Origin of the sequence: Streptomyces sp. NPDC057623, from assembly GCF_042800355.1 — a bacterium.
Classification (GTDB): Bacteria; Actinomycetota; Actinomycetes; order Streptomycetales; family Streptomycetaceae; genus Streptomyces.
On sequence record NZ_JBHVGZ010000068.1, the window covers coordinates 1 to 53,522 of the forward strand.

At 67.6% G+C, this 53,522-nt stretch carries 65 protein-coding genes and 1 pseudogene; 11 read left to right on the top strand and 55 right to left on the bottom strand.

Annotation, left to right across the window (positions count from 1 at the left end; genetic code table 11):
• The 38 genes and pseudogenes from ACFU95_RS40840 to ACFU95_RS41025 all read right to left on the bottom strand — a co-directional run.
• Window positions 1–954, bottom strand: a 954-nt coding sequence (locus ACFU95_RS40840; protein WP_383839462.1) for a DNA cytosine methyltransferase, incomplete at its 3' end; no start/stop codon positions are given.
• A gap of 181 nt (window positions 955–1,135) precedes the next feature.
• Complete coding sequence (locus ACFU95_RS40845) at window positions 1,136–1,528, bottom strand: hypothetical protein (RefSeq protein ID WP_383839465.1); 393 nt, start codon at window positions 1,526–1,528, stop codon at window positions 1,136–1,138.
• A complete protein-coding gene (locus tag ACFU95_RS40850) occupies window positions 1,528–2,154 on the bottom strand; it encodes a hypothetical protein (RefSeq protein ID WP_383839468.1) in 627 nt (208 codons plus the stop codon). Before ACFU95_RS40850 ends, ACFU95_RS40845 begins: the two co-directional genes overlap by 1 nt.
• A gap of 87 nt (window positions 2,155–2,241) precedes the next feature.
• Window positions 2,242–2,529 (bottom strand): hypothetical protein, encoded by a 288-nt coding sequence (locus ACFU95_RS40855; protein WP_383839471.1) that lies wholly within the window; start codon window positions 2,527–2,529, stop codon window positions 2,242–2,244.
• Between the two features lie 99 nt (window positions 2,530–2,628).
• Window positions 2,629–3,531 carry a helix-turn-helix domain-containing protein gene (locus ACFU95_RS40860; RefSeq protein WP_383839473.1) on the bottom strand — a complete coding sequence of 301 codons (903 nt, stop codon included), beginning with the start codon at window positions 3,529–3,531 and terminating at the stop codon, window positions 2,629–2,631.
• 89 nt (window positions 3,532–3,620) lie between these two features.
• Entirely contained in the window at window positions 3,621–4,754 is a 1,134-nt protein-coding gene (locus ACFU95_RS40865) for a PD-(D/E)XK nuclease family protein (RefSeq protein WP_383839477.1), read from the bottom strand.
• Window positions 4,755–4,828: 74 nt separating this feature from the next.
• Window positions 4,829–5,812: a recombinase RecT gene (locus ACFU95_RS40870; RefSeq protein ID WP_383839481.1), complete on the bottom strand. Its 984-nt coding sequence runs from the start codon at window positions 5,810–5,812 to the stop codon at window positions 4,829–4,831.
• Between the two features lie 15 nt (window positions 5,813–5,827).
• Window positions 5,828–6,172, bottom strand: coding sequence for a hypothetical protein (locus ACFU95_RS40875; RefSeq protein WP_383839484.1), 345 nt, complete (start codon window positions 6,170–6,172; stop codon window positions 5,828–5,830).
• A 97-nt stretch (window positions 6,173–6,269) separates the two neighbouring features.
• Entirely contained in the window at window positions 6,270–6,470 is a 201-nt protein-coding gene (locus ACFU95_RS40880; RefSeq protein WP_383839487.1) for a hypothetical protein, read from the bottom strand.
• 90 nt (window positions 6,471–6,560) lie between these two features.
• A complete protein-coding gene (locus tag ACFU95_RS40885) occupies window positions 6,561–7,130 on the bottom strand; it encodes a hypothetical protein (protein ID WP_383839490.1) in 570 nt (189 codons plus the stop codon).
• 274 nt (window positions 7,131–7,404) lie between these two features.
• A complete protein-coding gene (locus tag ACFU95_RS40890) occupies window positions 7,405–7,650 on the bottom strand; it encodes a hypothetical protein (RefSeq protein WP_383839493.1) in 246 nt (81 codons plus the stop codon).
• A gap of 324 nt (window positions 7,651–7,974) precedes the next feature.
• Window positions 7,975–8,889, bottom strand: a pseudogene (locus tag ACFU95_RS40895) (peptidoglycan-binding protein); the annotation flags it as partial.
• Between the two features lie 165 nt (window positions 8,890–9,054).
• Window positions 9,055–9,486 (bottom strand): hypothetical protein, encoded by a 432-nt coding sequence (locus ACFU95_RS40900; protein WP_383839495.1) that lies wholly within the window; start codon window positions 9,484–9,486, stop codon window positions 9,055–9,057.
• Window positions 9,487–10,593 carry a hypothetical protein gene (locus ACFU95_RS40905; protein WP_383839498.1) on the bottom strand — a complete coding sequence of 369 codons (1,107 nt, stop codon included), beginning with the start codon at window positions 10,591–10,593 and terminating at the stop codon, window positions 9,487–9,489.
• Window positions 10,593–11,519 carry a hypothetical protein gene (locus tag ACFU95_RS40910; protein WP_383839501.1) on the bottom strand — a complete coding sequence of 309 codons (927 nt, stop codon included), beginning with the start codon at window positions 11,517–11,519 and terminating at the stop codon, window positions 10,593–10,595. Before ACFU95_RS40910 ends, ACFU95_RS40905 begins: the two co-directional genes overlap by 1 nt.
• Before the next feature lie 13 nt (window positions 11,520–11,532).
• A complete protein-coding gene (locus tag ACFU95_RS40915) occupies window positions 11,533–12,465 on the bottom strand; it encodes a hypothetical protein (protein WP_383839504.1) in 933 nt (310 codons plus the stop codon).
• Complete coding sequence (locus tag ACFU95_RS40920) at window positions 12,465–16,730, bottom strand: phage tail tape measure protein (protein WP_383839507.1); 4,266 nt, start codon at window positions 16,728–16,730, stop codon at window positions 12,465–12,467. The genes ACFU95_RS40915 and ACFU95_RS40920 overlap by 1 nt, the downstream gene beginning before the upstream one ends.
• Window positions 16,731–16,766: 36 nt before the next feature.
• A complete protein-coding gene (locus tag ACFU95_RS40925; protein ID WP_383839510.1) occupies window positions 16,767–16,967 on the bottom strand; it encodes a hypothetical protein in 201 nt (66 codons plus the stop codon).
• 140 nt (window positions 16,968–17,107) lie between these two features.
• Window positions 17,108–17,668 (bottom strand): hypothetical protein, encoded by a 561-nt coding sequence (locus ACFU95_RS40930; protein WP_383839513.1) that lies wholly within the window; start codon window positions 17,666–17,668, stop codon window positions 17,108–17,110.
• A 2-nt stretch (window positions 17,669–17,670) separates the two neighbouring features.
• Window positions 17,671–18,321, bottom strand: coding sequence for a hypothetical protein (locus tag ACFU95_RS40935; RefSeq protein ID WP_383839516.1), 651 nt, complete (start codon window positions 18,319–18,321; stop codon window positions 17,671–17,673).
• A gap of 127 nt (window positions 18,322–18,448) precedes the next feature.
• Complete coding sequence (locus ACFU95_RS40940; protein WP_383839519.1) at window positions 18,449–18,769, bottom strand: hypothetical protein; 321 nt, start codon at window positions 18,767–18,769, stop codon at window positions 18,449–18,451.
• 125 nt (window positions 18,770–18,894) lie between these two features.
• Window positions 18,895–19,323 carry an HK97 gp10 family phage protein gene (locus tag ACFU95_RS40945; RefSeq protein ID WP_383839522.1) on the bottom strand — a complete coding sequence of 143 codons (429 nt, stop codon included), beginning with the start codon at window positions 19,321–19,323 and terminating at the stop codon, window positions 18,895–18,897.
• A complete protein-coding gene (locus tag ACFU95_RS40950) occupies window positions 19,323–19,754 on the bottom strand; it encodes a DUF6093 family protein (protein WP_383839525.1) in 432 nt (143 codons plus the stop codon). The genes ACFU95_RS40945 and ACFU95_RS40950 overlap by 1 nt, the downstream gene beginning before the upstream one ends.
• Window positions 19,744–20,115: a hypothetical protein gene (locus ACFU95_RS40955; RefSeq protein WP_383839529.1), complete on the bottom strand. Its 372-nt coding sequence runs from the start codon at window positions 20,113–20,115 to the stop codon at window positions 19,744–19,746. The genes ACFU95_RS40950 and ACFU95_RS40955 overlap by 11 nt, the downstream gene beginning before the upstream one ends.
• Window positions 20,116–20,205: 90 nt before the next feature.
• Complete coding sequence (locus ACFU95_RS40960; protein ID WP_383839646.1) at window positions 20,206–20,502, bottom strand: NUDIX domain-containing protein; 297 nt, start codon at window positions 20,500–20,502, stop codon at window positions 20,206–20,208.
• Window positions 20,472–20,984: a hypothetical protein gene (locus ACFU95_RS40965; RefSeq protein ID WP_383839649.1), complete on the bottom strand. Its 513-nt coding sequence runs from the start codon at window positions 20,982–20,984 to the stop codon at window positions 20,472–20,474. The genes ACFU95_RS40960 and ACFU95_RS40965 overlap by 31 nt, the downstream gene beginning before the upstream one ends.
• Window positions 20,984–21,757, bottom strand: coding sequence for an aldo/keto reductase (locus tag ACFU95_RS40970; RefSeq protein ID WP_383839532.1), 774 nt, complete (start codon window positions 21,755–21,757; stop codon window positions 20,984–20,986). Before ACFU95_RS40970 ends, ACFU95_RS40965 begins: the two co-directional genes overlap by 1 nt.
• Complete coding sequence (locus ACFU95_RS40975; protein WP_383839535.1) at window positions 21,754–22,350, bottom strand: AAA family ATPase; 597 nt, start codon at window positions 22,348–22,350, stop codon at window positions 21,754–21,756. The genes ACFU95_RS40970 and ACFU95_RS40975 overlap by 4 nt, the downstream gene beginning before the upstream one ends.
• Entirely contained in the window at window positions 22,347–22,952 is a 606-nt protein-coding gene (locus tag ACFU95_RS40980; protein ID WP_383839537.1) for an exonuclease domain-containing protein, read from the bottom strand. The genes ACFU95_RS40975 and ACFU95_RS40980 overlap by 4 nt, the downstream gene beginning before the upstream one ends.
• A complete protein-coding gene (locus ACFU95_RS40985; RefSeq protein WP_383839540.1) occupies window positions 22,949–24,139 on the bottom strand; it encodes a radical SAM protein in 1,191 nt (396 codons plus the stop codon). Before ACFU95_RS40985 ends, ACFU95_RS40980 begins: the two co-directional genes overlap by 4 nt.
• A gap of 25 nt (window positions 24,140–24,164) precedes the next feature.
• Entirely contained in the window at window positions 24,165–25,193 is a 1,029-nt protein-coding gene (locus ACFU95_RS40990; RefSeq protein ID WP_383839543.1) for a nucleoside-diphosphate kinase, read from the bottom strand.
• A 14-nt stretch (window positions 25,194–25,207) separates the two neighbouring features.
• Window positions 25,208–26,227: a thymidylate synthase gene (locus ACFU95_RS40995; protein WP_383839546.1), complete on the bottom strand. Its 1,020-nt coding sequence runs from the start codon at window positions 26,225–26,227 to the stop codon at window positions 25,208–25,210.
• Window positions 26,228–26,557: 330 nt separating this feature from the next.
• Window positions 26,558–27,406, bottom strand: a complete 849-nt coding sequence (locus tag ACFU95_RS41000) for an SAM-dependent methyltransferase (protein ID WP_383839549.1) — start codon at window positions 27,404–27,406, stop codon at window positions 26,558–26,560.
• A 35-nt stretch (window positions 27,407–27,441) separates the two neighbouring features.
• Entirely contained in the window at window positions 27,442–28,734 is a 1,293-nt protein-coding gene (locus tag ACFU95_RS41005) for a DUF6302 family protein (RefSeq protein WP_383839552.1), read from the bottom strand.
• Window positions 28,722–29,186, bottom strand: coding sequence for a LuxR C-terminal-related transcriptional regulator (locus ACFU95_RS41010; protein WP_383839555.1), 465 nt, complete (start codon window positions 29,184–29,186; stop codon window positions 28,722–28,724). Before ACFU95_RS41010 ends, ACFU95_RS41005 begins: the two co-directional genes overlap by 13 nt.
• A gap of 316 nt (window positions 29,187–29,502) precedes the next feature.
• On the bottom strand, window positions 29,503–29,925 hold the full coding sequence (locus ACFU95_RS41015; RefSeq protein WP_383839557.1) for a hypothetical protein: 423 nt from the start codon (window positions 29,923–29,925) through the stop codon (window positions 29,503–29,505).
• A 68-nt stretch (window positions 29,926–29,993) separates the two neighbouring features.
• On the bottom strand, window positions 29,994–30,452 hold the full coding sequence (locus ACFU95_RS41020) for an ATP-binding protein (RefSeq protein WP_383839560.1): 459 nt from the start codon (window positions 30,450–30,452) through the stop codon (window positions 29,994–29,996).
• A 14-nt stretch (window positions 30,453–30,466) separates the two neighbouring features.
• Window positions 30,467–31,270, bottom strand: a complete 804-nt coding sequence (locus tag ACFU95_RS41025) for a TauD/TfdA family dioxygenase (RefSeq protein ID WP_383839563.1) — start codon at window positions 31,268–31,270, stop codon at window positions 30,467–30,469.
• A 168-nt stretch (window positions 31,271–31,438) separates the two neighbouring features.
• Here ACFU95_RS41025 and ACFU95_RS41030 point away from each other — a divergent pair, with 168 nt between their 5' ends.
• The 4 genes from ACFU95_RS41030 to ACFU95_RS41045 all read left to right on the top strand — a co-directional run bounded on the left by ACFU95_RS41030 (window position 31,439) and on the right by ACFU95_RS41045 (window position 34,560).
• A complete protein-coding gene (locus ACFU95_RS41030) occupies window positions 31,439–31,858 on the top strand; it encodes an NUDIX domain-containing protein (RefSeq protein ID WP_383839566.1) in 420 nt (139 codons plus the stop codon).
• Between the two features lie 6 nt (window positions 31,859–31,864).
• Window positions 31,865–33,028 (top strand): helix-turn-helix domain-containing protein, encoded by a 1,164-nt coding sequence (locus ACFU95_RS41035; protein ID WP_383839569.1) that lies wholly within the window; start codon window positions 31,865–31,867, stop codon window positions 33,026–33,028.
• Between the two features lie 420 nt (window positions 33,029–33,448).
• Window positions 33,449–34,318 (top strand): helix-turn-helix domain-containing protein, encoded by an 870-nt coding sequence (locus ACFU95_RS41040; RefSeq protein ID WP_383839572.1) that lies wholly within the window; start codon window positions 33,449–33,451, stop codon window positions 34,316–34,318.
• Window positions 34,319–34,347: 29 nt separating this feature from the next.
• On the top strand, window positions 34,348–34,560 hold the full coding sequence (locus ACFU95_RS41045) for a DUF397 domain-containing protein (protein ID WP_383839574.1): 213 nt from the start codon (window positions 34,348–34,350) through the stop codon (window positions 34,558–34,560).
• 296 nt (window positions 34,561–34,856) lie between these two features.
• On the opposite strand, the gene cutA is transcribed toward ACFU95_RS41045, so the two are convergent.
• Window positions 34,857–35,183 (bottom strand): divalent-cation tolerance protein CutA, encoded by a 327-nt coding sequence (gene cutA / locus ACFU95_RS41050; protein WP_383839577.1) that lies wholly within the window; start codon window positions 35,181–35,183, stop codon window positions 34,857–34,859.
• A gap of 191 nt (window positions 35,184–35,374) precedes the next feature.
• On the opposite strand from cutA, the gene ACFU95_RS41055 reads away from it, so the two are divergent.
• Window positions 35,375–35,842 (top strand): SAM-dependent methyltransferase, encoded by a 468-nt coding sequence (locus ACFU95_RS41055; RefSeq protein ID WP_383839580.1) that lies wholly within the window; start codon window positions 35,375–35,377, stop codon window positions 35,840–35,842.
• Window positions 35,843–35,858: 16 nt separating this feature from the next.
• Here the strand turns inward: ACFU95_RS41055 and ACFU95_RS41060 are convergent, their stop codons facing one another.
• The 8 genes from ACFU95_RS41060 to ACFU95_RS41095 form a co-directional block, all read right to left on the bottom strand.
• Complete coding sequence (locus ACFU95_RS41060) at window positions 35,859–36,191, bottom strand: hypothetical protein (RefSeq protein ID WP_383839583.1); 333 nt, start codon at window positions 36,189–36,191, stop codon at window positions 35,859–35,861.
• An 82-nt stretch (window positions 36,192–36,273) separates the two neighbouring features.
• Window positions 36,274–36,570 carry a hypothetical protein gene (locus ACFU95_RS41065; RefSeq protein WP_383839585.1) on the bottom strand — a complete coding sequence of 99 codons (297 nt, stop codon included), beginning with the start codon at window positions 36,568–36,570 and terminating at the stop codon, window positions 36,274–36,276.
• Window positions 36,570–37,619 (bottom strand): major capsid protein, encoded by a 1,050-nt coding sequence (locus ACFU95_RS41070; RefSeq protein WP_383839588.1) that lies wholly within the window; start codon window positions 37,617–37,619, stop codon window positions 36,570–36,572. The genes ACFU95_RS41065 and ACFU95_RS41070 overlap by 1 nt, the downstream gene beginning before the upstream one ends.
• 14 nt (window positions 37,620–37,633) lie before the next feature.
• The gene (locus tag ACFU95_RS41075) at window positions 37,634–38,050 is read right to left on the bottom strand and encodes a head decoration protein (RefSeq protein WP_383839591.1); all 417 of its coding nucleotides are present in this window, start codon (window positions 38,048–38,050) and stop codon (window positions 37,634–37,636) included.
• A gap of 112 nt (window positions 38,051–38,162) precedes the next feature.
• Window positions 38,163–38,867 (bottom strand): hypothetical protein, encoded by a 705-nt coding sequence (locus tag ACFU95_RS41080; RefSeq protein WP_383839594.1) that lies wholly within the window; start codon window positions 38,865–38,867, stop codon window positions 38,163–38,165.
• Window positions 38,868–38,921: 54 nt separating this feature from the next.
• On the bottom strand, window positions 38,922–39,185 hold the full coding sequence (locus tag ACFU95_RS41085) for a hypothetical protein (protein WP_383839597.1): 264 nt from the start codon (window positions 39,183–39,185) through the stop codon (window positions 38,922–38,924).
• A 105-nt stretch (window positions 39,186–39,290) separates the two neighbouring features.
• Entirely contained in the window at window positions 39,291–39,503 is a 213-nt protein-coding gene (locus tag ACFU95_RS41090) for a hypothetical protein (RefSeq protein WP_383839600.1), read from the bottom strand.
• A 44-nt stretch (window positions 39,504–39,547) separates the two neighbouring features.
• A complete protein-coding gene (locus ACFU95_RS41095) occupies window positions 39,548–39,904 on the bottom strand; it encodes a DUF6233 domain-containing protein (protein ID WP_383839603.1) in 357 nt (118 codons plus the stop codon).
• A 351-nt stretch (window positions 39,905–40,255) separates the two neighbouring features.
• Here ACFU95_RS41095 and ACFU95_RS41100 point away from each other — a divergent pair, with 351 nt between their 5' ends.
• On the top strand, window positions 40,256–40,627 hold the full coding sequence (locus ACFU95_RS41100) for a peptidoglycan-binding protein (RefSeq protein WP_383839605.1): 372 nt from the start codon (window positions 40,256–40,258) through the stop codon (window positions 40,625–40,627).
• Window positions 40,628–40,890: 263 nt separating this feature from the next.
• Complete coding sequence (locus ACFU95_RS41105; RefSeq protein WP_383839608.1) at window positions 40,891–41,223, top strand: Lsr2 family protein; 333 nt, start codon at window positions 40,891–40,893, stop codon at window positions 41,221–41,223.
• Between the two features lie 49 nt (window positions 41,224–41,272).
• On the opposite strand, the gene ACFU95_RS41110 is transcribed toward ACFU95_RS41105, so the two are convergent.
• From ACFU95_RS41110 to ACFU95_RS41120, 3 genes are all read right to left on the bottom strand, one after another.
• Window positions 41,273–43,042: a hypothetical protein gene (locus tag ACFU95_RS41110; protein ID WP_383839610.1), complete on the bottom strand. Its 1,770-nt coding sequence runs from the start codon at window positions 43,040–43,042 to the stop codon at window positions 41,273–41,275.
• Window positions 43,043–43,194: 152 nt separating this feature from the next.
• Window positions 43,195–43,518, bottom strand: coding sequence for a hypothetical protein (locus ACFU95_RS41115; RefSeq protein WP_383839613.1), 324 nt, complete (start codon window positions 43,516–43,518; stop codon window positions 43,195–43,197).
• Between the two features lie 283 nt (window positions 43,519–43,801).
• Window positions 43,802–44,467: a Crp/Fnr family transcriptional regulator gene (locus ACFU95_RS41120; RefSeq protein WP_383839616.1), complete on the bottom strand. Its 666-nt coding sequence runs from the start codon at window positions 44,465–44,467 to the stop codon at window positions 43,802–43,804.
• Between the two features lie 149 nt (window positions 44,468–44,616).
• Between ACFU95_RS41120 and ACFU95_RS41125 the strand changes: the two genes are divergently transcribed.
• Complete coding sequence (locus ACFU95_RS41125; RefSeq protein WP_383839619.1) at window positions 44,617–45,570, top strand: helix-turn-helix domain-containing protein; 954 nt, start codon at window positions 44,617–44,619, stop codon at window positions 45,568–45,570.
• 1 nt (window position 45,571) lies between these two features.
• On the opposite strand, the gene ACFU95_RS41130 is transcribed toward ACFU95_RS41125, so the two are convergent.
• The 3 genes from ACFU95_RS41130 to ACFU95_RS41140 are packed head-to-tail and all read right to left on the bottom strand — an operon-like array spanning window position 45,572 to window position 48,104.
• Window positions 45,572–46,033, bottom strand: a complete 462-nt coding sequence (locus ACFU95_RS41130; RefSeq protein ID WP_383839622.1) for a GNAT family N-acetyltransferase — start codon at window positions 46,031–46,033, stop codon at window positions 45,572–45,574.
• A gap of 47 nt (window positions 46,034–46,080) precedes the next feature.
• Complete coding sequence (locus ACFU95_RS41135) at window positions 46,081–47,574, bottom strand: terminase large subunit domain-containing protein (protein ID WP_383839625.1); 1,494 nt, start codon at window positions 47,572–47,574, stop codon at window positions 46,081–46,083.
• Entirely contained in the window at window positions 47,571–48,104 is a 534-nt protein-coding gene (locus tag ACFU95_RS41140) for a hypothetical protein (protein ID WP_383839628.1), read from the bottom strand. The genes ACFU95_RS41135 and ACFU95_RS41140 overlap by 4 nt, the downstream gene beginning before the upstream one ends.
• Before the next feature lie 874 nt (window positions 48,105–48,978).
• On the opposite strand from ACFU95_RS41140, the gene ACFU95_RS41145 reads away from it, so the two are divergent.
• The 3 genes from ACFU95_RS41145 (at window position 48,979) to ACFU95_RS41155 (ending at window position 51,830) form a co-directional block, all read left to right on the top strand.
• Window positions 48,979–49,275 carry a hypothetical protein gene (locus tag ACFU95_RS41145; RefSeq protein WP_383839631.1) on the top strand — a complete coding sequence of 99 codons (297 nt, stop codon included), beginning with the start codon at window positions 48,979–48,981 and terminating at the stop codon, window positions 49,273–49,275.
• Between the two features lie 1,091 nt (window positions 49,276–50,366).
• A complete protein-coding gene (locus ACFU95_RS41150) occupies window positions 50,367–50,807 on the top strand; it encodes a hypothetical protein (RefSeq protein ID WP_383839634.1) in 441 nt (146 codons plus the stop codon).
• Window positions 50,808–51,002: 195 nt separating this feature from the next.
• On the top strand, window positions 51,003–51,830 hold the full coding sequence (locus ACFU95_RS41155) for an SAM-dependent methyltransferase (RefSeq protein WP_383839637.1): 828 nt from the start codon (window positions 51,003–51,005) through the stop codon (window positions 51,828–51,830).
• Between the two features lie 57 nt (window positions 51,831–51,887).
• On the opposite strand, the gene ACFU95_RS41160 is transcribed toward ACFU95_RS41155, so the two are convergent.
• Both ACFU95_RS41160 and ACFU95_RS41165 read right to left on the bottom strand, forming a co-directional pair.
• Window positions 51,888–52,802, bottom strand: a complete 915-nt coding sequence (locus tag ACFU95_RS41160) for a helix-turn-helix domain-containing protein (RefSeq protein WP_383839640.1) — start codon at window positions 52,800–52,802, stop codon at window positions 51,888–51,890.
• A gap of 102 nt (window positions 52,803–52,904) precedes the next feature.
• Entirely contained in the window at window positions 52,905–53,144 is a 240-nt protein-coding gene (locus tag ACFU95_RS41165; protein ID WP_383839643.1) for a DUF397 domain-containing protein, read from the bottom strand.
• Window positions 53,145–53,522: the final 378 nt, after the last annotated feature.

A 53,522-nucleotide genomic window follows, 5' to 3' on the forward strand; every position in this document is an offset into this window, starting at 1 on the left:
CGGGGAGATATCTGGCCGCCACTGGGGACGCCGAGTCGGCCATGAGTGCATGGAACATCTGGCCGCCACCGGGGCAAACAAATGGCCGTTGACAGCCCTGCCTGCCTCGATCCGCTGCATCGTGTTCTCCACGAGCGGCTTGTCACGGTCACCGATACGGGTGCCGATGTCGTCCCACATGATGATGTCCGAAGCGGGCCGCACATACGGCTCGACCAGGGCGTGCCCGCAACTGGTGCTGGGACACCGGTAGTCGTACTGCTCCCGGTACTTGCCGACCTTGACCTTCGGGTCGCGCCAGCTCTGACGCGCCTTCACGTCGCTGCCGCACGCCATGCAGTACGCGAGCGGCCGCGGCGCCAGGTTGGGACGGCGCACGCCCTTCTGCGTGAACACGATGTAGACCCGGTCACGCCACTGAGGCGCGTACGGGTTGGTCTCCGATCCGATGTGCGCGGAGGACAACGAGACGATCTGGACGCGGTAGCCCAGCTTCTTCATGGCTCTGATCCACTCGGGGAACAGGCCCCATTGGGTCACGAACTCGACGACGTTCTCGACCACGACGCAGGGGAAGCCTTTGGCGTCTGCGGCACGCAGCACGCACCAGGCCGTGGCCCGGGTCATTTCGAAGGCTTCCGGCGGCAGTTGCCGCCACTGCTCCTCTTCTTCGAAGAGGGCTTCCTGCCCGGGGTCGGGCTGCCGCTTCTTCCCGCCGGCGGGGCTGATCTCAGTGCAGATGACCGAGGCCCACACGATGTCGGCCTTGGGCAGCCAGCGCATGGGGTAGTTGCGGATGTCGGCGCAACGCCCGGTGGCGCCGGGGTGGTTGTGCTCGAAGGTGTCGATGGCTGTCTGCCAGTGGTTGATGCCGAGGAGGATGTCGAATCCGGCCTCACTCAGGCCGGTGGGGTCTCCGCCTGCTCCGCAGAGCAGGGATATGGCACGGGGCACCGGGGCTGTTCTCCAAGGGACAGGGGCCGCCCGGCCCGTGGTCAGGGCCGGGCGGCCGTGGTCAGGACTGGTCAGGAGCGCGGAGCTCGCGGTGGTGGCGGCTGTCCTGGATGCCGAGGGCGATAGACGCCGCAAGGCCGACGACCAGGAGGATCAGCAGCCAGATCACCGGTCGCGCTCCTCAGCGGGCATGGCGCCAGCTGTTGACGTAGGCGCCGACCTCCTCGGCGAGAGGTTCGAGGGACATGTCGCCGGGCGGTTCGCCCGCGCCGGTCGTGGTGTCGTAGATGATCTTGGATGTGCCGTGCGTGTTGTCGATGTGCTCGGCCTTCCAGCCGCCGATCTCACGGCGGTCGTCGTGCCAGGGCAGTGACCTGCGGCCCGCGATCGTTACCAGCTGCTCGCCGTCGTCCGTGAGCGCGATGGTGATGTTCAGCTCGTTGCCGCACCAGTCCACGCCGACGTCCGTGCAGTGCTCTTCGAGAGCCTTGATGACGTCGGCGTACAGGGTGCGGGCCTTGGTCTCGTCGGCCAGGCGCAGGAGCTGGACGCCGCTGAGATAGTGCAGAGCCATCACACGCCCTCCGTCTCAGTGCTGCGGGTGACGCGGACGGTGGCGATGTAGCCGTCCTTCTCCAGCACGGCGATCGGGTAGCCGTCCTGCTCCGGGCGCTCCCAGACACGCTGGTAGCCCTCGGCGTCCGACAGGTGTCGGCACCACTCGAAGTAGCGGGCGACGGCCATCCCGGGCGTCTCGCTTGCTCCGCCCTGCGTGGTGTTGAGGCCGTACGGAGCGCAGTACGTGGCCGACGTGGTCAGCCGGTACGCGGGCCGGGGGGCGTTCATCGCGTCGATGCGCGCGAACATCGGCAGCAGGCCGGTGCGGCAGTGGCGCTGAGGGCCGCCGGGTACGGAGTCGTACAGGACGGTGTGTCGTCCGGGGTCGTTGATGTCCCGGCGTATGACGCGCCAGCCGGTCACCTCGGTGGGGTCGGTGGGCAGTCCGGCTTCGGTGGCGACGACCAGTTCCGTTCCGTCACCGATGTCGGCGCGGATGAGGAACGCCTCGGTGATGTCGACATCAGTGATCCAGCCGAGGTAGCGCAGAGGTGTGATGACGTGCCAGTAGCTGCGGAAGAGCTGCTGCCACAGCGGGTCGGCGTGAAGGGTGTGCTCGGGCAGTGCCGCGAGAGTGGTCATGTCGGTCTCCAAGAGGGGGCATTGCGGGACGGACACCCATAAGGTCATCCGCGGTTGCAGAAATGTCACCTATCTCTGGGCATGCGTTCAGCCGTAGGTGGGCAGCTCATGGAAGGCGAGGGTCCGCACCAGCCACATCCGTCCCGCACTGGTGGCGACGCAGCCGACGGGGCGGTCGTGGTGCCGTAGGACGAAGGCGGCGCCCTCCTCGCTGGCGCTGATCGAGTGGGTCAGCTGGTACACGCCCACTCCGGCGCAGCCGACCGAGCAGAACGGCGTCTTGGCGAGAACGGGATCGGCGGGCGGGCCGTGGACGACCTCGGCCGCGACGAAGTACGCCGTCTCTGCGGGGTCGCGGTCTTCGGTGGCATTCATGGGCTTCTCCAAGAGGTTTGAGTTCGAAGGGGTTTCGAACCGATATTTATATCTTATTCGCATACCGCAGGGCGTCAATGATGACGCTCTTGAACCGGCTTATCTGGCGCCGGAGTTGGCACGTCGTGCGCGGCCCAGACGAGCGAGCTCGCGCACCCGTTTGCGGGCCATCTCCAGCGCCTGCGGGTCGGTCTCGGCCACGCGCCGCTCCTGCTCGGCGAAGAACTCCCGCAGCCACTCCTGCTGCGTGGCGCGCTCCTTTTCGGCGGCCTCGCGCCGCGCCTGCTCGCGACGGGCCCGCGGGTTGGTCCGGCACGCACGGCAATTGGCAGCTGGCTGCGGATGTACCGGGCAGCCGGACAGTGACTGCTCCTCGGTGTGCTCGTCCGGCTCCCCCGCGGCGCCCACCCCTGGGGGTTGGGGGTAAGGAAGGACGTAGGAAGGAGAAGGAAGAGAAGGGGTTTCCCTGGCGAAACCCTCTTGGTCTCCCTGGGGAAACCCACTGGGTTTCCCTGGCGAAACCCTCTCTTGCCCGTCTTCAGGGTTTCCCGGGGGAAACCCTGCCCCGTCCGAGGTTCCTGTCTCCTCCCGGGCGGCAAGGTCCTGCTGGGTGCGGGCTGCCGCCGACGGCTTACGCCGCGGCACGTTCCGGGCCAGCCGGGAGTTCGTCGGTGCGCGCCGCGCCACACGCCGGCGCTCGATCAGTTCCTCGGTCGACGGAATGGGCGGCACGCCGTGCGGAAACACCCTGTACTCGGCACGCCGCCCAACGCGGCCGACCTCGACGCGCTCGACCAGGCCAAGGCCGACCAGCTCCGTGACAACCACGATGACCCGCTTCTCGCCCACCCCCGCCCACGCCATCATCCGCTCAAGGCCCGGACGGGCCAGGCGCGTCTGGTCGTCGGCGGAGTCCGCGATCTTCATCAGGACCAGCTTCTGCGTCTGGTTGATCACCTCCTTCGGCAGGTAGGCCGCCACCACCATCAGCTGGATGCTCACCAGTACCTCTTCCGTGTTCCGTTCGGTCTCGGGCCGCACCCGGGCAGGGGCAGGACCCGAGGCGGTCCTGCCCCTTGGCCGGGAGCGGGTCAGGGTTTCTTGCGTACCGTGACGTTGATGCTCACGGCGGTGCGTCGCTCGTGGTCGAGGCGCACGGGCACGGGGAGACCGGCCGCTGTCAGCTGGGCCTTCATCGCAGCTGTGTCGAGCGTCATCGGTACCCGCAGCCCGGCCTGCTTGAAGAGCGCGACCATGGCATCCACGTCATCGACCTTGGCCGGGTTGCCCCCGCTCCACGACAGCTCGTTGGCGCCGTAGACACCCTCCTCGGAGCCGTCGAGCCTGGCCCTCAGCACCTTCAGGCGGTCCTTGAGCGGCTTGATCTGCTCGGAAACGTCGACGTACTCGGCCAGTGCCTGCTCTCGCTCGGCGTCGTCGTGGATGAGCATGCTCTGCGGGCGGCGACCGGCGACGGCCGGGCCCCAGCAGGCTGTTTTGAAGGGGCAGTTGTCGCAGATCGCGGACAGTCCCGGTCCGGGAAAGGTCCGTGGCAGGTCCTCCGGCGTCTCGGCGGCGCGCACCTGCTCGACCCACCAGCGCGCTCCTCGCGCCTGCTCAGCGTGGAAGGGCATCTCCTGGACGTGGTCCTCGCCCGAGTCGCGGTTGAGGAACCGGAAGCGGACGCGGCCGACGGGCAGCGGGCCGAGACGGGCGAGCTGCCGCTGACCGCCGATGTCGGCGAACCCTTCGGTGCGCAACAAGTCTGCGTAGAGCAGGACTTGGCGCACCTCGGCCTCGCTGGCCCCGTGCCGCAGGATGCTGTCCCACTGGAAGGGGCTCTTGGTCTTGACGTCCTCCACGGTCACCTCCTCCGCCGGGAGGCTCGGGCGCAGACGCTTCGGCAGTCGGGCCGCGGTGTGACCGTCGAGCTGGACGGCATCGATGTGGCCTCGGATGGTGTCGTCCTCGACGCGGCGCTCGATGATCCAGCCGTATTCGTTGCGGACTGCGTCGAGCGCCCCTTCGTGCAGCCAGGTGCCGAGGATCGCTTTGCGCTTCTCGCCGCTGTCGGTGGGGGTGCGGCCGTGCAGAAGGTATCCGGCGCGGCGAGCACACACGGTGTCGCTCGCGCCGATCTTGGTTTGCAGGGAACGGGGACGGCGCGCGTCCGCCGCGTGAGCGGCAGGCCACAGGCTGACGGGCCGCCCAGGCGCGATGGCCATGGTCGTCACGATGGTCTCCAAGAGGCTGAGGGGGTGCCGCCCACCGACTCGCGAGCGGCATGGTGCGGCAGGAGTCAGGAGGCGGCGCGGCGGGGTGCGGTGGCCCGCTTGCGCGGCGTGCGCTTTGCTGCGGCCGGCGCATCCTCTGAGCCGGTCCCGGGGGCCTGTTCCCGTGCCGGGGCCTCCTTCTTCGCGGCACGTGCCCGTTTCCTCGGTGCGGCCTTCGCCGCACTCGTGCCCTGGTCGCTGGCTGTGGGCTCGCCGCCGAACTCCGCGCTGTCGCCTGAGTCATTGCCCGCTTCGAGCCCGGCTGCCGCACGCAGGCGCCGGGTCGCTTCCTCCGCCTCACGCACGACGCCTTCAGCGTCCACCCGCTCCATCTCCTCGTCCGCGTAGACGCCGGACAGGTCCTGCGGCGCGGCCATGCGCAGCGAGCCGGCCTCGGCGCACTTGCGGAGCATGTGGGCGGGCATCTGCTGCCACATCTTCGCAACGACGTACGCGCTCTGCTTGCGGTCGTAGTACGTCGGGGCGAACTCGTCCCAGCGGGCGATCATGGGGAACCGGCTGTCGCCGCGCAGGACCGTGACCTTGATCGCGGTCGGGAATGCCTTCGACAGCCAGACGTCGTGTGCGTTGCCCTCGGAGTCGTAGTAGACGGTGTCCTCGTAGGAGATGGACTCCCCGGCCTTCGCCGCCGCCCGGTGGGCAACGGTGCGGAAGCCGTCGATGCCGGTCTGGATGGTCCACGTCTTCTCGGGCTCGTCGGGGTTGTCGGCGGCCTTCCAGTTGGTGCGGCCGATCATGTAGATCTGCCGCGCGAACGGATCGAGGCCGGTGCGGACGCAGTAGTGGAAGAACATGGCCAGATGGCCGCGCGGGGCGCCGGCCAGACCGGGGCTGATCAGGGCAAGCGTCGAGAGCTGCTTGTGGTCGAACTCGTCCTGGTCGGCGCGCAGGACGATGGCGCTCGCCGGGACGGCCTGCCTGGCCGCCTGGGCTGTTTCGACGACCATGCCCTCCAAAGCGGCGGGCTCGGCTGATGGTTCATCGGTCACGATCTCTCCAAGAGGTCAGTCGGTCCGCAGACTGCGGACCTCAAAGGCACCAGCCCACTCGGGGTGGCGCTCGATCAGGAGCCGGACGTACCGGCTGCGGAAGTTGTTGTTGAGGCGGAACTCGTCGCCTTCGGTGGCCGTGGTGTAACGCCAGCGCAGAACCTCGAAGAGCATCCCGATGCCCACGCGGGTGGCGCCGCGCTTGAGGTAGTTGGCCGTCAGGCTCTCCAGCGCGCGCAGCACCCAGGGGTTGAGTCGGTGAAAAGCCTCGAACTGCGCCTGGATCGTGGCTGCCTGGCCGTCGGGCTGCCGAACTGTGTGGATCACCAGGCCAGGTATCTCGTCCTGGACGCTCTCCATGCCCACCACCTCAAGAACGACTCGAAACGTGTCACCTATCTTTAGGGGTAAGTGGGCGCGCGATCAAGCCCAGTTGTGGCGGCGGGTCGCCTCGGGGTTACCGTCGCGCCTCGGCGGCGTCCTCTATGCGAGCCTCCCGCTCCTCGTTCACACGGGAGACTTCCGCGAGCATGCGCAGGGAGATGCGGGAGTCCGGATTCGCCAGTGCGTGTCGCGACAGAGCGACTTCGAGGATGAGGATTTCCGGCACTTCCATGACGGTGATGACGTCGCCGGCGGGTGTATGTACAAGCTGCATGCGCGCCTCCTTTGCGAAAGGGCCCCTTCAATTAGGGGATATGTATATATCTTATTCGCAATTGCATGCTAAGTACAGTATTTGCGCAGGTCAGGTGGCCTTTCGTGCGTACCGTCCCCGCGTGAGGACCGTCGAGCCCGGCCCGTCATAGGTGCCCTCGCGCAGAGCAGTGGCTACCTGGTCGTCGACCTCCCAGGCCAGGCTGCGCGCTCTGGCCCGCAGTTCGGGCACCGCACCGAGTACGGAATCCAGCAGCCACAGCATCGACCCGGACAACAGCCAGTCCTCTTCTGGGAAGTTGCCCGCGGAGACACGTGTCGCCAGGGTGCCTTGGGACGGCAGGTGGAACAGTTCGATGATCTCCTGCTGGCCAACGATTGGGGGCAGTTGGTCCCGGGAGTCGGCTTCCCAGCCCTCGCCCTGTTCCTGAATGAGCCGTTCCCTGTAGCGGACGTCCAGCAACTTCGGCCGGGGCGTCGTGCGCCCGAAGCGGCACGCGAAGCCCAGCGGCCAGTAGCGCACGCCCGAGACGACGATGGCGGTCGCCGGGTCCAGGACACCGCGGCTGGGATGCAGCCACTGCGACACCATCTGCGACTCGACCCCATACAGGGCAGCGAACTCCTGGTGACCCACCAGATATGGCTTCCGCCGATACATCGCCCTGTCCTCCGCTGATTTCTTGCACTCGTCTTCGCCGGAGCGTAGCCACACTGCACCGCTGGCCACCCCGGCGGCGCTGTTATCGTAGGCAGCGGTCTTTCCAAGAGGACCCTGGCCCCCGCTCCGGCGGGGGTCATCTCTTTGCCCGGTTCCCCATCTACGCGGGCTTCGCCGCGCCGGTAGGTACGGCACGTTCAACGGAGAGGCGAACGATGTGTCCGAGGCTGGGGACGGTGTCTGACACCGCCGCCCCGACGAGGGTGCCGCTAACTCAGCCCCGGACCACGCTGAGTACCGTCAGCGCCACCGCCGTCACCGACGTCAGGACGGCGATGGTCGGCAGCGGCCACCTCCCCTTCTCTAGGGAGGCAACCCGCTGCTCCAAGTCCTCGACGGCCTTATCCGTCTGGTCGCTGCGCTGCACGAGCAGTGCCAGCTGCCCGTCGATGCGGGCAAGGCCGACTTCCAGGGCGCTGCGCAGCTCGGCGAGGGCCAGCGCGATCTCTCCCTCAGGCACGGATGCCTCCTTGTCTCCGGCTTCGGCTCAGTACGAGGGGGTGGCCGGGTCGTGCTTGCGCGGCAGCCAGGACGCGGTGCCGGCGCGTCCGAGGACGGTGCCGAGCGAGGACTTCAGCGCCGATAGACCTGCGGGAAGCGCCGCCACGGCGGCGGCCTGCCACGCGGAGAGCGACACCAGGTCGGTGGTGCTGGAGGCGGCCATCAGGCCCAGGACCGACTGGGCATAGGTGGCGATGGTCCGCTCCGCGATGTCGGCGAGGGCCTGCGGCATGGAGGCGTTCTCCTGTCCCGGGGTGGGGGGCGTCGGGTCGACCGGGCCGGCTGAGCGCGGCACGCGCAGCGCCGCCCACGTATCTGGCCCGGGGATGCCGTCTGCGGCGGCACCGTGGTGACCATGCTTGATCTGCCAGGCGGCGTACGAACGGCGGTGCGCGTCGTTCCAGACAGGGCCGGTCGGGGTGTCGTAGGAGTCGCAGCCCTCCGCGATCAGCCGCTGCGCCATGGCCTCGATCACCGGTGACGACCGGCCCTCGCGGAAGAAGCCCTTGCCGGGGTATGCCGCGTACCTTGGGACTGGCTTCGGCTTGGGCTTGGGGGACGGCTTCGGGTTGGGGGTGGGTTTCGGCTTGTCCGGTGTCCCGTCGGGGACCCCGAGATGGCGTGCGACGCGAGCACGGAAGTCGTCCATGTCGATACCGCCGGGGTCCGGCTTACCCGGCTTCCACTCCTTGTGGCCGATGACGCTGTGCTCGTTCCAGCCGTGGGCGCGGCACACAGCCGCGGCGGCGCGCGCCATCGCGTCCAGCTGCGCGGAGGGCCAGGACTGGCCACCGGTGTTGATGCATTCGAAGCCGTAGAAGTGCCGGTTGCCGTCAGTGTCGGCCTCGTTGTCGCGCGGCAGGTTCGGCTTCTGCGCGATGACCGCGAGCAGGACGTCGGTGTCGCCCATGCCGGCGTGGTTGGTGCGGCCGTAGCCGACCAGGTGGATCGTCCCGGACCGGTCGATCACGCCATGGCACAGCGGGCCGGGCAGATCCTGATAGCCGACACGGCACAGTTCCACCATGTCGGCCTCGGACGAGTAGGGGCCGGTGTGGTGGATCATGACCCCGTTCACGGGGCCCCAGTTGCCGTGGGTATTGCGGTTGTGGGTGCGCCACTTGCCGTGCTCGACGACGCCCAGGCCTGCGTGCTTGAGCACGGACAGAAACCTGTTGGCACTCAACGGAGTTGCCACGCTCGCTTCGCCTTCTCCCCTGCGCCGTATGGCAGTCGGCCGGGCTCTGCTGATGCGAGCCGGTCCCTCGGGAGTTGGCTGCGAAGCGTGGGTGGAGGGTCACCCGGTTGTCATGCTATCCAGCGGCATCGACCTGCTCGCCGCGGCAGGCAGGTGAGCAGGCCTCTACTCGTCGTCGCTGCGGCAGGAGGCGCTGTCGAGGCTGAGCCAGGTGGCTTTCACACTGCTGCCGTCCTGGACGCGCAGGGTCACGCGGCCCTGGGGATCGATGTCGAGGTGAAGTTCACGGCGTACGGCATCGGAGGCGACGGGGACCGTGCGAGGTACGGCAGGCCAGAATCCCTCCGGCAGCAGAGCGACGACGGCTTCGTCCACAGCCCGGCCACTGGGCAAGCCGATCCGGCCGCTGAACTCCAGTGTGTTCCATGGGGTGGCACGTATCTGAGGCGGCTGTGCGGTGTCCGGCAGCGCCGTGTCTCCAGTGAGCGGCAGGTTGCGCCAGGGCGGGTACGGTGCGCGCCGGGCTCGCTCCAAAACGGTGACGCGCCGTTCCAGAGCGGCCATGCGACGAGCGAGTTCGGCGATCGTGTCCGGCATCTACTGCGCCTCCGCCGCGTCGCCGTTCTCCTCCGGCTTGACCGTGCGCTCCAGCTTCAGCGTCGCCCGTTCAGGGTTCTCCCCTTCACCAGGGCGTACGGTCCAGCCGACGATGCGGTTCCATCCGTCGTACCTGGTGTGCGGCTCGTACAGCTGGATGCGTACGTCGTCTCCGACGCGCAGGGCCTCGATGGGGGCCGCGGGGTGGTCGGTGATCTCCAGCTCGGTGAGCGTCGGCAGGATCTGCCGGGCCAGCCGCTCGCGGCGGGCGCGCTGCCTGAGCTTGGTCTCGTCCTTCTCGCTGGTCTCCAGCTTGTGCTCCAGGCGCAGCCGCCCGTTGCGTACGCCGTCGACCACGACCTTGCGCTTCGTGCCCTCGCCCGCGCCGAGGCCGATGACCCACTGGGCGTAGGAGTCGGCGTCCTTGATGACCTGGGGCGTGCCGACCACGTTGGCGCCGGTGGTGAACGTCAACTCCTCGCGGCGTCGGCCGAGCCGGGGCGCACCCAGCACGATGCGCCGCAGGGCGCGGCGTCCGGCCCAGGTGACGGTCTCGGTCCATTCGAGGCCGTCATCGATGTCGGCCATCTCGTCCACGATCTCTCCCAGGTTGCGGGGGTCGGACTTGGAGGTGGTGTAGGGATCCTTCGCTGTGCCCGTCGTCGCCGTCGACTTCGTGTCGTCCACCACGACTTCGAGGTCGCCGTCCGGCTGCTCTTGGGCGTATGCCCACACATCGCGGATGACCTGGCATGGGTCGGCCCCGATGTAGGGGCCGCGCCCGTCGAGGTTGCCGTGCAGGTCGAAGCGACGATGCAGGTAGCTCGTGAATCCGGCTGCCTCGACGGGGAGTTTGGGACCCTCGGGTTGCGCCCGCCACAGCAGCCCGCCCCACAACAGTCGTGAGTTCCGTTCGACGAGGATCACCGTGTCGCCGGCGTCGTCCAGCATGTTGCTCAGCCTGCGGCCGAAGGTGGGGTGCAGGGCGGCGCTGAGCGAGCCCGGCCCGGACTTCTCCGGCCCGAACTCGACTTCTGTCAGCGGCAGGTTCCAGTGCAGGACCTCGCCTGTGGCGGCGCGGGCGAGGATGTAGCGGTAGTCAGGCATCACACCGGGCTTTCCGTGAACGCGATGTCGCAGGTCACTGTGGTGCCCTTGGCCACGGACAGGTCGCCATCGCCGTACTTGTCGACCTGGTTGATCTGCACGGCCAGACGCTGGCGGGTGCCCCGGTACCCCGGAGGCAGGGTGAAGGTGTCGGCAAGCACCAGGCCGGCCCGGCGGGTGGTCGTGCCGTCGTCGTCGACCACGGTCGCCGGGGCGTTGTGCTCGCCGAGGCGGGTGCGCAGCTCGGCGTAGATACTCCCGGCCTCGGCGCGCAGCCCGGAGAGGGTGACCGCGATGGTGGCCTTCGTTGCCCATGCTGGGATGTCCACGTTCCAGGTGGCTTCGTTGGGCCAGTTCGCCCACTGGCCGTGCGGGGCGGGCACCTTCTCTGTGGCGGTCGGGTGCACGGTGTTCAGGGTCCGCTCGGTGCGCGGGTTGGCGAGCCGCCGCAAGTCGGTGATCATGTCGGCGGTGACCGTGGCGGTGTTGCGGGGCAGGGTGATACGTGCCAGGGGTATGGCGGTCATCTCCCGTAGCCCGGTGGAGTCCTGATCCACTCCCTGCACGAGGTGGAAGTACCCGATGTCCTCCCGGCGGGGATCGCGTTCGCCCTCGTACTCGGGGTCCTCGACGCGCAGGACCAGCAGGTCAGTGCGGGCGAACGGGCCGGTCGGCGGGACATCGACGGCCGCGTCGCCGATGTTGGTCTGGGTATAGGCGCCCTGCCAGGGGCGCACACCATGGATCAGGGCGGAGCCATCGCCGACGCGGACCCCGGGGCCGGGGGTCTCCAGGGGGCGGACCTTGAGGTCACCAGCTTCGGCGATGCCCTGGCGGCCGCGTGTCAGGTCGCGGATCATCAGGCGCATCGCGCGGGCGGAGTGGTCCCCACCGTTCACCATCATCGGGGGCTGGACAAGCGTCACTGGTGTTCTCCGTTCACAGGGCCGTGTACGCCGACCGCCACGACACCTCGAGGCGCGCGGTGCCGGTGGGATCGTCACCGCTCCAGCCGATCTCGGAGCGGCCCCGCGGGATGGCGAACTGGTCGAGGCGTGAGGGCGGGGTGAGGTCGTTCGCAACGTTGACCTTGCCGTTGCGCAGGGCCCAGCGCGTGAGTGGCCGGGTCTCCATCTCCACCCACTCCCCAGCACGCAGCGCCAGCCGCAGTTCCAGGACACGGCCGGTGACCGTGTTCCAGATGCGCGGGTTCGTGACCGGGCCATAGATACGGATGCTGGGCCAGGTCGCCACGTTGCCGTGGTTGACGATCCACCCTGGACGCTCGTTCCGGTCCACGTGGACGCAGGCTTCGGGAGCGCCCAGTGTCTGGTCCACGGTGCGGTCCGGGGTTGTGTGCTTCGGCGCCTGGTCGAGGCTCAACAGCAGACGCGAGAGCTCGTCGTCGTACCAGCGCGGGTCCGTGCCGACGAATTCGAGGTCGAGCGGTATCCATCCGTTGATCGCCGTCACGGTGCTGGTCGCCTCCGCACGCCGCATGCGCCCATACATGCGGCGGGTGCGGTGGCCTGGCCAGCGTCCGCGCAGCACGTGGCGGCCCTCCGCCCTGGCACGGGCGGCTGGGTCGTCGAGGGCCAGTTCCAGGCGGGCGAGGAGGTCGGCGGCCTTGGCCGGGTCGCCGGGGGTCTTGATGCCGGCCTCGAACCGAAGGGTGCGGGGACCGTAGAAGTCCTGGCCGGGGAACGTGCCGTCCCCGGTCGGATTATCCACATCCTGTGGGCGGGTGGCGGGAGAGCCGAGTCCTTCGATGTTCCCGACCGGGATGTTGGTGCCGTGGCCGAAGACGAGGCCGCCCATCTCGTACTGCCAGGGAGCGAGTTCGATTGGGGGCTGCTTGATTGGTGTGTTCATCAGACCCTCCCGCCACGCTGCGCGTTGCGCAGGTTGCGCATCATTTCGTTGCCGATCTGCTCTGGTGTGGCGGAGCTGTCGGTGACCGTGACCGGCATGGTGCCGATCAGCGGCTGCTGCTCGCGTACGACGACGACCTGGACGCGCCCGCCGGCGCGGGCGTCGACCACACGGGTGCGGCCGCGGTCGCTGCCGGTGCGGATGTCGAAGGCGCGCACCACCCCGGCCATGACGTCCGCGCTGCGGGCCCGTTGGAAGGAGCTGGCCAGGACCGGGCTGTAGTCGCGGCCGCTGCGGCCTCGTACTCCGCCGTCGGCGAACCACTCAACCTGCCCGCCGAAGCGGCCGACGACTTCCTCCACGACGCTCTTGCTGCGCTCGCGCTTCGAGGACGCCAGCGGTACGTATGCCTCGCCGCCGGTCTCGGGCTCTGCCCAGATGCGCCAGCTTCCGGCCGGAGCGATCTGTGCGACGTGCTGCTCACGGCGGCTGGCGCCGCTGATCCCGCCGTCAGCGAAGTAGTCGACGACGCCGCCGTCGGCCTGCCTGTTGGCCAGTCGGCGCTGGGTCTCGGCTTGTTGACGCAAGGCGTCGGCGGCCTCGGCTCCGTCACCCAGGGACGAGAAGACGCTCACGTGGCGGGTGGTGACGGTCACCGACTTGCCGCGCAGCGCGTCGATGCGCCGCTGGATGGAGTCGGCCGCCTTGCGGGGGCCGCTGGTCGGAACGGTCACCCGAACGTTCTTCGAGCCGGGGACCTTCTCGATTCTGAAGCCCAGCGCCTGAAGTTCCTTCCGGGCCTGCGCCGTCGGCGCGCGCACGACGACGGACTTAGCCCCCGGGGTGGATCTGATCTTGGCCTGCACCGCTTCCAGGCTCCTGATGGCTGCGGCGGTCGGCGCGGACACGCGGACGTTCTTGCTGTTCGGTGTCTGGCCCAGCTTGTCGATCAGACCGTCGAGGCTCGTGCGGGCGGCAGCGGTCGGCGCGGTGATCTTGATCTGGCGGGTGCCGGGGACCGTCTTCACGGTGAAGCCGAGCTCGCGCAGCTTCGCTTGTGCGCCGTCACTCAGCGAGTCGACCTTGATCGTCTTGGTGTTCGGCAGCCGCTGGAACTCCGCTTGGACCGCGATCAGGTTCGCCAGTGTGCTGTCCATGCCCTTGGTCTGGAGCAGCAAGGAGACCTTCGACGGCAGCAGGCCCAGGCTGTCGGCAACGGCCCGGGCCTGGGTACGGGTCAGTCCGTAGCCCTGGGCCGCCTTGATCGCCTCGGCGCGCGCCCGGCTCATCTCCCCGCGGGCCTTGGCCAGGGCTGCGGGCAGCTCCTCGCCGTTGCGCAGGGCCAGGTCGTAGGTCGCCACGGAGGCGTCGGCCGCTGCATCAGACAGGGCGGTGAGCTGGGTGTAGAGCTGCTGCCCGTTCCTCGTGGTGGTGTTGAGGGTCTTGTCCTCGTTGACGAGCTGGCGGCCGCCGTATCCCTGGTCGCGGTTGACGTTGCGGCCACCGTCTTGGAGGTCGAGCACGGCGGAGTTGACCTTCGCCTGCGCGGCCTGGAGGGAGATCTGACCGCCGGATAGCAGGTCTAGGGCGCTCTTGAGGGCGCGCGTGCGGCTGTCGGCATCCGCGGTCTCGTCGGCCAGGCCGCCGACGGCGGCCTTGAGCCGGTCGTAGGCGGAGGTGCCGTCCCCGGCGCCCTTGGTCGCCGCGGCCAGGTCCCGCGCGTTCTTGATCGACTCGGCCATCTCGCCCTTGACGTTGCCGAGGGCGTCAGCGGCGTCCTTGTACTGCTGTCCGACGTCGGTGTAGTCGAGGACGGATGCTTTGCCGCCCGCTATGTCCCGGTAGGCGCGGTGGGAGTTGGCAGTGGCCATCAGCTGCTTCTGCAGCGCCTCCAGCGAGGTGCCCTGCCCGAGGTAGGCGTCCGTCAAGGTGGCGAGGGGCACGCCGGCCTGGTCCATGACCTTGGTGAGCTGGCCCTGGCTGGTCTTGGTGTCCAGCAGGATCTGGGCGGCCTGCTGGCGCACGTTGCTGTCGATCTGCCCGCCGGACTCGCGCAGGGCCGACGTCAGCGAGGAGATGCGCTGCTGGTGCTCGGCCGCGGCTTGTGCTGCCTTCTGCTGGCGGGCGGCGAGCAGGCCGAGGCCGACAGCCACGCCGGCCATGGCGATCCCGAACGGGCCGCCGAGCGCGCTGGTGATGCCGCCGAGGGAGGATCGAAGACCCGAACCGGCGGCGCGGCCGATGCCGTTCAGGGTGCCCATGAACGTCGTTCCGGCGCCGTTCGCGCTGCGGAACGCCGAGGTCATGGTGCCGAGGAACCCGACGCGCGCCTGCACCACGGCCCAGGCGGCTCCGTACCGCGACACCGCAACCCCGGCCGAGGCAGCGAGAGCCTGCTGGACTCGCATCTGCTGGGAGAAGCTCTGGAAGCCGGTGCGCACCGGCCCGTTGACCGTGCTGGCGATGTTGGTCAGCGTCGGCTGGACGCGGCGGAACAGCAGCATGGCCAGGGCAGCTGACTGGATCGGGGCGGGCAGCGCACCGAAGGCGCTGACGAGGCCGCCGACGATGTGCCCGATCGGAACGAGCACGAGGGACAGGCCCGAGACCGCGTCCATGGCCACGTTGGCGACGGTGGCGATGATGTCGAGCGTGCCGGCTGCCGCACCGCCTTCCGCGCCCAGGTCGGCGATAGCGGACACGATGGGCTCCGCGCCGTCGGCCGCGTTGCCCAGAACTTCGCCCAGAGTCCGGGCGGCGTTGATCAGCAAGTTCAGGCCGGTGGCAAGAGCGTCTTCGCCGAGTTCCTTGAGCGGGCCGACGAAGCGTTTCGCCTCATCGATCAGGCCGCCAAGCCCGTCCTGGGTCTTGGCCTTGAGATCGGGGCCGTACAGGACGGCGAGGTTGCGGCCGTACTCCAGTGCGGTCGTCAGGTACGGCGTCGCTCCCGCCAACCCGCGCGTCAGCAGACGGGTGACGTATTCGAGGCCGGGGGCCATGCCGTCGTAGAGCGCGAGCCCGCTTTGCCGGGCCTGGGTGCGCAGCTGCACCATCGCGCCGGCCAGGCCCTGGCCGCGCGATGCCGTGATGGACGCCGCGGCACCGGTCTGCCGTACGGCCAGCGACAGGTCGTCGAAGGACTCGGTACCCTGGTGCGCGAGCGCGACCGCCCCGCTCAGTGCGGGCTTCCCGAAGGCCTGGGTCACTCCTGCCGCGAAGTCCCGTTGGGAGAGGTCGTGTTCGGCCTTGGACAGGCCATCAATGACGACGCGAAGTCCACGGAAGCGTCCCTCGGCATCCCACGCTTCGATACCCAGGTCCTTGAGCGCGCCGCGCATCTTCGGCGTCGGCGCTGCGAGGTTGGCGAAGATCCCCCTGAGCGAGGTGCCCGCCGTCTGCCCGAGGATGCCCGCCTTGCCGAGCATGCCGACGGCGGCCGCGGTGTCCTGCAGCGAGACGCCGAGGGCGTTGGCGACCGGACCGGCGTACCGCATCGAGTAGTAGATGTCGGTGATCGAGCCGGAGGCGTTGTTCGCCGTGGCCGCCAGTGTGTCCGACGCCTTGGCCGCCTGATCGGCGCCGAGGCCGTACTGGTCCATGATGTCGCCCAGGTACTTGGCCGACGTGGCAGCGTTGACGTCAGCTGCTGCCGCGAGCTGGAGCGAGGCACGGACAGCGTCGATCGACTGATCGGCCCGGAAGCCCGCCTTGCTCAATTCGACCATGCCCTCGGCCGCGTCGGCCGCGGTCGAGCCCGGCAGGCTCAGGTCGTTGCCGAGTTCCTGCGCGACCACGCCGGCGCGCTGCATCTGCGCGGCCGTAGCGGAGGTGACCGCGCGGAAGAGGTTCATCTGCCGCTGGTAGCGGTTGCCCTCCTCGACCATCTCGCCCGCGCCGAGCAGCAGGCTGCCGCCCGCGAGGAGGTTGGTGGTGGAGATACCGCTCCTGCCCGCGCCTGCCATCGTGCGCTGGAGGCGGGACATGGAGCGGGCCCCGTCGTCCCCGGCCACCCGGAGGCTGGCGCGGGCGGCGGAGGCACGGGCGGCGATCCGGTTCAGTTCGGCGACGGCTGAGCGGGAGGAGCGGTTGAGCGCGGCGAACTGACCTGCCAGACGGGCGCCGTTCACGTCCAGGCGGGCGAGGGAGCGGTTGGCGGCGTCGGTGCGGTCGGCGAGGGTCCGCATCTGACCGGAGGCAGCACGAGTTCCCGCGATCAGGTCGCGGACCTCGGCGCGCATCGCCACGGTCAGGGTGAACCCGGCCACCGCAGCAGGCCTCCTTCATCGTCGTGCGGGATCTGTTCAGGGGCGTTCGTCGTACTGGGCGCGCGGCAGGAGCTGGATCTTCACGCCGTATCCGGAGCGGTCGGAGGGGACGTGGTCGCGTTCCTGCTCGATCAGCTCGCAGCCGGGGCAGCGCAGGGTGTCGGTGACGTAGGCGTGGTGGTCACCGCCGCGTGCGTGGTCCCACTCCTCCAGCCGGGTGTGGCACTCCGGGCACACTGTCCGCTGCCACTGCGCCCACGCCAGCGCCTTGGCCCGATCCAGCGCGGTCCATCGGCCGTTGCCGCCGAGGAACTGCGAGTGAGGGATCTGGAATCGCTCGCACAGCTCCAGTTCGGCGCGCAGCTGTGGGTCGCGGCTCAGTCTTTTCCCAGTTCCACCCGGATTTCCTGCTGGACCTGCCAGGCCGCGTCCCACAGGGCGTTGGCGTCCGGGGCCGACCAGGTGTTCAGCAGTTCCTCGGCGTCTTTCCGGTTCATGCCGTCCACGGAGGCGGCCGCCACCAGCGCCGCGGGGAAGGTGTCCGGGTTGAAGATCGCGCCCTCCTCCGCCTGCTGCTCGGTCGGTGGATGCTCGGAGATCAACTCCTCCAGGACCGGACGCGGCAGAGCACGGAAGAGAAGGAACTCGGAGGCAGCATCGAGCGCAGCACGGGCGTCGTCGTGTGCGGCAGCAGCGTCCGTGTCCTGCCTGGAGATCTGCTCGTCACCGGGAGTGGCCTCGGCGAGGAACCGGGCGCGCCGGGCGGCCTGTTCGGTTTCCTCGAACCGCTGGCGAAGCTGGTCGTCGTCGCAGATACGGAGCAGGTTCTGGGGGCGGGGGCGGCGGCGCAGGCGGTCCATCTTGGCCGCCCACGCCCCCTCCGCCGCTGCGCTGGCGGAGGGGGACGGCTGGGGCTTGGCCGGTGCAGGGCGCGACATGCTCAGTCCTCGTCGCCGTGCTCGCGGACCGTGGCGGCGGTCTTGGTGGTGCTCACGACGGTCACGTCGACGTGGTCACCGTCGTGGTGGCCGTGCTCGTCGTCGCAGTCCTCGACCGGCGTGGGCAGCGGGTGCGGGGGCACGGCCTCGGGGACCGGGGCGTCGAGCGAGGGCTCCTCGGTGATCGTGTAGGTGACTTGGAACTTGGCGGCCTCGTTGCCGGTCGAGTACGTGGCGGCGCGGGTGGCGACCTGCACGGGGAAGACGTCGACGGAGCGGGAGCCGGGGATGTCGCCCTTGCGGAGGAAGACGACGTAGCCCTTGGCGCCCTTGGGCAGCTCCTGCTCGATGTCGTCGGAGAACCGGTCCTCGTAGAACGTCAGGCTGGAGCTCTCGGCCTTGTCGTTGCCCGGGATCGAGGAGTTGAACGTGCTCCCCATGTCCGGGGTCTCGATGGGCTCGTTCTCCAGCGCCCATCCTTCGATGTCGCTGACGGCCTTGGTCAGGTCGAACCGATTGGGCTCGGAGATCTCTGTACGGGTCGGCCGCTCCGGGTTGTTGACCTTCCTGAGCCAGTAGATCTTGGAGATGCCGCGCCGGAGGAATCGGGTCTGGGTGGCCGGCTTGGTTGTGGACGGCTTCGTCGAGGACACAGGTCCGCTCCCACTTCTGGGGCAGCGTCCCGTGCCGAGGCCCTGCCCCATGAGGTTCAAAGGGGGTTCGCCTGGCCTGGGGCCTAGCGTCCGCGCGGGCCTCCGCGGTGAGGAACCTGAAGTGTGTTCAGGTGGGTGTCACGGTGATCGTGAACCGTTGTACGTAGGACACGATAGCGCCTGCCGCCGACACGGAGGGCTCACCTCCGGCATCGTGCTCAAACTCGCGGTCGATCACTCGCACTTGAGGAATGTGCAAGTCATGAGCCCAACGGCCCTCCGCCCGGCCGACGACCCCGACGCGTACGCGGTCGGCCAGCCACTGCACTTGGTCGTCGCGCTCACCGACGGAGGTGACCTGGTACGTCCAGGCCGCATCGGCGTGCCAGTCCCACAGGGGCGGCCCGCTGAACTCCCCGGGCAGCGAGTCGAGGATGGTATACGGCACGTCTGCGGGCTCCCACTCGCCGGACTTGCCTTGCACGCACGGTAGTTCCCCCACTCCGCACGGACGCCCGGTCGCCTCCATCACAAGCGCGGCCAGGGCGCGGGTGACTGGCAGACGTGCCGTGGTCACGGCAGCACCCCCTCAGCGAGTGCCTGGATGAACTCGGGCTCGCTCTGCCGGAACGCGGGCTCGACGTGCGGGAACGGTGGCTGCCGGTAGTGACGGCCGAGCGCGTCAACGCCAACGAAGCCGTACTCAAGTCGTCTTGACTGTGGGGCGTCGGAGAACACCTCGGCCGTGACCTGGCCGCCTCCGGCACGCACCCGCACGTCCCAGGAGGCGCGGTACTGGCCGGTGATCACGTTCGGTCCCGGACGGCCGCTGGCGTTGCGCTGGATACGGACGCGCAGCAGCATCGCGTGATGACGGGTGATGGTGCGTGTACGGGCGCGGGCAGCCGGGCCCATCCGGGCCAGGGCAGCGGCCAGCGCGATCGGGTCCCGAAACGCGGTCGCGTCCGGGTGGGCATTCGGATGCGGATTCGCGAGCGCCATCAGTCGATCACCTGCACCCTGACGATGCGCACCACGCTGAAGGTTCCCACGGCTTCGTCCGAGACTCGGAAGCGGCGGCCGACCAGTTGAGGATCACGCGGGCCGCCCGGCCTCGCTGATCCGGCGACTCGGATCACGTCGTCCGGTCGCAGTTCCGGGGCGTCGACGGGCAGTACAGCCTGGTATTCCGTCGTGGGAGGCTCGACGGCGAATGCGCCGCTCAACGGCCGGGTGACCGCGGGTCGGCCCAGCGGCATCACAGCGCCGAGCCCGTTCCAGATCAGCAGTTCGTCCGGCGCGGGCGGCACGAGCTGCCCAGTGGCGTCGTCCAGCACATCGTCTGTGCGGCTGGCGCTGTCTCTCCAGGCTTCGAGCTTGTCGTCCAGGACCCGGCCGACGACCCGACGCGCACCCTCGACATCAAAGGCCATGAGCCCACTCCTGGAGTTGGGTGAGCATCGCCTCCGTCAACGAACGCGGGCCGGTGCCAAGGTCGGACCGGGCCAGTGCAGCGCGTTCCAACTCCTCGGGGTCGATTGCTGCCAGGAAGACCGCTGCGGCCGGGCCAGGGGCGGAGGCTTCCGCGACCGCGACGCGTGCCAGCCCTTCGAAGACCGTCTCGGCCCAGTCCCCGGCGTACAGCACAACATGTGGGGACTCTCCCTCCTGGTGACTTATGGCGTAACCCTTGAAGGCCCCCGGGTCGACGTGCCGTCCGTCGAGCTCTATCCCGACCTTGGGGCCGCGGGCGGTGATCCGCAGGCTGTGCAGGTCCTCTGCGTTGTGGTCCATTCACTCGACGCTATGACTGCTGTCGGACAGCTCCCGGCAATCCCGTCTGACTACGCTGACGTCACGTCGGCTCGTGATCAGTTAGGACGCTCACGGCGACACACCCTCCGTGGTGGTGCCGCATGACAAGCCGGGGCTGATGATGATGCCGACTTTCTCGTACAACGGGCGTGCGGCGGCGACAGACAGGGGGTCACCTTGTTCGAGCTTGCCCGACGGCATGTGCCATCGGCAGTACGGTCCTCCGCGCTGAGAGAAGAGGATCTTGTATCCGGTGCGGAAGATGACGTGCGTGTAGATGACTGGCCGTGCCGGTTGTCCGCTCCTGTTCCCTGGAGCAGGTGGTGCGACCGACGCTAGCGGCAGGGTCGGGATGGCGGTGGCGATTCGGCGTGCACCTTGCCGTCTTCGATGGAGGCTGTCTCGCCGGTGGCGAGGGCTTGCAGGCTGACGAGAGTCCTCAGTCGGGCCTCGGGGCGCACCTGGTCGATGAAGTGCATCGTGGGTATGACGCGTACGTCGGCCCGGGGATCGCGGTAGACCAGAGTCTCGACGGCTGCACGCGTCATCGGTGCGGCGGCCAGTACATATGTGATGACCTTCCGGCGACGTGTCTGTACCTGATCCACTGCGACTCGGCGAAGGAGCGGAAGGCCCTCTGGGGAATTGAGGACGTTCTGAGCGGCCTCCTGTGGTGGCTGTCCGACGCGGACTTCGCCGACGGGCAGCATGAGCAGCCCGCGCAGGTCGGCGACGGCGAGGCAGTCGGCGCCGACCGGCACCAGAAGTGCGACGCCGACTATTGGCGGCCGCCAATTCTCGTAGGCGGTGTGTCGCCGGGCGGGTATCGCGACGGTGGCGGCGGGCATCAGGCCGGGCTGCCTTGGACTGCTGCCACGATCTGGGCGAGATGGCTGGGCTGGCTGGTGCTGGGGATGGGAGCGATGTGACTGCCGAGGTCGAGGAGCCAGTGGAGCGGTGCGGCTGGTCCGTTGGCGCTGACGAGGCGGCCGGCACCGAGCGGCCGGTAGGCCACGTAGGGGATGCCGAGTTCGCGGCTGGTTTCGACGGCGGGGTCGAAGGATTCTTCGGTGTTGAGGACGTTTTGTACTGCGGCGACGGTCAGGTACTTGTTGGCCCGGAGGATGTCGTCGGGGGTTACTTTCGACAGGCCGATGTGCCCGATCTTGCCTTCGTTCTGGAGGGCTTGCAGGACGGCGAGTTGGTCTTCGACTGCCACCTCGGGGTCGATGCGGTGCAGGTAGCACAGTTCCAGTCGTTCGACGCGCAGACGACGGAGGCTTGCTTCGACGCAGGCCCGCAGGTAGTAGGGATTGCCGAGCGGCATCCACTGGCCCGGCGCGGGGCGGATCATTCCGACCTTCGTGGCGATCAGTACGTGGTCCGGGTAGGGGTAGAGCGCATCACGGGTCAGGTGCTCGACGGTGTGAGGACCGTAGGCGTCGGCGGTGTCGATGTGGGTGATGCCGTAGGTGTGCACGGCCTGGCGGAGGACGCGCACTGCGGTGGCCCGGTCCGTAGGGTCACCCCAAGTCCCAGGGCCGGTCAGGCGCATGGTGCCGAAGCCGAGCCGGGACACGGTCTTCCCTGCGATGGTGAGGGTGCCTGCGGGCGGTGTCATACGAGAGCCTCCTTCAGACAGTGCTGTACTGCTCTGTCGATGGCGTCGGCCTGGCTGTAGGGGGCGCTGGTCACCCGCTGGTGGGCAATGGCGTCCTGGTCCAGGAGGCGGTGGAGGTGCTGGTCGACGAGGTGCCGGAAGCGGGCGTCGTAGTCGTGGCTGGTGTCCACGGGCACGTCCTGATCGAGCACTGTCGCGAACAGCAGGTCGTACTTGGACAGTTGGGTCGACGCGAGCACGAGGAGACGTTCGCGTTCCAGCCTGGGCGGTACCTCACCGCGGTATTCCAACGCGGCGTGGAAGTAGGCGACGGCGTCGTGGGCGGCCCGGTCGATGAGCACGACTTCGGCGCCCTGGGCGGCCGCGGCGAGCTCGTCGGCAATGCCCTGAGTGATGATCCACTCGGTGGAGGCGGCAGTGTGGTGCTGCATCTTGGGCAGACCGGCCGCTGCGGCGCGCTTGCCGAGGCGGCCGGTTCGGGCCACGGTGACCCCTTCGGCGCGGAGCTCCATCTCTATCCGTTTCAGGAGCGTCGTCTTGCCGGTGGAGTGGGTGCCGAGCACGCCGATACGGATGGGATGGACGGTGGTCACCACAGTGTGGGGTCCTCTTCTGGTTCGGGGGCACCGGGCAGGCCAGGGGGGACCGCTGCGGCGATGAGCAGATCCCAGGTCTGGTAGTGGCTGGCCATGGTGAGCAGGAGTTGTGCCGTGGCGTAGGCGTCGTACGTGGCGCGGTGCCTGCCGGCGCGCGGAGCCTGCGACAGGTCCGGCTGCACATGCCTGATCAGGGCGTCGAGGGTGTACGAGGGCAGGTCCTTGTACGTCGCCCTGGCCAGGCGCAGGGTGTCGATGACGCCGGCCGGTTCCCACGTGGGCAAGTGGCGGCGCAGCTCGCGGTAGTCGACGTGCGCGTGGTGGGCGCAGATCCAGGCCGTGCCCAGGACGGCGCCGACCTGGTCGGCGAGTTCGTCCCATCCAGGCTTATCGGCCAGGAGATCGTTGGTCAGGCCGTGGACGCTGGCCGCGCGTGAGGTGACCGGCCTCTGCGGACGGATCAGCCAGGCCCCGGCCGTCGTTGTGTCCGGCTGGCCTTCGCGGATGGGCAGCGCCGCGATCTCGACGAGATCAGGCGGATTGGTCCCGTTGCCCTCGACGTCGACGACGAGCAGGTGGGGCCAGGAGCCGAAGTTCATGGGGAGTCAGGTCCGTCCTCCGCTGCCCAGCCAATGGAGGCCCGGCCGTGCTGGCGGTAGTGGTGGGGCTTGGTGCGGTCGTGGCACTGGTAGCCGTGTCCGTGCTGCAGGAAGTAGCGGGGCGGTTCGTCCAGTCCCTCGACAACGATGGCACGATCGGTGATCTCAACGGGGCCAGTGGCACCGAGGGCGCGCGCCTCGCGGGTGACCTCGTCCAGGTCGGGCTTGACCCACGCCTTGGCGCACAAAGCGATCTGCTCGGGCGGGCAGATGTCACACAACTCCCGCACCCCGTAGTGGCCGTTGTAGTCGGCCTCCCCGTGGGCGAAGGCGACACCGCAGCTCGTCTTGCGGAACAGAGTCCCCCACGGCTTGCCGCCGGGGAGAGTCGCCGAGTCGAACGCGTCCAGGATTCGCCGCTCGGCCAGCTCCGGCATGATCTTGCGGCGGGCGGTGTCGTCGTACGGCTCGGGCAGGCCGTTGGCCTCGTAGTAGGCCTTGATCTCATCGCGGAAGAACAGGCCCGTGAACACGGTGGCGTGCGCGTGCAGGGACAGTTCGCGGGCCCGCTCGATGTGCTCGTCGGAGTCGTTGAGGCCCGGAACGATCGGGCGCCAGTACAGGACGGTGCGGTATCGCTCGGCGTGCTCGTACAGCATCCGCAGGCTGTCGGCTGCGTACGCCGAGTTCACCGGCTCGATGGCAGGATTGTCGATGCCGGAGTGCGTGACCAGCACCGTCAGCCGCAGGTTTTCGAACGAGTTGAGGACCGCGCAGTCTTCTGCACTGACCCGCCACCGGGTGATGACCAGCACGTGGTTGGTCAGGCCGCGGTCATCGAGCTGCCGCAGCACGGCGTACAGGTGCGGTTTGACCACGGGCAGCATCGCGTCCGTGGCCCGGTTGAACAGCTGTAACGGGGTCTTGTGCGGCCGGAAGTAGGGATGGTTGACGAGTGCGGCGGCCGCGGCCTCGTCGCTCATCAGGCGCTTGGGGGTCTTCATGGTGAAGTTGCCGAAGACATGGCGTACGCAGTAGGCGCACTCCAGCGGGCAGCCGACGATGTGGTTCAGCGACAGGCCGGACTTGCGGTACTCGATCACGTCGGCGAGTGCGGGCTGCAGCTGGCCGATCTGCTCCGAGGTCAGCAGTGGCAGTGACCGGCGAGGAACGGAGGGAGCGGTCATGGAAGCCTCCAAAGGCCTGGGGTGGTCAGCGGTCTGCGGGCGTGGGCTGGTGCGGCACGCCGGGGGCGGTGAGCAGCAGGCGGCGGGATGCGCCGTACCAGGTGCCGAAGTCTCGGCGGGCGGCGTCCGGGTCGTCCGAGGTGTGCACGAGGTTGTGCACGAGGCGCTTGTCGGCGAGGGCGCGTTCGAGGCTGTCGTTGCCGAGGTCGCCGCGGATTGTGCCCGGAGCGGCCCGGGTCGGGTCGAAGTGGCCGATGAGTTCGCGCAGCCGGTTGTGGATGCCCGGCTCCCCGTAGGCCAGCGCGACCGTAACGCTCTTGCCGGTGTAGGCATCGTCCAGGCACGCGGGGATGTCCCGGTCGGGGAAGTGGTCGGCGTCAGCGAGCAGATCCCAGTAGTGCACGTCGGCTTGCCACCGCTGCACGATGATGTCGCGGCGGCTGGCGACGGTGGTGCCTGCGGCCGCGATCCGTTCGAGGACGGCGTCCACCATGCCGAGTTTCACTGCGTCCGGCTTGCACAGGATCACGGAGCAGCGGTCGAAGTCGGAGATCTGGAGGCGGCGGCCGGGCCCGTACCAGGTGCCGTATTCCCGGCGGGCGCTGGCTGGATCGTCGCTGGTGTGGACGAGATTGCGGACGAGGCGCCTCTCCGCGTCGGCGGCGGCGCGGCTGTCGTCGCCGAGGTCGCCACGGATCGTGCCGGCCGCCGCCCGCGTCGGGTCGGTGTGCCCGATGAGCTGACGCAGTCGGGCGTGGAGGCCGGGTTCACCGTGTGCGAGGGCCACGGTGACCGGCCGGCCCGTGAACGCGGCGTCGATGTAGGCAGGCAGGTCAGGGAGGCTGCGGCGGCCGGTGTCAGCGAGGAGGTCCCGGTACACGACGTGCGGCTGCCAGGGCTCGGCGATCATGTCCAGGCAGCTGGAGACAGCGATGCCCGCGTCGGAGATCATTCCGAGGACGCGGTGGACCAGGCCGCGCGCCACGGCGTCCGGCTTGCACAGGATGACCGCCCAACGGTCGAAGTCGATGCCCTGCACCACGGCGCCGCTCATCGGCGTCCCGCCACTCACTGCGCACCCCCGGCCGCAGCGCAGATCGGCCACTTGCGTTCCACGAGCCAGTGCAGGCCGGGGTCGAGCGCGGCCAGGAGGTCCGGGGCGACTGCTTCCGCTTGGTCGTGCTGGATCTGCCGGTACAGCTCGAACAGCATCACCACCTGCTGCCAGTACGGATCCAGGTCCAGGCCCTGGATGTGCTCGACGCTGTAGCGAAGCTGGTTCGTACGGAGCGCCTCCTCGTGCTGAAGAACCTGCGCGATGGTCGCTCCCTCAGTGCTCTGCGGCATTGCCGGGAACGTGAAAGAGGCCACGGCGGCACGGGAGTCGGCCTCGCCCAGGACGCGCTTCACACGCTCGGCGTTGGCGTCGTTGACGTGAGCGGATCCGATGGTGTGGGTGTACGTCCCGAGCTGGAGGCCGAGCTGGATCGCCGCGTACTCCTGGATCATCGTGAAGGAGAAGACATCGGACAGTAGGCCGCAGTCGAGATCGTTCGCACGCATGTTGCAGACCATGTGCAACTGCCCGTCGCGCGGCAGCAGGTGCAGCCCGGCCAGGCAGGCGACGTCGGGGTTGCTGTGGTCCTTGAGTTCCTTCGCCGAGAACACGGGCAGGTAGCCGCGTTTACTGTCGGTCTCGCTGCGTAGCAGTTCCATCACCTGGTCGAACTGCGACTGCCCGGCGCCACGGGCCGGGCTGAACAGGGCGTAGCCGTACGCGGATCCGCCCAGGCGGATGCCGTCGGCGCTGCTGGCGGTCATGGACGGCGCGTAGTAGCTGATCATTTCCAGATCCCGGCGGCCGGCGAGGTACCAGAGGGCCTCGGCGAACTGGAACACCGGGTTCGCTTTGCGCTCGGCCAGGTACGGCAGACGCTGCCGGGGATCGGTGAGCCGGAAGCCGACCCCGATCATCTCCCGGGCGGCATTGCCGCGCGCGTCGATCCGGTGCTCCGGCTGCTCGGTGGCGAGCCGCAGCAGGGCGAGGTAGGCACCTTCGACGTTGTCGAAGCTCGGAGCTGTGAGCAAAGCACTCTCCTATCGAGGGAACAGGTGGTGTGGCAGGGCTCCCGGCCCTGTACCGCAAACCCCCACGGACGGCGAGCACACGGCCGGGACTGGCCTCGTTCCCAGGCCACCGTCCGGTCTGTGCCGGGGCGGGATGCGTGGGTTCCAAGACCTACGTGCTCTCGGCGGCGAAGTGACAGTGTGGGGAGAGGCCAGGGGGAAGAAGCCCCTCCCCACACGGCTATCCGGCACCGAGCCCTGTTTCAGGTCCGGCTGCCGGGTCGTGCACCCGCCCGCCGATCTGCGACCGTCACGCAACCGACGGCAAGCGGGTAGTCGGCGGCGGAGGCCCTAAGGCCGGGCCTCGGTGACGATGGCGGCGTAGGCGTGCGAGTACTCGGTTGACGGCAGACCGCGGATACTCCCGGCGAGCCACTGCGCGGTCGGGACGAGACCCGGCGGGAGGACATGCCACGGGCTCAGCAGCGATCTGACCTGCTCCAGGGGGCGCGGCCGGTATGCGATGCCAGCCTCGGCATAGCCATCGACGAGACTCTTCATTGCCTGCGGATCCCTGTCCGTGCTGGCGTGGGTCAGGGAGATCGCACTTCCAGCTGGAAGCCAGGACCGCAGCACGGCCATCGTCGCGGCGGCCACCTCGTCGGCCACCCACGGCAACAAGTCATGGACCAGGACGCCGATGGGACTGGTGTGGTCGAATATCGCCTGGATCTTGGGATGGGCGAGGAGATCTTCGGTGCGGCAGACGTCCGCCTGGAGTGCCTCGGTCGCCTCATTCACGTCCGAGATCGTGCGCGCGTGGGCACTGACGACCGGGTCGTAGGTTACGTAGACGACGCGAGCAGCCGCATGGACGCCGACCGCGGCCTCGAACGGCGTGGCCAGATCATGGCGTTGGAGCTTGCTGCTGTACGCGGAGGCCAGCCCACATCCGAGGTCCAGGAATTGAGAGATCCCGAGCTCGCGCGCGAGAACACTCACTGCGTGGGGCCGGTGCCGCTCGTTGATCGCCACCATGTGCGGCAGCCACGGTGCCAACTGCACAAGACCTCGGGCCAGCTTCCGGTCGACGTCGTAGTTGTCGGTTCCGCCCGTCATGAAGTTGTCGATCCGCGCGACCGAAGGACGGAGGAAACAGTCCCGCGGCAGACCGGTGGTCGTTTGCGGCGTCATGTTCATCGACGTGGGGGGTGCCTCGTTTTCTGTGGTCGCCCTCATGGGCGCTGTTCCGGCTTGAAAGCGAGCCCGGCCAGCGCGCCGGCCTCGTGCGGGTCAAATTCGGCCTGCGGGTGGGTCGTGCGCCAGCGGTGCGGTGCTACGAGTCCCGGTGTCTCCAACGCCCAGCTGCCGAACAGCGACTCGATGAAATCGGCATCACGCGGCTTGAAGTCGATGCCTGCCGCGCGGAACGGCGCCGTGAACCTGGACATGGGGTTGCCGCCGAAGTCGGTGGCATGGGTGACGGACAGGGCACTGCCGGGCGGCAGCTGTTCCCGCAGTACGTCCATGGCCTCGGTCACGGTCTCGTCGGAGCCGATCCAGGGCAGGACGTCATGCAGCAGCACCCCGATAGGGCGGCTCCAGTCGAGCACGTACTGCACCCGCCCGGAGGTGAGGAACTGGTGCATGTGCCGGATGTCGCCCTGCACCCACTGCGGTTGCAAGGGGTGCTCCTCCACCGTGATGCGGCTGGCCCCGAAGGCCAGCGCGTTGTGGTCGGCGTAGACGATCCGCGCCGTGCTCTGGTGGCGGGCGACGATGTCGTGGAGGGTGGTGTACGGCTCGGCGTCGTCGGGCGGAGGGCTGGGGAAGGGCATCAGGCCGCATCCCAGGTCGAGGAACTGACCGATGCCGCGGGCCGTGAGGTGACTGATCACGCTCGGCCTGTGCAGCCGGTTGATGACAGCCGCGACTGACAGGGCTTCGGCATCGGCCTCCGCGAGCGACCACACGAACTTCCTGTCTGCCAGGTAGCTGTCGGAGCCGCCGATGAGCATGTCGTAGATGCCCGCTACGGCCGGGCTGTCGTCGGAGTCCTCGGGCATCGGCGTGACAGGGATGCGCGGATCCGCTCGGTTCTGCTCTGCCTGGTAGGCGCGCACGCCGGCGTCGTGGTAGCCCCACATCCGGGCCCGCAGCTTCTGATCCCCGAGGGTGGCGCCCAGGCCCCAGCGGATGGTGCGGGGCGCATCGATCGCCTCGCCGTAACTAGTGCCGTCCCGTAGGTCCGGGAAGCCTGGCTGCCCGTCCAGGGCGAGCAGGACGAGCAGGGCCTGAGTCCAGCCCTGCACGGTGACTTCCCCGGCCACCCGCTTGCCGTCCAGGGGAACGGCCAGGCACGTCTCGCAGGAGTCGTCGTTGCCCAGCCTGATCTCCAGGGCTCGATCGATCAGTGTGGGATCGGCCAGCCGATCTCTCATCACCGCCCGTTCCTGCTCGCACCGTGACAGAGCACCGGCCGGGGGCGTCTCGGATTCCGTGTCCGGGGAGGGGGTCAGCGCAGCCATGCGATCACCTGCTGGGCGGTCAGGATCTGGTACTGCCAGGCCCGCTTGATGGCGTGCGCGCGGTTCTTGGCGCCCAGGTTTGCCAGGAGGTCCTGCTCATCGCTGCCGATGAAGCCGAATCCTCGTTTCAACTCGGCGGCCATCTGCGCGGACGACTTGCCTTGGCCAATGAGTGGTACGAGCTCACGCTGCTCTGTGGGCAGTGTCAGCTTGTCGGGGTCCAGGAGGTCGGGGTGTGTGATGGCGTCGGTGGCGTAGCCGACGGCGATCGTGGCCTCGATCTCGCTCATGCCGTGCAGCTTCGATTTGGCGAGCTTGAGGTAGCCGGAGGCGGTTCCCGGCTTGATCTTGAGGTCTGCTGCGACCTTGGTGAGCGCGTGGCCGTCGGCCATGCCTTCGACGACTTGTCGCTCTCTGGGCGCGAGTCGGATCTTCGGGATGGTCAGGGTCACTTCTGAACTCCTTGGCGGGCGTGGGTGATCTGCTGGCACAGGGCGGCGAACCGGTGTTCCGCGTCGGCCGCGAGCCGGCGTATCGGCGGTCGCAGACGTCGGGTCCGCTGCCACCGCCGTAGGGCAGCGACGGCGAGCGCGGCGAGTAGTGCGGGGGCGATGCGGCGGAGAGGGTGCCCGGCGCTGGGGTGTTTCGACTTCCCGTGGGGGACGGATGGAGTCGTGCTCTCCCAGCGCCGGGCAGGGAGTCGGGCCTGCTGCCGTGAGGAGGAGTCACGGCACAGGGCAGGTCCGACGTGTGGGGAGGGAGCGCGCCTCATGCGTCGTCTCCCATCAGGTCGAGGATGGCGACGATGGCGAGGGCGTACCGGCGCAGGTGCGACAGCGTCTCGTCCGGGGCCGGCCGTTCGTCCCGCAGCGCGAGGAGTCGGCATACCTCCTGCGTGGGGTACCACCGGACGCGGTGCGGGACGACCCTGATGAGCTGGACTGTCGCCCGGTGGAACCGGTCGGTGATCCGCGCAGCTTCCTCCTCGCTGAGCGGCGCAGCGGACAGCGGGCGCTGCCGCCGGGCAAGGGGGAGTCCGAGACGAACCAAGAGGCCGTCGAGCTTGCGGCTGCGGTCCTCAGGGCTGGGGTCGGGCCGGTCGCGAAGGACGTCTTCGAGGGTGTCGATCAGGTCCTCGCTGATCCCGTCGTCCGCGAGGGAGCGGGACAGCTTGTGCACGAGCATGCGCATCGTCTCGTCCCTGGATGAGACTGGCCGGCTCAGCAGTTCGGCAGCTGTAGCAGTGTCCACAGCGACCATCACGATCCCCCTTCAGGGATCGTGATGGAGCACCACGTCATCGTGCCGTCCGAGCTGACGCCCCACTCCTTCGAGACGGCCGCAACGAGTAACAGCCCGCGGCCGTCCTCGTCGGCCGCGTCGGCGGACCGCATCCGAGCAGGAGTCGGGGAACCGTCGGTCACTTCGATGCGAAGCTCCCCGGCGGAGCACCGCACCCTGAGCCCGACCGGTCGTCCCTTGCCGTACCGGACGGCATTGGTGACCAATTCGGACACGGCGAGCGTGGCATCGTCGGCCAGCGTCGTAAGGTCCCAGCCGTCCAGCTGGGCCCTGGTGATCCGCCTCATCTGCCCGGCGCAGTGCTCGAATGGAAGGAAGTCCACCTCGAAGCCCAGCGGGGCTGCCCGATCTGGGACCAGGCCGGTGAGGGCATCGGCTGTGGCAGCCTTCAACGCCCCGGCGGGAGCCGCCGGCATGGTTCGCTCCATGGTCATCCCGCCTCCGAGACCATGGGAGAAAGGAGCACTCCCTGGGCGGGCGCGAACCCTCGCAGCATGGGGAAGCGGGGATGGCCAAGGGCACGCCAGCAGAGCCGATCGCCAGTGAAGGCACGACGCCCGTGCAGCCAGCGTTCGTTGTCCAGCAGATATGCCTCGCCGGGCGCCAGAGCCAGAGGCACCTGATGGCGTATGGCCGCGGCCCTCAGGTACGGGAGGTAGGGCTGAACGATCGGACTCCAGCGCGCGAGCCCGTCAAACCGCAGCCGTACCGATACCCGTTGACCGTGGTGAACGGTGAACACCTGCGTGGCGTGGCCGTCTCCGGCTCCGAAGAATGCGGTCCGGGGCTGTGCCAGCGCCGCACCGGCCGCCCGCCCACTGCCGGTGAACAGGTCGGAGTGAACCGCCTGTCCGTCAGTGAGCAGGGACTCCCCACCCATCACCGCGGTCTGCCCGCACACGAGAAGCATCAGACGGGGCGGATGTGGGGTACCTGAGCGTTCGGTGTGCGGATCGAGGTCCCCGTTGCCGAATCCGGCGAAGCCCGCCCGGTGCACGTGGCGGCGGGTGTCCCGGATGGTGGTGAGACCGTCCGAGTCGCTGTCGCGGTGCGGCACGGCGTCCATGATCCGGGTGGCGAAGGCCAGCACGGCGTTGCGCGAGGTGAACCCGTCGAGCGTGACCAGTCCCACGTCCCGCAGCTGTGCCGCGATCGCCGCCTCTGCCCCCGGCGCCGCGAGATCGATGCGGTGGTGCGCGAAAGCATCGGCGTACGGCTGAGGGGCTCGGCGCATCAGGGATCTCCTTCGCTGCGATGTCGTGCTCTTACTGTTCGGAGCAGCTGGGCCTGGGGTAAAGCGACAGATTGTCGACTCGGGCAATTCGCCCACGAGGGATTTAAGTTGTGGGTGTCGTGGTACGTTCCGAGCACCCTCAGCCACCTGCGTATTTCGAGGAGAGCGATGGCGTACACGCCCCCTACCTGGCCCGTCTCCGTCAAGGGCGTGGCAGTGGACAGCCGTCGACGCGTTCTGCTGCTGAAGAACGAACGCGAGGAGTGGGAACTGCCCGGAGGCCGACTCGAAGCAGCCGACCCCACCCCGGAGTTGACGGTGGAGCGGGAGATCGAGGAGGAGACCGGCTGGACGGTGAAGGTGGGCCCACTCCTGGACGTGTGGATCTACCAGCCGCTGCCCGAAACGCTGCCGGACCGACGGGTCGTGATCGTCACCTACGGCTGCTCCGTCCCTACCCCGGATATGGCGCCGGTGGTGAGTAGCGAGCACAAGGAGCTCGGCCTGTTCGCTGCTGAGGAAGTACCCGGGTTGAACATGCCCGACGGGTACAAGCAGTCCATCGCCGCCTGGTACGAACGGATGTAACCGGCGATGGATAGCGGCAGGGTGACGCGCCGCTCGCAGCACACCCTGTGGCACTGGGCCACGCCGCAGGCCGAGACCATCCTCGCCACCCGCGACCTCGGCGCCATCCTGCGCTTCCACCGCGCCGTGCACGGCATCAACCAGACCGAACTCGGCCGTCTCCTCGGCTACGACAAGACGTACATCTCGCTCCTCGAACTGGGCAAACGCAGCATCGAGGACATCGGCTCCCGCCAGCACATCGCCGAGTCCCTGCGCCTTCCCCCACATGTCCTGGGCATCACGGACCCGGCCGACACCGACCACCGCGCCATGCTGCAGTTCGGTGAGTCCACCGTCCGCCTCGCCGAGATCGCCCGCCAGTCCGGCCACGCGTCCGAAGCCGTCGCGGAGTTGTGGCCGCTGATCGCGCGGCTGGAAGCGCGAGTGGACGACGGCCACACTGAACGGGACGTCCTGCACCTGTTGGCCCGAGCCCGAGTCGGCCTCGGCGTCGCCCTCGGCAACGTTCTGCCGGAAGAGCGACTCAGCACCGCCGCCCGCTGGACCGCGAAGAGCATCGGCATCGCCCGCTACTTCGGTGACCCGACCTTCACCTCCTACGTGCTGCGCATGCACGGCAACGAACTGCGCAAGGCCCGCCTCCACGGAGCCGCCGTCGACCGACTCCTCCACGCCGTTTCCCTCGCGCCGAACCAGGAGGCGAGAGCCGCCGCACTTCCACTCCTCGCCCGTGCCGCCGGCACGCTCCGTAACCAACTTCTGTTCGACAAGGCGATACGGGAGAGCGACCGGCTCCTCAACGAGGCCGAGCACACGTCGCTGTTCAACCCCTACGCCCTGCACGAAATTCGACTGCGCGGACTGATCTCCACCGGCCAGGCCGACATCGCCACACAACTGGTCGAGCAAGGTAGTCCTGTGCCGACGACCACCGTCGCCCCGCAGTGGCGTGTGATCGAGCTCATCACCGTGGCCCAAGTACGGCTGGCCGCCGACGACCTCAGCGGCGCCGCCCAGTCCCTGCACACCGCGGTCGACGAGGCTATCCGCCAGCGTCTCCCCCACCAACTGCAACGCATTGTGCGCGCGGCGGCGAACCGGCTGCCGGAGATCAACGAAGCCGCAAGCCATGCCCTGGACCGGATACGGCAAGAGATGGCTGCCTAGCGTGGTCCCGCGGATGTTGTCGGGGGAGAGCAGTTCGTCAAAGACTCGCTCTTGGTCCATCCAGCCGTGGCTGTGGTGGAGGGTGGCACTCTGGCGCATGTTGGCCTCGGCTCGTCGGGGGGGGGAGGTAGTGCCTTGGCACGAGCCCGGGACAGGACCGGGACGTACGCACAGGGCGCAACAAGACGCCCACTCGCTGCCGTGAACTGGTGCTCTCGATCAGCGCGCTCAACCACCGTGCTGCATGTGCGATTTACTGTGCAAGGGCAATCGCGACAGCACTGAAATTGGCAATTGCCTGAACACATGCAAGGGGTTGTTCAAAGGGATACAGGGGTTGCACACTCAGGGGCACCACCCGCAACCGCATGGGACACAGAGCACGTTGAGTACCGACAGGACTGGGGAGAGGGTTACGCAGTGGCAGCTAAGCGCGGGGCGACGTTCCGACGCAGGGAACTGGGCAAGGAGTTGCGAAAGCTTCGAGACAAGAAGGGAGAGACGCTTCAGGAGGTAGCCAGGGCCCTGGGCTTCTCCCACACGAAGCTCGCGCGGGTGGAGATCGGCGAGAACGACCTGCCGCGTGTGAGCGACCTTGAGGCTCTCATCGACCATCTGGACCTGGATCTGCCCAGAGAGGATCGAGAGACCCTGCTCCAGTTGCATCGCGAGTCGCTGAGCAAGGAGCCGTGGACCCCCTACAAGGCGTACATGCCCTCGAAGATGCCGACGTACCGCGGCCTGGAACAGGACGCGACAGTGATGCGCGCCTGGCAGCCGGCCTTCGTCTTCGGGCTGTTCCAGACGGAGGACTACGCGAAGGCCCTCTATCAGATCGCCAAGCCCGTGGACGAGACGACGAGTGAGTACATCGAGCAGAACGTCCGGCTACGACTGCAGCGGAAAGAACTGATCACACGCTCGGAAGACCCGCTGGAGCTTCGCGTCATCCTGGACGAGGCTGCCGTCCGGCGGATGGTGGGCGGCCCTGAAGTAATGCGCGGGCAGTTCGGGGAGATCGTGAAGCTGGGCGAGTTGGACAACGTCACCGTCCAGATCCTCCCTCACGACGTTGTCACCTATCGCTCGGAAAGCAACTTCATTCTGCTGGACTTTTCCGAGACCCTTGACCCTGTCGTGCAGGTCGACATGCCGAACACGATCAGCGTCACCGATGAGCGGCAGGAGGTTCAGCGGAACGTGCGCCGCTTCGACGCCATGCGCGACAGCGCCCTGCCCCCGGCTCGCACAGCCGGGTTCCTGGAAGCCCTAGCCCGAGAGTGGAATTAGCCATCAATACCAAGATCACGGCCCCTGACGTGGCCCCAGAGTCCGCCTGGTTCAAGTCCTCGTACAGCAACGACACGGGCGGTGCGTGCGTCGAGGTCGCAGGGCTGACCAGCCAGGTCGGCATCCGCGACTCCAAGAACAAGACCGGCCCTGCCCTCGTCGTGCCCGCCACCGCTTGGTCCTCGTTCATCGGACTAGTGCGCGCCAGTGACGTTGACTTCGGCATGGTCGACTGCGCCTGAAGTCAACGAGGGCAAGTCGAGCTAGCCCTGACCGTCCTCCCTCGCCAGAACGCCCCGTCTCCCCCAGGCCGCATCCGGGGGAGGCGCCATCCTCGTACAGCACCCCCGGCCTAACAGGCCAGGTCCGGGCATGGCCATAGCGACGCCAGCAACCCAGATGCGAATTACAGATCAAATGCTCAGAATCTGAACCATGGACGCGCAAGAGTGGAAGCTTTCCGTAACAAGGGATAACTGCCCGAAGTGGCGCGCGGGCAACCTCAGTGCACGACTGCTATGGCGCGACACGTCGCTCGTCAATCCCGCGTTGTCTCCTCAACAACCCACGACAGGTATGCCTCTGACCCGCCGGTCACAGGCAGCGTGATCCACTGGGGGATGTCATACGGGTGCTTCTCGGACAGCCACGCCTCCAGCTGCGGGAGACGGTCTGTCGTCGTCATGTACGAGATACGCCACTCCCGTGCCGTCTCGACCTCGGTCTTCCACCAGTAGACGGCGGTGATTGGCCCGTCGATGTGAACGCCCGCTGCCAACTTGCTCTCAACCGCACCCCGTGCCAGCGCCCTTGCCTGGTCCTCGTTGTCGATGGTCGTCTGCGCGAGCACAATATCGTTGGCCATGCAAATACCCCTCCAGCTCGGTGTACGGCGACCCTACCCAGCACATGCTCGCCTCGCTGCCCCCGGTCCAAGTCCGCGGTGGCCGTGCGGCAGCGACCCGGACAAGCGTGCACGAGACTGGCCGACAACGGCCGCCCGCTCTCTCCGGAACGTAGATTGATCACGTCATGTCCAACGGTGAAGGATGAACAATGACGTTTGAGATCGAGCCCATCGGCCTCGTGGTCGGAGGCCGCAAGGAGGTCGCAGACGACTACTGGGGCGGCGTCGAGTCCATCATTCGTCTGAACTCGAAGTTCCCGCTCGATGTCGTAACGGGACTCGATCAGTTCTCCCACTTGGTGGTGACCTGGCAATTCAGCCAGGCGTCTCCGGAGGACGTAGCCCTTCACGCCCGCAGTCCGCGGAATGATCCCCGTTGGGAGCCCTCAGGCACCTTCGCTCACCGAAACCATCGCCGCCCGAATCAGTTGGCCACAAGCTTCCCACGACTGCTGAAGGTTGACGGCCTGGATCTACACGTCACCGACCTGGATGCCGTCGATGGAACCCCCATCTACGACCTTGCTCCATACTTCGAGGAGATGGGTCCTCGCGGTGCGATCCGCGAGCCAGAATGGCCGGGCGAAATGCTGAAGGACTACTGGGCCACCACGTAGCGATCTCCCACCTCGTCTACCGGTAGCGACGTGCTGGGGCCAGCCACGTCACCGTCATCACCGTCTCCGCTACTTCGCCCTCGTCTTCGGGGTCGTCCGGCGCCGGGGCCTGGCGGACTTGTTCGATCTGCCGCTCAAGACCGCGCAGGTTCTCCTGAAGGTCCATGGTCACCACGTTGTCGACGGTGACCTTCAGCGGATCGGCCAGCAGCTTGGCGCGACGCTCGCCCAGGACCTCGAGTGCGACTGCTCGTACTGAGCGGAGTCGGAAGTAGCGGCGTTCCAGGTCGGCTGGGTCGGTGTCCGGGCCGAGCTGGGCGAGCAGCCAGGACCGCTGGAACTCGTCCACCGGGTTCACATCCCTCGGATACGAGGCACGGTCCGGAGCCTTACGGGGGTGATGGCTCCGGACCGTACGGGTGAGCGTACTGCTAGGTGGTGGTTGAGCGGGTCCGCCGCGACGGCGGCTTCTTCGTACCGGCCCCGCCCGGCTCGCCGGCCTCGCCTGGCCCGGGGTCGGGCTCGGCGGTGCCCGTCGTGGGGTCCGGTTCGCCGACCGCGATCGGCTCCGGCTCGACGTCGTCGTACGGCGGCGCGTCCCAGGCGTCGGGGTTCGTCACCAGCGCGGCGATCTCCGGGTCCGGGTTCTCGCCGGGCAGCAGGATCAGGTCCTCGTGGGTGGCCGGGTCCTTCACGTACACCGCGGCGATCAGTCGGCGTCCCGGCATCACAGGACCTTCGCAACGATGTGGGCGTCCGGGGTGTGCATGACCGGCATGCCGACCGCGGCGCCCTTGGTCCAGATCTGCACGGGGTCGTCCTGCACCCCGCGGGTGATGATCAGGCCCGGCGCGTCCTCCCGGATGACCTCCGGGTTCGAGCCGCGCGACAGCACGAGCGCCTCGGCGGTCACGCCGAGCATGGTCTGCGCCCACTTCTCCCGCTCCGGCGGCACCAGGATCCACAGGTCCTCCGGCAGCACCTTGCGCGGCTTGCCGTCCACCCGGACCTGGGCCTTGTAGAACGTCACCGGCGGCAGGCCGTAGTTGCCGCGCACCACATTGATCTGCTGCGGGGTCAGCGTCGCCGTCGGCGTCGTCGACGGGCTCACCGACCCGTAATAGGCCGCCCGGTAGGCGTTGTTCGCCGCGAAGAAGCTGAACGCCTTCCGGCTGGTGACCACCTGCTCCGGTTCCGGGGCGCCGATGTCGTCCAGGTGCTGGATCCACCGCAGCTCATCCGCGATCGGATCCGATGCCGGGTCGGACCACGGGCGGGCGGCGACGGGCATGTTCTCGGCGGGGACGTTCCAGTCCACCTCCAACGTCAGCCCGTTCTCCTGCACCAGCGTGAACCGGCCGTCGACCAGCACATCGCCGGCGGCCAGCTCCAGCCGCGACCGGATCGCCTCCACATGCCGCTCGACATCGTCGTACAGCAGCTCGATCAGCCGGTCCTGGTCCGAGCCCCGGGAGGCCTCCAGCAGGATCTGCTCCTGCTCCCCCACCACGAGCTTCTGGCCGAGCGCGGGCAGCGCACCCTCGCGGGAGGTCTGCCACGCCTCGCGCGTCGCGAACGGAACGGAAGCGTCGAACGCCCGGTACTTGGCGACGTTCACGTACCGGCCGGAGTCCTTCACTCGCCACTTGACCTCCGGCAGCACCATCGTCGGGAAGATCGACTGGGTGAGCAGGAAATCCTGCGGGGACGGTATCGCGCGGGCGAACGTCGTCAGGTCTACCGCCTGGACGTCCTTCAACAGGTCCTGAATCGTCACAGCTCAGGCCCCGCTCACACGAAGCGGATCTGCGCGGCACGCGGGTGCCACGTCAGCTGCGACACGTCGATGCCGCCCGGGACCTTCGACACCTTCACCGCGCCGTGCCACAGCAGCGCGGCCGGCACGCGAGTCTGCCCCGGCGCGAACGGCGCCTCCGCCACGATGAAGCCGCGCAGCACCTGCCGGCCGCAGGAGGCGTCCGGGTCGTAGGGGCCGTACAGCTTCGACTCGGCCACCTTGGCGACCGGCACACCGGAGAAGACCCGGCCGTACGGCTCGCAGCCGTCCCCGCACTGGTAGTGCACGCCTTCGGTGAACAGGTTCAGGTCGAGGGTGATCGTGTCCGTCGAGTCCGTGCCGTGCAGAGAGGCAAGCCACTCACGGTTGGCGGTCGTGTACTCGGACTTCGAAACGGGCTGAATGGTCATGCTGGTGTCTCCATGGACGATGCGGTCAGCTTCCGCACACCGCCCATAGGGGGCAGTGCCGTCCACGAAGTCGAGGGGGCGTGGTCCCCACTGCTCTTGTCAGGCGCTCAGCTCAGCGGGCGTCGCTGAACTCCGGTACGAGCCCGCGCCTTCGGGCCATCTCCAGCCCGGCCGAACCCGGCTTCGCAGGAGCCGTCGTCCGGGACGGGCCGCGCCCGGCCGGTGCCCCAGCCGGAGCCGCGGGCATTGGCGGCGTACGAACATCGCCGAACAGCTCCGGCCTCCGGGCCCGAAGCGCCTCCGCCGCCGCCTGGATCTGCGCGTCGTCCGCGTCCTCGTCATCGGTCGCCAGCAGACGCTCCGCGTCCACCAGGTCATCGCCCGACGCACCCAGAGCGACCAGAGCCGCGCGCCGCAGCGCCGCCCGCTCCCGCTCGGCGGCCAGCTCCTCACGGCGAGCGGCCTGCAACTCCCGCTCCTGGGCTGCCTGTTCGCGGCGCTCGACCTCCGACAGCGCGGCCTGCTCGGCCTCACGCTGCTCGGTGACGAACTCCGTCAGTGCCTTCGGGGTGTCGAATCCCAGCGTGGTCAACAGACGCTTGATCGCGGCGCGTTCACCCTGCGCCTTCTCCCGGGTGAGCATCTTGCCCAACCGGTCTTGGGTGACCGTCACCTGCTGCCCCTGATCGCCGCCGTCACCGGCTTCGTCCAGGTGGTCGTTCGTCTCGTCCTCCGAGGAGGCACCGAGTATCGGGTAGATCGGCCGCCCATCACGTCGGTAGCCGACGGGGCCGCTCTTCGGCAGGGGCCGGACCATGCAACTCCTCCAGTGCGCGCCCCCGCGCTGACGATCAGTGTAACCAAACCGCGATCACACCACGCTGCGCCACCGCGTGCAGCTCGGTCCGCCCACCCTGCCCAGATCCAGGACCTCGATTCCGTCGCGGTAGGCCGCGAAGCTGATCCACCAGCTCTGGCCGCACAGCGTGGCCGCCGCCCAGCCCCCGGGCGCTGGCCACGCCTTGCTGCGGACCAGGGCAGCGGCGATCGATCCCATGACCTCCTGCCGGTCGCCCCCGGCAAGCCCTTCCAGGACCTCTTCCACCCACGGCGCCAGCTCCACTTCGTACGACATCACGCACCCCCGTGCTGGTGATCAACCAGAGGTGGCACCGTACGACGGTCCTGAAGATCGCGTTCGGTCCTGTGGATAACTTTTGTGGATAACTCATCGCCCCAGCTACGGACCCCAGTCCTCGGGGCCGACTGCACGCCAGTCGATCCACGGCACCTGCGCCACCACAGAGGGATCAACCTCCAGACCCGCCCGGCGCAGGAACTCGGCGACGTCACGCACGCCGTACGCCAGCCCGAGGATCTCGCCGTCGACGCGAACGCGCCGACCGCCCGTCGCCGACGGCGGCTGCACGACCACCCGAATCGGCCCAGCCATGCCCTCAGGATCATCCGCGACGTACGGTCCCGCATCGCGGCCAGTCATTCGAGGAGCCCCAATGCGGTGTCCGGCCTGCAGATCGGACACGGCTCCGCACCCACGAACTCCTGCGTCAATGCCAGCCGCGCCCTGTGCGCATCGACCTCACCGGGATTGCGCGTGACCATCTTGCAGTCCGAGGTGTGGACAAGGGGCGGGTTCGGATTATCGCGGCTCACCTTCGGCTCCCGTAGATACACGCCCGGCCGTGCGATCGGGCGCCCGAGGCGCTCCCGGTGGGCGGGGATCGGGCGCTTGGCTGTAGCCAGGGCGCGCTGCACGGCGTCGCGCTGCAGGCGCAGGTAGATGCCCACGGTCTCGTTGTCAGCGACCTGCTTGTCGAGGTACGCCAGGATCACGCGCAGGCGCTCAGGATCCGGTGGCAACTCGTTCGCGCGTTCGATTCTACGCCTGAATGACACCCCGACGTCTGTGACGCTCAGCGTTAGTTGGCCACACGCAGCAACAACTGGCCTGCGGAGGCTTGACGAGCCAGAGGGCCCGGGAGCAGGGGGCCCACCACTCCCTGAAACGTTATAGGTACGGCACATCGTGAAGTAGCCCGAGACTGTCCAAGCACGACCTCTGCAGTGCGTGCGCACTTCATCTGCAAAGACCTGAGTGTCTCTGCATCTCACCAGCATCAGTGGGGGAACCTCATGCGTTTTGGAGTAAGGCTCGGATTGGTCTTGGGGGCAGGCGCGCTGTGCATGTCAGGCCTGGCGGCCACATCGGCTACGGCAGCCGAACTCGGCACTCAGGCATACGCATGCAACGTCACAGACACCGGCTCGGCGCCGGGTGACAAGTACTACGCCGGGTACTACAGCGGCAACACCGTTCAGCCCTCGTCCTCGTCGGTATCGGCCTCAGGCAAGGAGGCCCAGTGCCTGCTGGAGTACAAGGGATACGAACTTGGGACCGTCGACGGCATCTTCGGAAGCAACTCGAAGGCAGCCGCAAAGAGGTTCCAGACCAGGGTCAACGAACTCTGCGGTAGTGGGACCCTGGTCGTCGACGGCCTGATCGGACCAAAGACCTGGCCGTACCTGCGCGACGTGTATCTCTGCTGGACAGGGTGACACTTCTTCGCAGCGGCCCGCCTTCGTGCGTGCGGAGGCGGGCCGCTACCTTTCGGACTCCGCCTGTGGAAGGGGACCAGTCGCGCCTACTTCGTGAACGGAGTGGCCAACTTTCTCCGAGGAGAATGGCCAACCACAGTCGAGCGCCAGCCACTCACCAGTGGGCTTCTCAGTGTCTATGGCCATCTATCGCTGGAGGTCACAACGTCCCCGCCAGCACCATCCCCGGATCACCCCCGAAGGCGGCTGGGTAGCATCCAGGCATGGTTCAGAAAGTTGTCACTATCTACACCGACGACCTCACCGGTGCGGAATCGGACGAGGTCAGCACCCACAAGTTTTCCCTGAACGGCGTGAACTACGAAATCGACCTCACGCCGGAAAATTACGACAAGCTGGACGCGGCGTTCCGGCCGTTCATTGAGAGCGGCCGAAAGCTAGGACGAGCAAAGGATGCAGGTCGGACACGCAAGAACCCCACGGAGGGTCCCAGCGCGGAAGAGGTTCGTGCGTGGGCACGCGCGAACAACCATGAGGTGAACGACCGCGGTCGCGTCCCCAAGGAAATCCGAGAGGCGTTCGACGCCTCCCACTGACACCCAAATGACTGCCCCGGGGTGAGACCGGCGCCGGGGCAGGTAGGGCTCAGACGGCAGCGGACGCCAGATCATCCTGATCGGGCGAGCGACGGCCATCGCGCGCGGCGGCCGCCTCGGCAACTCGAGCCGCAGCGTCCTCCTCGGCCCGAGCACGGATCCGCGCTACCTCCTGAGAGGCGTCGTCGATCGGATAGCCCGCGTCCAGCAGCATCTGCACCGCCGTGTCCAGCGAGAACACGCCCGCCCCGAACGCCGTGACGACCTCGTCCAACACCGCGGCCCGGTCCGTCGGAGTGTGCGGCGCCCACGCCAACCGGGCCGAGAACGACTCCCCCGCCGCCCAGCCCTCCGCACGACCCGCCTGATACAGCCGCTGCACGAACTTCAGCAGCAACCGGTACTTGTGTTCCCGGGCCAGCCGCATCATTCCCACCAGCGCATCCAGCGGCGCCAGCGCCAACTTGAACGCGTACCCGGACGGCACGTCGGCAGCGTCCAGTGTGCCCAGCCCGGCCGCTGTGATCCGCGAGTTCGCCGCGATCCGGTCCAGCAGGTGCTCGACCCGGGCCCGTAGCTCAGCCAGCTGAGGTGAGGTGTCCAGCGCGTCCATGCGCCCGCTGTCGCCGAGCTGCCACACCGCGCCGGCCTCCACCTTCAACTTCTCCGGCCTGCCCGACCGGTCCACCGGCAGCCGCGCCCCCGCCAATCCGATGATCGGCGTGCCCGTCGTCGCGCTCGCCGCCGAGCTGTCCGAATCCGTCGCCGCCAACTCGTCCAACCCTTGGAGCACCCGGGCGAGAACGGAGCGCCCCCAGTGCTCCCCAGCGTCCGGGATCGTGTTCGTGAGGTGGATGACCGGCACGAAGTCGATCACCAGATCCAGCCGGTTCAGCTCCGTACCATCCGGACGCACCCGGAAGACGGCCTTGTCCATCGGCAGCCGGTCCAGTGTCTGCCCGCGCTTGAGGTCCTCCAGCAGCCACTCGGCGTCCGTCAGATAACAGGTCACGTTCGACGCACGCCCCGGCTCCCACGGGTAGTGCCGCACCATGGTGGCGTCCTCGGAGATCGGGCCCAGCTCGTACGTCACCCGACGCACCCGGGCCTTCACCCCCGCCTCCTCGTCCTCCGGCAGCTCCCACGCCAGATGCACCCGCGACGGAAAGTCCTCGTCCTGGCTGTCATCCCACTGCGGAAAGAAGAACCCCGGGTCCTCGACCTGAAGCGTTGGCCGCTGCTTCTCCGGATTCCACGCCAGCACATACACCCCGTCACCCAGCAGCGCAGCAGTACGCTCCGCCTGCTGGATCCGCAGCGACAGCAGCTCCTTCTCAGCCCACTTCCGCAGCCGCTCCTGAACCGCCGCGGCCTCCGTCGCACCCGGCTCCGGAGACCCCTCATCAGCGTGCTCAGCACCAGCCACCGCGATCTGCTGATCCGACCCGAGCAGGTAGCCGAGCGCCGTGTCGACCAGGTTCGCCGCGTCCCCGAGCTCCCGCCGCTCCAACGCTGCCTCATCACCCGCAGCCGCCGCGAGCTGTCCAGCCTGGTTGTTGTCGTACGAGGCGAGCACCTTGTAGGCCGCCAGCCTGCGCAGTTCATGCGCCGGCAGCCACGAGGCCGCCAGCTCCGGGAATGCCTGGCTCGACGGTCGGCCGGCATCGGCCATCACTGGCTTGTAGTTCAGCCACGACCAGGCGTCGATCACGAATTGACGAAGGCCCACAACCACTCCAGGAAGCTCGGCCCCACGCCACGCTTCAGGGTAACGATCAAGGGGGAAGTGGCCAGCGCAACCGTCCGATGCCAGGCACACGCCGTCTCAGCCGGAAACTTGCAGTGGACGACCTCCGTGTCATCCAGAGGGCCTGCGAGGGACGTCTTGACGGTTCGCGTGACTCATGAGGATGGCCTCCACCGAGTGGAGGCCATCTTTTGAAGTTCATGCCGGATCTGCACCGCGGCAGCTCAGATGTGGTGAACCATCTCGTACTTGTCGAGTATCTCTTGCGCTCGCCCCTTCATCCGCTGCTCGGCGCGGCCTTGGGCGATCTCGCTGATCTCCTCGGGTGTGTAGCCGAGCTTGCGCAGCGCATTGAGGGCAACGCTGATCACGTCCACCATCTCGCGTGCTGCCGCTTCACGGTCTCCTTCGGCGAGGTGGGCCCTGAGCTCATCGAACTGGATCTGCACGGCGCGCTCAAAGTGCGAGATGGGCTTGCGGGCCATCTCCTCCTGCACCTCGATCCAGGCATCCCAGATGCCCTGAAACGGGCCAAGTTCATCTGGCATGACGCACCTTCCAGTCCCAGTCGCCCATCACGACACTCCCGCGCCGGGCAGCAGCCCAAGCCCAACGAACACGATGCCTACCGCGATTAGCACAGCAGCCCGGGCTCGCGACAGCCCAGTGACCTCCACGTCGCTGACCTTTAACCGGTCACCGAGAAGCGCAACGAGAATGCAAAACGCGCCAACCACCTGCAACGTCACGATCAGCCCCCACGAGCCCAACAGCAGAGCCAGGAAGGCTCCACCCCCTTCTATGTAAGAATACACAGAAGGAAGTGGATGTCTACAAGTCGCCAGCTGCAATCGTACGCAACACGTCCGGCTTGGTCAGAGTCAACCTGCGCCGCCCCGTCTCAAGCACCCCTCTCTCCCGAAGATCCCTCAGCACCTTTGCAACCGCCTCCCGAGAGGCGCCGACCCTGCTGGCCATGTCCTGCTGAGACAGCTCCACGTCGATCTCCCAACGACCATCCACCTCCTCCCCCGCCTCCACGGCCAAGTCGAGCAGCACGCGAGCAAACCGACTCCTGACCGTGAGGCGCGCAAGGAGAGACCTCTCCGTATCCGACTCGCGACGCCGCCGAACCGCATTCCGATACATGTCAGGCCACAGATGATGTTCATCAACGAATCTCAAGAGGTCACCTGCGGTGATGTCCAACCCCACAACATCGCTCACCGCCTTCACCGTGGCCGACCTCGGCTCATCCATCAGGGCACCCTCATCGCCCATCACCTCACCAGGCCCACGGACGGCCAGAAGCACTTCAGTCCCGTCCTCCGCCTTCTGCATCACCGCAACGTGCCCCTCCTGAATGATCAGGACCGAGCGGGAAGGCTGCCCCTCCCAAAAGATCACGTGGTTCGCAGGGAACTGAACGCGCTGACCCAACGCCTCCAGCTCCCTGCGCTGCTCATCGGAAATCGGCAACCTCTGGCCATCAGTCATGGCCATGAGTGTAGTTCTACGCAAAGAAATATGGCGAAATGCGCAATCTACTGATGCTAGTGCCGCATCAGAGAACCTTTGCCCTGTAGTGATGTGACGCGCCGTTCGGATGTTGGTCCGGACGGTGCGGTGTTCGCCAGGCTGTCTGGGTGGCAGAACGAATACGCGTCCGCGAGATCGATGATGACGAGGGGCAGCGCCTGCTGCGGATCATCCGCCGGGGCACGGGGTCGGTGGTGACCTGGCGGCGAGCCCAGATGGTGTTGCCGTCCGCGCAGGGCATGCCCGAGGCGAAGATCGCCGAGGTGACATTCACTAGTGCTGACCGGGTCCGGGACGTGATCCACAACTTCAACGCGGACAGCTTCGATTCGCTCTACCCGAGGTACAAGGGCGGCCGGCCCAAGGTGTTCACCCTGCCCGAGCGGTGCGAGATCAAGAAGATCGCCAAGTCCAAGCCGGTCGAGCACGGCCTGCCGTTCTCGACCTGGAGCCTGGCCAAGCTAGCCGGCTTTCTAGTCGCCGAGGGGGTGGTCGATGACATCAGCCACGAAGGCCTTCGGGTCCTGCTCCGCGAGGAGGGCGTCTCGTTTCAACGTATAAAGACCTGGAAGACCTCCCACGACCCCGTCTACGCCGCCAGGAAGGCCCGCGTCGAGCACCTCTACGCCATCGCCGACGGTGAGGTCATACCCGAGGAGGACGAGCCCGAAGTCATCTTCTGCCTGGACGAGTTCGGCCCGCTCAACCTCCAGCCCCACCCCGGCCGACAGTGGGCTGAGCGCGGCGGCAAGCACAAGGACTCCGAACGGGAACCGAGGCCCAGGAGACGGGCGACGCACCTGACCACGAAGAAGGACAGCCGGGTCGGCGAATGGGCCGCGGCCAGCAACGTCGAGTTCGCCTACACGCCGACCAACAGCTCCTGGCTCAACCGCATCGAGGCCCAGTTCACCGCCCTGCGCTACTTCACGCTGGACGGCACCGATCATGCCAGCCACAAGGAGCAGGGGAGCATGATCCGTCGCTACATAATCTGGCGGAACAAACACAGCGCAGACGAACTCCTTCGCGAGGTCGCCGCCAGGGCGAATGTCGCCTGAATCAGGTGACCGACCGGCGATAGACCTGCCGGGAACCGCCCTCCAGGCCTGGATCGGTGGCCTCGGCTGAGATGAAACCGAGACGTTCGTAGAAGGCGCGTGCACCGCTGGCGACGGCGCCCGGGTGGTCGGCCCCGAAAGTGACCACCTCAATGCTGCCCGGGCCAAGCACGAACCTGCGTCTGGCGTCAGCCATCAGCGCCCCACCGACGCCTTTCCCGCGTGCCTTCTCTGAGACGACGAGCCAATGGACGTGATAAATCGGGGGCTTCGCACCAAAGAGCAGGCCGCCGAGGAGATCCGATCCCGCAACGGCGACGAGCGCCGTGGACCGACGAATGTGCTTATCCACGGCGCTATGGAAACCGGGATCCTCGACCATCGGGCCGAACCAGTGCTGGACCTGGGCTGCCAAGCCGAGAAAACCAGGGAAGTCCTGCTCTCGCGCGAGTCTGACGATCACCCGAGCAGTCTGACAGACGAGGCAAACTTTGCCTGATGCGGCACTAGTCAGCGACGCCCCCGGAACCGACGATCATCGCCCCCACGAGGGGGCGGCATCGCCGGGTCGAGGAACAAGTCCCACAGTGCCCATACTGCCGAGTCCAGAAGGTCCGGTGAGTCCTCCGTCTCGCCCTGGCCGACGAACGTCGTCATCTGCTCCTCCAACTCCGCGAACACCCGCGCCGAGCCCACATGATGCACGCGCGCCTGCTCATACAGCTGCGCCGCCGGGGCCGCCCGCGCACGCTTCCCCCGCGTTGCATGAACGATTCGCCAGTTCACCGTCGGGTCGACCTGCTCCAGCAGTGCGGGCAGGTAGTCGCCGCCGTTGTTCGCCTCAATGACCACGCAGTCCGCACGATGCTCGTGATACAGCTTCGCGGCCCGCTTCATCGCCTGCGTCGGCGTGTGCCGGTCCTGCTCGCAGTGCAGCAGATACCCGCGGGGCCGCTCGTCCCCGAACAACGACTCCACCGGGTAGCCGCGACCGGCAACGGTGAAGGCAGTCATGTCCGCGTTCTCATGCGACTTCGTCGCCGGGTCGACGGCCACGACCAGACGCTGAAGGTCCGGCAGGTGCTCGGGCCGAGGACGGAAGCCTTCGACCTCCAGCATCCAGCCCTTCCACAGCGCGCCCTCCACATCCTCAAGCAGCTCACCCGACAGCTCCTGCCGACCCAGCCGGGTGCCGGCGTACTCCTCCTCCAACTCCTCCCGAGCCGCCGCCGACAGATTCGCGTCGTTCTCCCGCATATGCCCACGCGTCAGCACCACCCGAGGCGGCGCCCCACCCTCCCGGTGCGCCTGCTCCTGGGCGCGACCGCGCTCAACCAACCGCTTCACGTGCGGGAGCGGCTTGGGCGTGGTGGAGATAACGACCTGCGGGGTCTCCGCCTCGCGCAGGCAGAACCACACCATGTCGTATACCTCTTGCGCGGTGTACCGCGACCAGGCTGCGTACTCGTCCAACCACGCCTTGTCGAACGCCCAGCCACGCAGGTTGTCCGGTGTCTCCGCACCGAACCCACGGATCAGCGTGCCGTTCTTCAACCGCAGCACCGTGTCACCGAGCGACGAGTTGTACTTCGCCACCTCCTCCGGCGGGAACACTGACAGCAGCCCTGACTTCGGGGACTCGAAGCAGATGTCCCGTACCAGCGTGGCGTTCTTCGCCACCACCGCGATCTGCAACCCCGGCGTCTTCGCCCACTCCCGCACCGCCTCAGCCGCCGTCCGGGACTTACCCCAGCCACGGCCAGTGAGGAGCATCCACACCGTCCACAACCACAACGGCCGCCGCTGCGCCGCACGAGCATGGTGATGCAGCCACCCCGCATGGGGCAGCCCGTCACAGTCCGGGACCTCACACGCCCACCGCCGCGCCGACAGCTCATCCGCCCGCACCAGTGCCGCGACCTCGACCTTGAGCTGCTCCTCACTCATCACCGACGGGTCCGCGAACTGCTCGACCATCCGGCGCTTGGCCCGCCCCCGGGTCACTGCCCGCCCTCCGACAACCGGCGCTCCAGCTCCTTGCGCAGCTGGACCATCCGAGCCCGGCGATCCTCATCCGACAGCGCAGCGACGTCCACGCCCTGGTCCCGGTCCTCTGCCGACCCGGCAACCGGCGCCTCGCCCACAGCCCGCCGCTCAATCTCCGCCGCCACCTGGATGTACCGCAGCAACTCCGACGGCGACAGCTCCCTCGGATCGAGCGTCTGCAGCCGAGCAACCGCCTTGCTCTGCACCGCCTGCGCCAACTTCGCGTGCCTACGCGCGATTTCCTTCCGCGCATGTGCCTGCTCCGCAATGAACAACCGGTCCCGCTCCCGGTCAAACGCCGCCGCCCGCACCACCCACGCGAACCGCCGCGACCACCGACCCACCAACGTGCGGGATTTACCCAACTCCCGTGCCACCTTCGTGACACTCCGCGCCGGACCCAGTCCCCTGTACGCAGCGAACGCCTCGAACGCCGCAGGAGACTCGTGCTCCTGGCGCTCCCAGGGGTCGACGGCTCCCCAGTCCATCACCGGATGGCCTTCCTTCTCCCCTGCGCCGCCGACTCTGATCCATGTCCCAGAGGGCAAGGGTAGACATCAACAGCGGATCCTTCGCCAGCGGAGCCGCGCCAGACGAGAACTCGCGCGCGAGCCGCCTGTGCGCACGACGATGGCGTCCGCGCGGGCACATCCAGGTCCTCAGGCCGCCAACGCTGACGGCAACGCCTCCCCGCTCTCACATGATCCATGCCCGGCCCCCCGGAGGCCGTGGATGCAGCGGCGTGGAGAGACTCTCGGAGGCCCCGGCACTTGTGCGTTGCATCCCCGTCGGGATTTGACACCTCGATCGCCGTCAGCCAATCGGCGTTCTCGTCCAGTAAAGTCGCTTTATCGCCACCGTAGGTGGAGGCCTGACCTGGGATGTTTCCTGCGGAAGTCCAGGTCTCTGGGCGGTCAAGCGGTCAGAGATTTTCGCATCTGCAAGTTCGCTTCTTTCCCATGTGCGCGTTCATTCGGGATGGAAGAGACGATTCCTCTTGTAGTCGTTCGAGCCTTCCACGAAATCGACGTGACACCATGCGCCACCTCGCCATGTGTCGCCAGCGTGCATTTCCTAACCAAAATGTGCGATGCGAATCGACAGATAGCGCCGAAAAAGGTCGAGAGGTGACCGGAAAAGTCAAGCTTCTGATTCGAATTGAACATTTCTGCAACGCTTGCATGGGGGAGCGACTTGCATGAGGGGAAAGAGCGAGATCGCGAAGCGAATGGTCTGGGTGTGACGATATGGTGGCGTGACCACATGCAGCCGGGCGATGGCAGGCTGTCATGGAAGCGGCCCCGGGGGGCATCCCGAGGCCGCCTGTCAGGTCATCGACAAACCATGGAAAGGGTCGAGTAAATGACCTCTTGGAAGGCTGGGGAGCTTCAAACCTCTTCCCCGGAACCTCACGTTGGGATTATCCCTACGCCGGGTGGTGGCGAAACCCGTATCACCACACTCGTCGATGTGAGGCTGTGTGCAAGCCTGCTGATCGTCGTCATCTTGGTGGTGGCCGTCATCTTCCTGATGCCAGCCAACTTGCCCGCGCCAACAGGTATTTCCGGTGTGTGGGCACTGGTTCCCCCTGCGGCGGTGAGCCTGCTCGCATTGTCCCGCCGCAGCTATCTCCGCATCCTGCGGTTCCGCCGGGGCTGAGTCCCCGATCTGCCGGGGGAGCCGTCATGGCTCCCCCGGCACCGCAGATCTGATGGAGCCCTGGAGCTGTGGGCGACCGCGCCCAGGGGGCGAAGGGAACTTGCGTTGACAGTGCCATCTACAGGACGACGATGCGGCTTCTGCGGGAAGGGCGTCAAGCGATCGAAGAAGGGCGGGCGCCCGAAGGATTACTGCAACTCCGGGTGCCGGCGGAGGGCGCAGCGTCGGCGTGACCGTGCGCGGCACACGTCCGGGCCAGCACACGGTCTCTGGGAGTCGATCGCCGACGACCTTTACGTCCGGGCCCGACAGCTGTGCGTTGCGGACTCCGGCGAGCTGTCCTTGGCGCACGCGCTGGAACTGACCGGACGGCTTCGTGAGGACGCAGAGTGTCTTGCGGCCGTCGCGGTCGACAAAGCGCGTCAGACCGGAATGGCCTGGGCCGAGGTCGCGGCTGCGGCTGATGTGGCTGAAGGGTCCGCTAAGGCCCGGTGGGGCGGCGATCGAGTCCCCCGCCTCGTGGCGGCCCGCACGCCACTTCCCGCCGCATCGGCCCTGCAGACGTGCCGCAACTGGCACTTGCCTGCCGGGGACACCGATCCCGGCCGGCATGCCGCTGTGCAGTCCTGCTCCGCCGCACGGGAACTCGGTGCTGCGCTGCACGCGCTTCACAGCCGGTCGAGCGTCAGTCTCCGCCAGGTCGCGGCCCTGACCGCCCTGCCTGTCCCGGATATCGCGTCCGTGCTGGGCGGCTGCTCGGTCGCCTCCTGGCCGGAGACTTACATGCTCTCGCATGTCCTGGGGGGCGAGCCTCAAGAGATGCGGCTGCTATGGCAGCAAGCCTGGGGCGAGCCAGAAACGGAGAAACCGGGCGCTGGTGCAGGGCTCGCGACCGCAGAGCGGTGCGGTGCGCGGTTGTCCAGTCTGGGCACAGACAAGGTGGGCTCGGAGGCGATCGGGAACGCGCCATGGGACCGACCCGAACTCAGAGATCTCCTAGCGGAACTAGGAGCGGATCCATCCAGGTTCCCGTGCCTGCAAGCAGCCATACAGGCTGCCCAGCACACCACTGGCGGCAGAGAGGGGCGAGCGTGAGCAGACGCCACACACACGCGTCCCACCCTGACTCGTTCGGGCTGGAGTTCACTGCCTTCTGCGAGACCTACCGGGATGCGTACCTGCGGTACGCACTGGTGCGCATTGAGGACCAGGCAGAAGCGAAGCGTTGCGTTGATACAGTGCTGGATGCTGTGGGTATGCGCTGGATTGCCGTACTGGCTAGCGCATGTCCGGCCGCCCAAGTCTGGAGGGAGCTGCGCTCCGAGGCACGTCATCGTGCGATCGGCGCGGCCAGCCGGGCGGGACGGTTCCATGCAGTTCTGCGCGACGACCAGGCTGACATCTTGCTCCTGCACCGTCGTCTCAGTCTGCCCGTTGAGCGCGCTGCCGGCCTGATGGGCCTTGCGGGCCCTGATGCCCGGGCGCTGCTGCGTGGCGCCGAGCGGGAATTCGGCGGCCTGCTCGACTCCTGAGGTGGCCCGCCGCGGACCGGCGCGCGCCCTCAGAACGAGGGTGCGCGCCGGCAGACAACCACACGTTCGTGACAGCCAACTAGCCTGCTTCTACGCCCTTTTGAGCGACTAGCCGCCTCCGCGACCGACTCCTAGGATGATCCCCCTACCCACTTCAGCACAGCAGGCCCGCGCCAAGGCTCAGGGGGAACATCTATGACCCACGGGGAGAAACCCCAAACTCACTTCATTGACACCAGCATGGCCAGTGCCGCACGTATGTATGACTGGCTCCTAGGCGGGACAGAGAACTACGAGGTCGACCGCGCCGCATGCGGCAAGCTCCTGGAAATCGCACCAAGCAGCCAGCACCTCGCGCGCACAAACAGGGAATTCCTCCGGCGTGTCGTGCGCATCCTGGCCACCGAGAGGGGAATCACCCAATTCCTCGACCACGGCTCAGGCCTTCCCACCCAGGACAATGTCCACGAGGTCGCACAGCGAGCCCGCCCTGACGCAAAAGTTGTCTACGTCGACAACGACCCCATGGTCCTCGCCCACGCCCGTACCTCACTGGACGACAACGAGAACACCAGGGTTCTCGACTACGACATGCGCGAAACCCACAGCATCCGGCAGGCCACCGACGGCTTCCTCGACTGGAACCGTCCCATCGCGGCGTTGTTCGTCTCTGTGCTGCACTGCCTGCCCGACACCGATGACGAGCGGGACCCAGCAGCCGTGATCAAGGCAGTCGCCGACCAGCTCGCCCCCGGCAGCTACATGGTCATCTGCCAACTCGTAAGTGACGACCCCGCCGTCCGCCAAGGCGTCACGCAGCTCATGGAAGGAGCCACGAACGGCAAGTGGGGACGGGTCCGTGAACCCAGCGAGGTACGGCGGTACTTCGACCACCTGGAAATTGAAGACCCACCCGGGCTGGTCAACGTGATGGACTGGCGGCCCGACAGCCCGCCGCCCCCCGATGACCGTCGCCCGACCGACTGGGTCGAGTGGGGCGGCGTCGGCCGCATCCCCGCCTGAACCAGGCGCAGCCGTCTTCGGAGGGGGCCGGAGACGAGCCCGGGCTCCTCCAGCCGACTACTCCTTAGCAGCCAGATCCTCCCAGTGCCGCAGGGCTTCCTCCAGCGCAGCAACACTTCCCACACGCTCGTACGCATTCGCGCGCACGTTGTCCAGCAGCCGGCGATACTTGTCCAACTGCCGTTTCTGCGTTATGTAGCTCGCTCCGTCGAGGTGCTCGACGTAGGCCAGCTCCTGCCAGTCGCCCTCGCGGAACTTGAGATGGAAGAGCGGGTGAGGAGGCACCATGGCCTCCTTGCGGACGACACGCACATTGACACGTCCCGTCCTCGTCGCCCTCAGGAGAAAACGCACCTGCTCAACCATCACGGCAGCGGTGCCGTACGGCCGGTAGAGGACCTCCTCGCCGATGAGAGCGGCCAGAGCAGGAACACCGTTGTCGAGCATGAGCTGGCGCCGCATGCGCAAGTCAACGATGCGTTCGATATCAGCGTCGGACCGGTCGACCTCCACCAACTTGACGATCGCCCGCGCGTAGGCTGCCGTCTGTAGTAGCCCGGGCACAACACGGGGCTCAAAGACGGAGATTGTCTCCGCGGTTCCTTCCAGGCGGATGAGACGCCGCAGAAAACCGGGAGTCACATCCGCGAAACGGGCGTAGAGGTCCGCATTGGTGGCCTGCGCCAGAAGCTGGTCCAGTTGGCTCTGGTCCTCACGGGACAAGTCGTAGAACACCGCAAGGTCGTGCACGTCTCGCGGCTTGGCAGGACTCTCCCCCCGTTCCAGACGGCTCACCTTGGACGTAGAAGCCCTGATCACCTGCGCGGCATCAGCCAGCGTGTACCCAAGCCGCTCGCGGTGATGGCGCAATTCCTCGCCCAACAACCGACTGGCGGGGCGCTGCTCGTCCGAAGCGTTTAAGCGTACGACAGCAGCGCCGGGCTCAGGCTGCAACTTGCGAGCGGCGGGCATACACACTCCGAACATTCACGGGCACACAAAATTGGCACCAGGATGCCGAACGCAGACCCACCGCCACAAGTCATGGCCAGAGCATTCCTCTGCGCTCAACTACTAAGCAGCCAGGGAGTCGAACTCCGCTTCCTTCGCGCCACACAGGAAAGCCCGCAGTTCGGCTCGCGTGAACACGAGAGCCGGGCCTTCTGGATCCCGCGAGTTCCGGACAGCGACACCTCCATCCGGCAGACCTGCCACTTCGACACATTCACCCGCCCCGATGCTCGCCCGAGCCTTCAGCCAGGTAACGCCCTCGATTTCACACGCCGGGACACCGTTCCCAATCTTCATGGCCATCCTCACTGATGCTTCGTCGCGGTGATCCAACCTGCCATGCACCCGATTCCCATATGGGAACCGGAAGCACCGTGCATGCAAGGGTAGAACGATTATCCCGGGCGAACACTTCCCCGAAAGAGTGCAGTTCGATTCAGCTTTCCCGATCAAACTACTTATCCCCGGCACGGCAAGAGCAAAGGTCGTCCATCACGCACACCACGCCGCTGCGACGGCTACCACCCTCCGAGCACCCGGGATGCCCCTGCACCGGACGAACTCCCGCCGGGAAGAACCGACGCCTCCTAGCCTCGCGCTTTCACGAGGTGGGCTGTCCAAGAGTTGATCAGAAACACGGAAAGTGCCCTTGACCTGCAACGATAGGACTTGCTGAGGGTC

What these genes read in the sequence shown, in the direction of transcription:
- ACFU95_RS40845 (WP_383839465.1), bottom strand. Translation starts at nt 1,528, where the DNA reads ATGGCTCTGCACTATCTCAGCGGCGTCCAGCTCCTGCGCCTGGCCGAC.
- ACFU95_RS40850 (WP_383839468.1), bottom strand. Translation starts at nt 2,154, where the DNA reads ATGACCACTCTCGCGGCACTGCCCGAGCACACCCTTCACGCCGACCCG.
- ACFU95_RS40855 (WP_383839471.1), bottom strand. Translation starts at nt 2,529, where the DNA reads ATGAATGCCACCGAAGACCGCGACCCCGCAGAGACGGCGTACTTCGTC.
- ACFU95_RS40865 (WP_383839477.1), bottom strand. Translation starts at nt 4,754, where the DNA reads ATGGCCATCGCGCCTGGGCGGCCCGTCAGCCTGTGGCCTGCCGCTCAC.
- ACFU95_RS40875 (WP_383839484.1), bottom strand. Translation starts at nt 6,172, where the DNA reads ATGGAGAGCGTCCAGGACGAGATACCTGGCCTGGTGATCCACACAGTT.
- ACFU95_RS40880 (WP_383839487.1), bottom strand. Translation starts at nt 6,470, where the DNA reads ATGCAGCTTGTACATACACCCGCCGGCGACGTCATCACCGTCATGGAA.
- ACFU95_RS40885 (WP_383839490.1), bottom strand. Translation starts at nt 7,130, where the DNA reads ATGTATCGGCGGAAGCCATATCTGGTGGGTCACCAGGAGTTCGCTGCC.
- ACFU95_RS40900 (WP_383839495.1), bottom strand. Translation starts at nt 9,486, where the DNA reads ATGCCGGACACGATCGCCGAACTCGCTCGTCGCATGGCCGCTCTGGAA.
- ACFU95_RS40905 (WP_383839498.1), bottom strand. Translation starts at nt 10,593, where the DNA reads ATGCCTGACTACCGCTACATCCTCGCCCGCGCCGCCACAGGCGAGGTC.
- ACFU95_RS40915 (WP_383839504.1), bottom strand. Translation starts at nt 12,465, where the DNA reads ATGAACACACCAATCAAGCAGCCCCCAATCGAACTCGCTCCCTGGCAG.
- ACFU95_RS40930 (WP_383839513.1), bottom strand. Translation starts at nt 17,668, where the DNA reads ATGTCGCGCCCTGCACCGGCCAAGCCCCAGCCGTCCCCCTCCGCCAGC.
- ACFU95_RS40945 (WP_383839522.1), bottom strand. Translation starts at nt 19,323, where the DNA reads ATGGCGCTCGCGAATCCGCATCCGAATGCCCACCCGGACGCGACCGCG.
- ACFU95_RS40950 (WP_383839525.1), bottom strand. Translation starts at nt 19,754, where the DNA reads ATGGCCTTTGATGTCGAGGGTGCGCGTCGGGTCGTCGGCCGGGTCCTG.
- ACFU95_RS40955 (WP_383839529.1), bottom strand. Translation starts at nt 20,115, where the DNA reads ATGGACCACAACGCAGAGGACCTGCACAGCCTGCGGATCACCGCCCGC.
- ACFU95_RS40965 (WP_383839649.1), bottom strand. Translation starts at nt 20,984, where the DNA reads ATGCCCGCCGCCACCGTCGCGATACCCGCCCGGCGACACACCGCCTAC.
- ACFU95_RS40970 (WP_383839532.1), bottom strand. Translation starts at nt 21,757, where the DNA reads ATGACACCGCCCGCAGGCACCCTCACCATCGCAGGGAAGACCGTGTCC.
- ACFU95_RS40980 (WP_383839537.1), bottom strand. Translation starts at nt 22,952, where the DNA reads ATGAACTTCGGCTCCTGGCCCCACCTGCTCGTCGTCGACGTCGAGGGC.
- ACFU95_RS40985 (WP_383839540.1), bottom strand. Translation starts at nt 24,139, where the DNA reads ATGACCGCTCCCTCCGTTCCTCGCCGGTCACTGCCACTGCTGACCTCG.
- ACFU95_RS40990 (WP_383839543.1), bottom strand. Translation starts at nt 25,193, where the DNA reads ATGAGCGGCGCCGTGGTGCAGGGCATCGACTTCGACCGTTGGGCGGTC.
- ACFU95_RS41000 (WP_383839549.1), bottom strand. Translation starts at nt 27,406, where the DNA reads ATGAACATGACGCCGCAAACGACCACCGGTCTGCCGCGGGACTGTTTC.
- ACFU95_RS41005 (WP_383839552.1), bottom strand. Translation starts at nt 28,734, where the DNA reads ATGGCTGCGCTGACCCCCTCCCCGGACACGGAATCCGAGACGCCCCCG.
- ACFU95_RS41015 (WP_383839557.1), bottom strand. Translation starts at nt 29,925, where the DNA reads ATGCGCATGCTCGTGCACAAGCTGTCCCGCTCCCTCGCGGACGACGGG.
- ACFU95_RS41020 (WP_383839560.1), bottom strand. Translation starts at nt 30,452, where the DNA reads ATGCCGGCGGCTCCCGCCGGGGCGTTGAAGGCTGCCACAGCCGATGCC.
- ACFU95_RS41025 (WP_383839563.1), bottom strand. Translation starts at nt 31,270, where the DNA reads ATGCGCCGAGCCCCTCAGCCGTACGCCGATGCTTTCGCGCACCACCGC.
- ACFU95_RS41030 (WP_383839566.1), top strand. Translation starts at nt 31,439, where the DNA reads ATGGCGTACACGCCCCCTACCTGGCCCGTCTCCGTCAAGGGCGTGGCA.
- ACFU95_RS41035 (WP_383839569.1), top strand. Translation starts at nt 31,865, where the DNA reads ATGGATAGCGGCAGGGTGACGCGCCGCTCGCAGCACACCCTGTGGCAC.
- cutA (WP_383839577.1), bottom strand. Translation starts at nt 35,183, where the DNA reads ATGGCCAACGATATTGTGCTCGCGCAGACGACCATCGACAACGAGGAC.
- ACFU95_RS41055 (WP_383839580.1), top strand. Translation starts at nt 35,375, where the DNA reads ATGACGTTTGAGATCGAGCCCATCGGCCTCGTGGTCGGAGGCCGCAAG.
- ACFU95_RS41065 (WP_383839585.1), bottom strand. Translation starts at nt 36,570, where the DNA reads ATGCCGGGACGCCGACTGATCGCCGCGGTGTACGTGAAGGACCCGGCC.
- ACFU95_RS41075 (WP_383839591.1), bottom strand. Translation starts at nt 38,050, where the DNA reads ATGACCATTCAGCCCGTTTCGAAGTCCGAGTACACGACCGCCAACCGT.
- ACFU95_RS41080 (WP_383839594.1), bottom strand. Translation starts at nt 38,867, where the DNA reads ATGGTCCGGCCCCTGCCGAAGAGCGGCCCCGTCGGCTACCGACGTGAT.
- ACFU95_RS41085 (WP_383839597.1), bottom strand. Translation starts at nt 39,185, where the DNA reads ATGTCGTACGAAGTGGAGCTGGCGCCGTGGGTGGAAGAGGTCCTGGAA.
- ACFU95_RS41090 (WP_383839600.1), bottom strand. Translation starts at nt 39,503, where the DNA reads ATGGCTGGGCCGATTCGGGTGGTCGTGCAGCCGCCGTCGGCGACGGGC.
- ACFU95_RS41100 (WP_383839605.1), top strand. Translation starts at nt 40,256, where the DNA reads ATGTCAGGCCTGGCGGCCACATCGGCTACGGCAGCCGAACTCGGCACT.
- ACFU95_RS41105 (WP_383839608.1), top strand. Translation starts at nt 40,891, where the DNA reads ATGGTTCAGAAAGTTGTCACTATCTACACCGACGACCTCACCGGTGCG.
- ACFU95_RS41115 (WP_383839613.1), bottom strand. Translation starts at nt 43,518, where the DNA reads ATGCCAGATGAACTTGGCCCGTTTCAGGGCATCTGGGATGCCTGGATC.
- ACFU95_RS41120 (WP_383839616.1), bottom strand. Translation starts at nt 44,467, where the DNA reads ATGACTGATGGCCAGAGGTTGCCGATTTCCGATGAGCAGCGCAGGGAG.
- ACFU95_RS41140 (WP_383839628.1), bottom strand. Translation starts at nt 48,104, where the DNA reads ATGGACTGGGGAGCCGTCGACCCCTGGGAGCGCCAGGAGCACGAGTCT.
- ACFU95_RS41145 (WP_383839631.1), top strand. Translation starts at nt 48,979, where the DNA reads ATGACCTCTTGGAAGGCTGGGGAGCTTCAAACCTCTTCCCCGGAACCT.
- ACFU95_RS41155 (WP_383839637.1), top strand. Translation starts at nt 51,003, where the DNA reads ATGACCCACGGGGAGAAACCCCAAACTCACTTCATTGACACCAGCATG.
- ACFU95_RS41160 (WP_383839640.1), bottom strand. Translation starts at nt 52,802, where the DNA reads ATGCCCGCCGCTCGCAAGTTGCAGCCTGAGCCCGGCGCTGCTGTCGTA.
- ACFU95_RS41165 (WP_383839643.1), bottom strand. Translation starts at nt 53,144, where the DNA reads ATGGCCATGAAGATTGGGAACGGTGTCCCGGCGTGTGAAATCGAGGGC.